The 56024-nt window shown below is 70.8% G+C and carries 59 protein-coding genes (2 of these 59 only partly in view); 31 read left to right on the forward strand and 28 right to left on the reverse strand.

From position 1 onward, the window contains the following. Both IQ210_RS42200 and IQ210_RS42205 read right to left on the reverse strand, forming a co-directional pair. Positions 1–515, reverse strand: partial view of an SDR family NAD(P)-dependent oxidoreductase gene (locus IQ210_RS42200; RefSeq protein WP_194084554.1) — the 5' portion only. It extends 166 nt beyond the left edge of the window; only the first 515 of its 681 coding nucleotides appear in the window; the start codon lies at positions 513–515; its stop codon lies beyond the left edge, outside the window. A 69-nt stretch (positions 516–584) separates the two neighbouring features. Then, positions 585–1523 carry an NADP-dependent oxidoreductase gene (locus IQ210_RS42205; protein WP_194084555.1) on the reverse strand — a complete coding sequence of 313 codons (939 nt, stop codon included), beginning with the start codon at positions 1521–1523 and terminating at the stop codon, positions 585–587. Between the two features lie 100 nt (positions 1524–1623). Here IQ210_RS42205 and IQ210_RS42210 point away from each other — a divergent pair, with 100 nt between their 5' ends. The 3 genes from IQ210_RS42210 to IQ210_RS42220 all read left to right on the forward strand — a co-directional run bounded on the left by IQ210_RS42210 (position 1624) and on the right by IQ210_RS42220 (position 5075). Then, positions 1624–2316, forward strand: coding sequence for a TetR/AcrR family transcriptional regulator (locus IQ210_RS42210; protein ID WP_194084556.1), 693 nt, complete (start codon positions 1624–1626; stop codon positions 2314–2316). A gap of 207 nt (positions 2317–2523) precedes the next feature. Beyond that, positions 2524–2811: a LacI family DNA-binding transcriptional regulator gene (locus IQ210_RS42215; protein ID WP_256784080.1), complete on the forward strand. Its 288-nt coding sequence runs from the start codon at positions 2524–2526 to the stop codon at positions 2809–2811. Continuing rightward, positions 2811–5075 carry an alpha-L-rhamnosidase gene (locus tag IQ210_RS42220; protein WP_322658134.1) on the forward strand — a complete coding sequence of 755 codons (2265 nt, stop codon included), beginning with the start codon at positions 2811–2813 and terminating at the stop codon, positions 5073–5075. Before IQ210_RS42215 ends, IQ210_RS42220 begins: the two co-directional genes overlap by 1 nt. A 23-nt stretch (positions 5076–5098) precedes the next feature. On the opposite strand, the gene IQ210_RS42225 is transcribed toward IQ210_RS42220, so the two are convergent. Beyond that, positions 5099–5980, reverse strand: a complete 882-nt coding sequence (locus IQ210_RS42225) for an NAD(P)-dependent oxidoreductase (RefSeq protein ID WP_194084557.1) — start codon at positions 5978–5980, stop codon at positions 5099–5101. Between the two features lie 97 nt (positions 5981–6077). Here IQ210_RS42225 and IQ210_RS42230 point away from each other — a divergent pair, with 97 nt between their 5' ends. After that, complete coding sequence (locus IQ210_RS42230) at positions 6078–6431, forward strand: winged helix-turn-helix transcriptional regulator (protein WP_194084558.1); 354 nt, start codon at positions 6078–6080, stop codon at positions 6429–6431. A gap of 76 nt (positions 6432–6507) precedes the next feature. Next, positions 6508–7530 (forward strand): LLM class flavin-dependent oxidoreductase, encoded by a 1023-nt coding sequence (locus IQ210_RS42235; protein ID WP_194084559.1) that lies wholly within the window; start codon positions 6508–6510, stop codon positions 7528–7530. Between the two features lie 61 nt (positions 7531–7591). Here IQ210_RS42235 and IQ210_RS42240 read toward each other — a convergent pair whose 3' ends face one another. Next, positions 7592–9100 carry a DUF4246 domain-containing protein gene (locus IQ210_RS42240; RefSeq protein WP_194084560.1) on the reverse strand — a complete coding sequence of 503 codons (1509 nt, stop codon included), beginning with the start codon at positions 9098–9100 and terminating at the stop codon, positions 7592–7594. A gap of 213 nt (positions 9101–9313) precedes the next feature. Between IQ210_RS42240 and IQ210_RS42245 the strand changes: the two genes are divergently transcribed. Further along, positions 9314–10501, forward strand: a complete 1188-nt coding sequence (locus tag IQ210_RS42245; protein ID WP_194084561.1) for an acyltransferase family protein — start codon at positions 9314–9316, stop codon at positions 10499–10501. Positions 10502–10645: 144 nt separating this feature from the next. After that, the gene (locus IQ210_RS42250; protein WP_194084562.1) at positions 10646–11464 is read left to right on the forward strand and encodes an SAM-dependent methyltransferase; all 819 of its coding nucleotides are present in this window, start codon (positions 10646–10648) and stop codon (positions 11462–11464) included. Between the two features lie 15 nt (positions 11465–11479). Here IQ210_RS42250 and IQ210_RS42255 read toward each other — a convergent pair whose 3' ends face one another. Both IQ210_RS42255 and IQ210_RS42260 read right to left on the reverse strand, forming a co-directional pair. Continuing rightward, entirely contained in the window at positions 11480–12400 is a 921-nt protein-coding gene (locus IQ210_RS42255; RefSeq protein WP_194084563.1) for a helix-turn-helix domain-containing protein, read from the reverse strand. Positions 12401–12505: 105 nt separating this feature from the next. Next, complete coding sequence (locus tag IQ210_RS42260) at positions 12506–12736, reverse strand: DUF397 domain-containing protein (protein ID WP_194084564.1); 231 nt, start codon at positions 12734–12736, stop codon at positions 12506–12508. A gap of 150 nt (positions 12737–12886) precedes the next feature. Between IQ210_RS42260 and IQ210_RS42265 the strand changes: the two genes are divergently transcribed. The 7 genes from IQ210_RS42265 (at position 12887) to IQ210_RS42295 (ending at position 18878) form a co-directional block, all read left to right on the forward strand. Then, positions 12887–13390 carry an ATP-binding protein gene (locus IQ210_RS42265; protein WP_322658116.1) on the forward strand — a complete coding sequence of 168 codons (504 nt, stop codon included), beginning with the start codon at positions 12887–12889 and terminating at the stop codon, positions 13388–13390. Between the two features lies 1 nt (position 13391). After that, positions 13392–13916, forward strand: a complete 525-nt coding sequence (locus IQ210_RS42270) for a hypothetical protein (RefSeq protein WP_228049447.1) — start codon at positions 13392–13394, stop codon at positions 13914–13916. Between the two features lie 167 nt (positions 13917–14083). Further along, positions 14084–14425, forward strand: coding sequence for an ArsR/SmtB family transcription factor (locus IQ210_RS42275; protein ID WP_194084565.1), 342 nt, complete (start codon positions 14084–14086; stop codon positions 14423–14425). Further along, a complete protein-coding gene (locus IQ210_RS42280; RefSeq protein WP_194084566.1) occupies positions 14422–14736 on the forward strand; it encodes a hypothetical protein in 315 nt (104 codons plus the stop codon). The genes IQ210_RS42275 and IQ210_RS42280 overlap by 4 nt, the downstream gene beginning before the upstream one ends. A 202-nt stretch (positions 14737–14938) precedes the next feature. Next, entirely contained in the window at positions 14939–17014 is a 2076-nt protein-coding gene (locus tag IQ210_RS42285; protein ID WP_194084567.1) for an MMPL family transporter, read from the forward strand. 76 nt (positions 17015–17090) lie between these two features. Continuing rightward, entirely contained in the window at positions 17091–17588 is a 498-nt protein-coding gene (locus tag IQ210_RS42290) for a pyridoxamine 5'-phosphate oxidase family protein (RefSeq protein ID WP_194084568.1), read from the forward strand. A gap of 114 nt (positions 17589–17702) precedes the next feature. Further along, positions 17703–18878, forward strand: a complete 1176-nt coding sequence (locus tag IQ210_RS42295) for a permease (RefSeq protein ID WP_194084569.1) — start codon at positions 17703–17705, stop codon at positions 18876–18878. 82 nt (positions 18879–18960) lie between these two features. Here IQ210_RS42295 and IQ210_RS42300 read toward each other — a convergent pair whose 3' ends face one another. From IQ210_RS42300 to IQ210_RS42315, 4 genes are all read right to left on the reverse strand, one after another. Next, positions 18961–20259, reverse strand: coding sequence for an MFS transporter (locus IQ210_RS42300; RefSeq protein ID WP_194084570.1), 1299 nt, complete (start codon positions 20257–20259; stop codon positions 18961–18963). Next, positions 20256–21359, reverse strand: a complete 1104-nt coding sequence (locus IQ210_RS42305; protein ID WP_194084571.1) for a PLP-dependent cysteine synthase family protein — start codon at positions 21357–21359, stop codon at positions 20256–20258. The genes IQ210_RS42300 and IQ210_RS42305 overlap by 4 nt, the downstream gene beginning before the upstream one ends. Positions 21360–21496: 137 nt before the next feature. Further along, positions 21497–21877, reverse strand: coding sequence for a hypothetical protein (locus tag IQ210_RS42310; RefSeq protein ID WP_228049448.1), 381 nt, complete (start codon positions 21875–21877; stop codon positions 21497–21499). 210 nt (positions 21878–22087) lie between these two features. Beyond that, the gene (locus IQ210_RS42315; RefSeq protein WP_194084572.1) at positions 22088–22540 is read right to left on the reverse strand and encodes a hypothetical protein; all 453 of its coding nucleotides are present in this window, start codon (positions 22538–22540) and stop codon (positions 22088–22090) included. A gap of 245 nt (positions 22541–22785) precedes the next feature. Between IQ210_RS42315 and IQ210_RS42320 the strand changes: the two genes are divergently transcribed. Further along, positions 22786–23082, forward strand: coding sequence for a heavy-metal-associated domain-containing protein (locus tag IQ210_RS42320; RefSeq protein ID WP_194084573.1), 297 nt, complete (start codon positions 22786–22788; stop codon positions 23080–23082). 86 nt (positions 23083–23168) lie between these two features. On the opposite strand, the gene IQ210_RS42325 is transcribed toward IQ210_RS42320, so the two are convergent. Then, positions 23169–23819: a TetR/AcrR family transcriptional regulator gene (locus tag IQ210_RS42325; RefSeq protein ID WP_194084574.1), complete on the reverse strand. Its 651-nt coding sequence runs from the start codon at positions 23817–23819 to the stop codon at positions 23169–23171. Positions 23820–23937: 118 nt separating this feature from the next. Between IQ210_RS42325 and IQ210_RS42330 the strand changes: the two genes are divergently transcribed. The 6 genes from IQ210_RS42330 to IQ210_RS42355 all read left to right on the forward strand — a co-directional run bounded on the left by IQ210_RS42330 (position 23938) and on the right by IQ210_RS42355 (position 28789). Then, the gene (locus IQ210_RS42330) at positions 23938–25371 is read left to right on the forward strand and encodes an MFS transporter (protein WP_194084575.1); all 1434 of its coding nucleotides are present in this window, start codon (positions 23938–23940) and stop codon (positions 25369–25371) included. A 96-nt stretch (positions 25372–25467) separates the two neighbouring features. Then, on the forward strand, positions 25468–25998 hold the full coding sequence (locus tag IQ210_RS42335) for a DUF4396 domain-containing protein (RefSeq protein WP_194084623.1): 531 nt from the start codon (positions 25468–25470) through the stop codon (positions 25996–25998). A gap of 137 nt (positions 25999–26135) precedes the next feature. Beyond that, a complete protein-coding gene (locus IQ210_RS42340) occupies positions 26136–26663 on the forward strand; it encodes a hypothetical protein (RefSeq protein ID WP_194084576.1) in 528 nt (175 codons plus the stop codon). Beyond that, a complete protein-coding gene (locus tag IQ210_RS42345; RefSeq protein ID WP_194084577.1) occupies positions 26650–27720 on the forward strand; it encodes a tyrosinase family protein in 1071 nt (356 codons plus the stop codon). Before IQ210_RS42340 ends, IQ210_RS42345 begins: the two co-directional genes overlap by 14 nt. A gap of 37 nt (positions 27721–27757) precedes the next feature. After that, on the forward strand, positions 27758–28108 hold the full coding sequence (locus tag IQ210_RS42350) for a VOC family protein (protein ID WP_194084578.1): 351 nt from the start codon (positions 27758–27760) through the stop codon (positions 28106–28108). A gap of 108 nt (positions 28109–28216) precedes the next feature. Beyond that, complete coding sequence (locus IQ210_RS42355) at positions 28217–28789, forward strand: MarR family winged helix-turn-helix transcriptional regulator (protein WP_194084579.1); 573 nt, start codon at positions 28217–28219, stop codon at positions 28787–28789. Positions 28790–28805: 16 nt separating this feature from the next. Here the strand turns inward: IQ210_RS42355 and IQ210_RS42360 are convergent, their stop codons facing one another. Beyond that, complete coding sequence (locus IQ210_RS42360) at positions 28806–29381, reverse strand: TetR/AcrR family transcriptional regulator (RefSeq protein WP_194084580.1); 576 nt, start codon at positions 29379–29381, stop codon at positions 28806–28808. 109 nt (positions 29382–29490) lie between these two features. On the opposite strand from IQ210_RS42360, the gene IQ210_RS42365 reads away from it, so the two are divergent. From IQ210_RS42365 to IQ210_RS42375, 3 genes are read left to right on the forward strand one after another with little or no spacing between them, the layout of a single operon-like run. After that, entirely contained in the window at positions 29491–30612 is a 1122-nt protein-coding gene (locus IQ210_RS42365) for an aminomethyltransferase family protein (RefSeq protein WP_194084581.1), read from the forward strand. A 19-nt stretch (positions 30613–30631) separates the two neighbouring features. Further along, a complete protein-coding gene (gene purU, locus IQ210_RS42370; RefSeq protein ID WP_194084582.1) occupies positions 30632–31477 on the forward strand; it encodes a formyltetrahydrofolate deformylase in 846 nt (281 codons plus the stop codon). A gap of 49 nt (positions 31478–31526) precedes the next feature. After that, on the forward strand, positions 31527–32375 hold the full coding sequence (locus IQ210_RS42375) for a bifunctional methylenetetrahydrofolate dehydrogenase/methenyltetrahydrofolate cyclohydrolase (RefSeq protein WP_194084583.1): 849 nt from the start codon (positions 31527–31529) through the stop codon (positions 32373–32375). Positions 32376–32418: 43 nt separating this feature from the next. Here the strand turns inward: IQ210_RS42375 and IQ210_RS42380 are convergent, their stop codons facing one another. From IQ210_RS42380 to IQ210_RS42440, 13 genes are all read right to left on the reverse strand, one after another. Further along, entirely contained in the window at positions 32419–33321 is a 903-nt protein-coding gene (locus IQ210_RS42380; protein WP_194084584.1) for a hypothetical protein, read from the reverse strand. A 9-nt stretch (positions 33322–33330) separates the two neighbouring features. Beyond that, on the reverse strand, positions 33331–34032 hold the full coding sequence (locus IQ210_RS42385) for a gamma-glutamyl-gamma-aminobutyrate hydrolase family protein (protein ID WP_194084585.1): 702 nt from the start codon (positions 34030–34032) through the stop codon (positions 33331–33333). After that, positions 34029–35519, reverse strand: a complete 1491-nt coding sequence (locus IQ210_RS42390; protein ID WP_194084586.1) for an aldehyde dehydrogenase — start codon at positions 35517–35519, stop codon at positions 34029–34031. Before IQ210_RS42390 ends, IQ210_RS42385 begins: the two co-directional genes overlap by 4 nt. An 88-nt stretch (positions 35520–35607) precedes the next feature. Beyond that, positions 35608–37059: an APC family permease gene (locus IQ210_RS42395; protein WP_194084587.1), complete on the reverse strand. Its 1452-nt coding sequence runs from the start codon at positions 37057–37059 to the stop codon at positions 35608–35610. A gap of 126 nt (positions 37060–37185) precedes the next feature. Continuing rightward, positions 37186–37398 (reverse strand): ferredoxin, encoded by a 213-nt coding sequence (locus tag IQ210_RS42400; RefSeq protein WP_194084588.1) that lies wholly within the window; start codon positions 37396–37398, stop codon positions 37186–37188. Between the two features lie 30 nt (positions 37399–37428). Beyond that, the gene (locus IQ210_RS42405) at positions 37429–38601 is read right to left on the reverse strand and encodes a cytochrome P450 (RefSeq protein ID WP_194084589.1); all 1173 of its coding nucleotides are present in this window, start codon (positions 38599–38601) and stop codon (positions 37429–37431) included. 230 nt (positions 38602–38831) lie between these two features. Then, positions 38832–39434: a TetR/AcrR family transcriptional regulator gene (locus IQ210_RS42410; protein ID WP_194084590.1), complete on the reverse strand. Its 603-nt coding sequence runs from the start codon at positions 39432–39434 to the stop codon at positions 38832–38834. 94 nt (positions 39435–39528) lie between these two features. Beyond that, positions 39529–40374 carry a fumarylacetoacetate hydrolase family protein gene (locus tag IQ210_RS42415; RefSeq protein ID WP_194084591.1) on the reverse strand — a complete coding sequence of 282 codons (846 nt, stop codon included), beginning with the start codon at positions 40372–40374 and terminating at the stop codon, positions 39529–39531. A gap of 31 nt (positions 40375–40405) precedes the next feature. Beyond that, positions 40406–41332 carry a 3,4-dihydroxyphenylacetate 2,3-dioxygenase gene (locus tag IQ210_RS42420; protein WP_194084592.1) on the reverse strand — a complete coding sequence of 309 codons (927 nt, stop codon included), beginning with the start codon at positions 41330–41332 and terminating at the stop codon, positions 40406–40408. After that, the gene (locus IQ210_RS42425; protein WP_194084593.1) at positions 41325–42788 is read right to left on the reverse strand and encodes an aldehyde dehydrogenase; all 1464 of its coding nucleotides are present in this window, start codon (positions 42786–42788) and stop codon (positions 41325–41327) included. Before IQ210_RS42425 ends, IQ210_RS42420 begins: the two co-directional genes overlap by 8 nt. A 32-nt stretch (positions 42789–42820) precedes the next feature. After that, positions 42821–43627: an acetoacetate decarboxylase family protein gene (locus tag IQ210_RS42430; protein WP_194084624.1), complete on the reverse strand. Its 807-nt coding sequence runs from the start codon at positions 43625–43627 to the stop codon at positions 42821–42823. After that, positions 43627–44847 carry an NAD(P)/FAD-dependent oxidoreductase gene (locus IQ210_RS42435; protein ID WP_194084594.1) on the reverse strand — a complete coding sequence of 407 codons (1221 nt, stop codon included), beginning with the start codon at positions 44845–44847 and terminating at the stop codon, positions 43627–43629. The genes IQ210_RS42430 and IQ210_RS42435 overlap by 1 nt, the downstream gene beginning before the upstream one ends. Before the next feature lie 2 nt (positions 44848–44849). Further along, complete coding sequence (locus tag IQ210_RS42440; protein ID WP_194084595.1) at positions 44850–45038, reverse strand: ferredoxin; 189 nt, start codon at positions 45036–45038, stop codon at positions 44850–44852. A gap of 256 nt (positions 45039–45294) precedes the next feature. Here IQ210_RS42440 and IQ210_RS42445 point away from each other — a divergent pair, with 256 nt between their 5' ends. Further along, positions 45295–46647: a glutamine synthetase family protein gene (locus IQ210_RS42445; RefSeq protein ID WP_194084596.1), complete on the forward strand. Its 1353-nt coding sequence runs from the start codon at positions 45295–45297 to the stop codon at positions 46645–46647. A 44-nt stretch (positions 46648–46691) separates the two neighbouring features. Further along, entirely contained in the window at positions 46692–48008 is a 1317-nt protein-coding gene (locus tag IQ210_RS42450) for a cytochrome P450 (protein WP_194084597.1), read from the forward strand. An 81-nt stretch (positions 48009–48089) separates the two neighbouring features. On the opposite strand, the gene IQ210_RS42455 is transcribed toward IQ210_RS42450, so the two are convergent. Continuing rightward, positions 48090–49520 carry a DHA2 family efflux MFS transporter permease subunit gene (locus IQ210_RS42455; protein ID WP_322658122.1) on the reverse strand — a complete coding sequence of 477 codons (1431 nt, stop codon included), beginning with the start codon at positions 49518–49520 and terminating at the stop codon, positions 48090–48092. A 169-nt stretch (positions 49521–49689) separates the two neighbouring features. On the opposite strand from IQ210_RS42455, the gene IQ210_RS42460 reads away from it, so the two are divergent. After that, positions 49690–50181 carry a MarR family winged helix-turn-helix transcriptional regulator gene (locus IQ210_RS42460; protein ID WP_322658124.1) on the forward strand — a complete coding sequence of 164 codons (492 nt, stop codon included), beginning with the start codon at positions 49690–49692 and terminating at the stop codon, positions 50179–50181. Positions 50182–50191: 10 nt separating this feature from the next. Here the strand turns inward: IQ210_RS42460 and IQ210_RS42465 are convergent, their stop codons facing one another. Next, a complete protein-coding gene (locus IQ210_RS42465; protein WP_228049451.1) occupies positions 50192–51025 on the reverse strand; it encodes a calcium-binding protein in 834 nt (277 codons plus the stop codon). A gap of 247 nt (positions 51026–51272) precedes the next feature. On the opposite strand from IQ210_RS42465, the gene IQ210_RS42470 reads away from it, so the two are divergent. From IQ210_RS42470 to IQ210_RS42480, 3 genes are all read left to right on the forward strand, one after another. Then, complete coding sequence (locus tag IQ210_RS42470) at positions 51273–52496, forward strand: metallophosphoesterase (RefSeq protein ID WP_194084598.1); 1224 nt, start codon at positions 51273–51275, stop codon at positions 52494–52496. A gap of 126 nt (positions 52497–52622) precedes the next feature. Continuing rightward, complete coding sequence (locus IQ210_RS42475) at positions 52623–53813, forward strand: cytochrome P450 (protein ID WP_194084599.1); 1191 nt, start codon at positions 52623–52625, stop codon at positions 53811–53813. 97 nt (positions 53814–53910) lie between these two features. Next, on the forward strand, positions 53911–54444 hold the full coding sequence (locus IQ210_RS42480) for a CbrC family protein (protein WP_194084600.1): 534 nt from the start codon (positions 53911–53913) through the stop codon (positions 54442–54444). A 38-nt stretch (positions 54445–54482) separates the two neighbouring features. On the opposite strand, the gene IQ210_RS42485 is transcribed toward IQ210_RS42480, so the two are convergent. Continuing rightward, the gene (locus IQ210_RS42485; RefSeq protein ID WP_194084601.1) at positions 54483–55169 is read right to left on the reverse strand and encodes an ArsR/SmtB family transcription factor; all 687 of its coding nucleotides are present in this window, start codon (positions 55167–55169) and stop codon (positions 54483–54485) included. A gap of 90 nt (positions 55170–55259) precedes the next feature. Here IQ210_RS42485 and IQ210_RS42490 point away from each other — a divergent pair, with 90 nt between their 5' ends. After that, positions 55260–56024 carry the 5' portion of an MBL fold metallo-hydrolase gene (locus tag IQ210_RS42490; protein ID WP_194084602.1) on the forward strand. The gene runs 606 nt beyond the window's last position, so 765 of the gene's 1371 nt are visible here — the first part of the coding sequence; the start codon lies at positions 55260–55262; the stop codon falls past the right edge of the window.

Here is a 56024-nt window from a genome sequence, read left to right on the forward strand (position 1 = left end):
TTGTCCAGGTTGAGCACCCAGTTGCGCAGGGCTGCTGAGGCGGCGTTGACGTTGCCGAGCATCGGCACCGGGTCGACGGAACCGCCGCCGGTGGTGAACAGCAGGGTCCCGGCGCCGGCCTCCCGCATCGCGGGCAGGACCGCCTGCGCGGCGGTGAGGGCGCCGTAGAGGTAGTACTCGATCTGCGGTTGCAGGTTGTCCACGGTGGACTCCGACGGGGTGGCCAGGGAATGACCGGGGACCGGGGAGTGCGCGGCCGGTGAGTACTCCAGTACGTCGATGGCGCCGAAGCGGGCCCGCACGGCGTCCAGAGCGGCGGTCAGGGAGGGCCGGTCGAGGACGTCGGCGGGGAACGCCTCGGCCGTGATGCCCTCCTCGGCGAGCTGGTCGACGAGGCTCTGGAGCTTCTCCTTGGTGCGGGCGATCAGGGCGACGTCGTAGCCGCGGCTGCCGAAGGTGCGGGCGATGGCCAGGCCCATGCCGGGGCCTGCACCGATGATGGCGATGGTGGGCATGCGGGACTCTTTTCCGTGACGGGGGTGGGCTTCAGGAGAGGGTGACGGCGACCTTGCCGGGGGTGGGCTTCAGGAGAGGGTGACGACGACCTTGCCGGGGGTGCCGGAGCCGAAGGCGGTGAACGCGTCCGCGGCCTGCTCCAGGGCGTAGGTCGCGGTGACGGGTACGCGCAGCGCCCCGGAGACGACCTGTTCGGCCAGGGTGGTCAGGGTCGCCGCGTTCGGGTCGGCCATGATCGGGTGGACGGTGACGGACTCGTCCTTGACGGCGTCCGGGGTCAGGCCCGCGGGTGAGGCGATCCGGCCGCCCGGCCGCAGCAGGCCGGCGAGCTGGGCGCCGTCGCCCGCCAGGTGCAGCACCGCGTCCACGCCGTCCGGCGCGACGGCGCGGACCTGGGCCTCCAGGTCGCCGGTGAAGTCGACCACGTGGACCGCGGTGTGGGTCAGGCCGGTGACGAAGTCGGTCTGGGTGCCGGGGCGAGCGGTCGCGATCACCCTTGCCCCGCGGGCGGCGGCGAGCTGTACGGCCAGCGATCCGACGCCGCCGCCGGCTCCGGAGATCAGCACCGTCTCGCCCTCGGCCAGGGCCACTGCGTTCAGGCTGTCCGAGGCCGTCGTCCCGGCGACGCCGAGCGCGCCCGCGTCCGCCTCCGCCAGGCCCGCCGGGAGCTTGGCGACGCCGTATCCGGCGGAGACGGTGACGTACTCGGCCAGCGACCCGGTGCCCAGGAACGGCTTCATCACGACCCCGAAGACCGCGTCACCGACGTCGAAGCCCGCCACGTCCGCGCCGAGCGCCTCGACGGTTCCCGCGAAGTCCTTGCCGAGCACCAGCGGGAAGCGGTGCTCCATCATGCCGTTCAGGTAGCCCGCGGCGACGGCGAGATCGAAGCCGTTCACCGAGGAGGCGGCAACCTTCACCAGCAGTTCTCCGGCCTCGGGGCGGGGCGGTTCCACCTCGCTCACGGCTGGGGCGGCCGGAACCGCGTCCAGAGTGACAGCACGCATGACAGCACCTCTCCATAAGTGGACCGGCCTTCCCGGTTCCGCTGCTTCCGAGCGTAACAGCAGAAGTGGGCCGCCTGTTCCACTTGGCTAGGATGGGGGCATGACCTCAACACCTTCCGACCGGAGCCCGGGCCAGGAGCCCGAGGCGAGACTGCGGGCCGACGCCGAGCGCAACCGCGACCTCATCCTGGCCGCCGCCCGCCGCCTCTTCGCCAGGGAAGGGCTCGGCGTGTCCATGGCCTCGGTCGCCCGCGAGGCGGGCGTCGGAAAAGCCACGCTCAGCCGACGCTTCGCCACCCGGGAGGAGCTCATCAACGCGGTCTTCGCCGACCGCATGGACGCCTACGCCGCCGCCGTCGCCGAGGCGCTCGCCGACCCCGACCCCTGGCACGGCTTCACCGGTTACATCCACGCCGTCTGCGCCATGCAGGCCGCCGACCGCGGCTTCGCCGACGTCCTGACCATGTCGTTCCCGGCCGCCAAGGCGCTGGAGGCCCGCCGTACCGAGTCGTACAACGGATTCCTCGAACTCATCGCCCGGGCTCGCAGCAGCGGGCACCTGCGCGCGGACTTCGTCCCGGAGGACCTGGTCATCCTGCAGATGGCCAACGCCGGCGTCATCGCCGCCGCCGACGACTCCGCCCCCGACGCCTGGCGCCGCCTCGTCGGCCACATGATCCGCTCCTACGCCGCACCCGGCGCACCGATCCCCCCGGTGCCCGATGCCCCGGCGCCTGCGGCCCTCTACCGCGCCATGGTCCGTCTCGCCCGCACCGGGCACGGCTCCGCCTAGGCCGACGTACGCCCGCGGGACCGTATGCCTGTCACCGCAGCCGACCCGGGGTCGGCCCACCCGACCTCCGGCGAGGCCCCGCCCCAACGCCCCTGTCGTGACGGACGAAAGCCGTTCCCGCCGCCGAGTCCGTCGGGACTAGCATGGTCACGCCGCTGAGCCGCGGCGTGAGGCACGTGTCCGGGAGGGCTCCTGAACAAGGTCACCATCAGGGATGTCGCCGAGCTCGCCCGGGTCTCCCAGTCGTCCGTGTCGAACTACTTCCACAAGCCCCACAAGCTCTCCGAGGCCACCCGGGAGCGGATCCGGCAGGCGGTGGACGCCCTGGGATTCGTGCCCAACGACGCGGCCCGCATCCTGCGCACCGGGGTCAGCCCGGTGATCGGCTACCTCGCGTTCGAGCTGGCCAGTGCGACGACCCCGGAGATCGCGGGCCCGGCTGGAGCAGCTACCAATGGCGCGTCCAGCTCGACATCGCCGACGTCACCCACCTGATCCGCCCCGGCCGCAACGCGCTCGGCATCACCCTGACCGGCGGCTGGTACACCGAGCGCTACGGCTTCCGCGACGCCGCCGAACGCTTCTACGAAGGACCGCCGACGGCCGCCGCGCAACTCACCCTGGAGTACGAGGACGGCACCGTCGACACGGTGACCACCGACGAACGGTGGCGCTGGGCACCCGGCCCCGTCGTGTCCGCCGGCCTGTACCAGGGCGAGACCTACGACGCCCGCCTGGCCGTACCCGACTGGGCCCGCCCCGCCTTCGACGACGCGCACTGGAACCCCGTACGACTCCCCCGCGTCCCCGACGTCACGCCGACCCCGCGCTCAGCACCCCCCGTACGCGTGATCGAGCACCGCTCCGTCGCACACGTCCTGACCTCACCGAGCGGCAGGACCCTCCTCGACTTCGGCCAGAACCTCGTCGGCCGGGTCCGCATCCGGGTCACCGGCGAGGCCGGACACACCATCACCCTGCGCCACGCCGAAGTCCTCGAACACGGCGAACTCGGCACCCGCCCCCTGCGCAACGCCGCGGCGACCGACCGCTACACCCTCAGCGGCGACGGCGAGGAGGTCTGGGAAGCGAAGTGGACCTTCCACGGTTTCCGCTACGTCGAAGTCGACGACTGGCCGGGCGAGTTCGACCCCGCCGACGTCACGGCGGCCGTGCTGCACACCGACATGGCCCGCACCGGCGACTTCACCACCTCCCACCCGCTGTTGCAGCGCTTCCACGACAACGTCGTGTGGGGCATGCGCGGCAACTTCCTCTCCCTGCCCACCGACTGCCCGCAGCGCGACGAACGCCTCGGCTGGACCGGCGACATCCAGGTCTTCGCCCCCACCGCCGCCTTCCTCTACGACTGCGACGCCTTCCTGCGCTCCTGGCTGGAGGACGTCAGGCTGGAGCAGCGTGCCGCGGACGGGGTGGTGCCGATGGTCGTCCCGGCCGTGATCCCCCAAGTACCCGGACTTCTCAAGCCCGTTGCCGCCTGGGGCGACGCCGTCACCGTCGTACCGTCCGTGCTGTGGGAACGCTACGCCGACCACGCCACGCTCAAGGACTGCTACGCGGCCATGGCGGCCTGGGTCGAGGTGGTGCGCGAGCGGGCCGGCAGTTCGCTGCTGTGGGAGGAAGGACTGCAGTTCGGCGACTGGCTCGATCCCGACGCGCCGCCCGAGCGGCCCGGGGAGGCCAAGACCGACGCGGGCATCGTGGCCACCGCGTACTTCCACCGCTCGGCGCACCTCACCGCGCAGACAGCCGCTCTCCTCGGCCTGGAAGGTGACGCCCGTCGCTTCTCGGAGCTGGCGGAGCGGATCGCCGAGGCCTTCCGCGGCGCCTACGTCACGCCGCACGGGCGCATGATGTCCGACTCCCCCACCGCGTACGCGCTCGCCATCGTCTTCGACCTCGTCCGCGACGAGCGCCGGCAGGCCCTGGGCGATCGCCTGCGCGACCTGGTCCGCGCCGCCGGCTATCGCATCGCGACCGGCTTCGTCGGCACCCCGATCGTCTGCGAGGCGCTGACAGCGACCGGCCACGCCGCGGCCGCCTCACGGCTGCTGACGCAGACGGAATGCCCCTCCTGGCTGTATCCCGTCACCATGGGCGCGACCACGGTGTGGGAACGCTGGGACTCCATGCTGGAGGACGGCTCGATCAACCCCGGCCAGATGACGTCCTTCAACCACTACGCGCTGGGCGGCGTGGCCGACTGGCTGCACCGCGGCGTCGCCGGACTGGCCCCGCTGGAACCGGCGTACCGGGTCATCCGCATCGCGCCGACGCTGCTCGACGACCTGGACGACGCCTCGGTGTGGCACGAGACGCCGTACGGACGCGCCGAAGCCGGGTGGCGCCGCGACGGCGATGACGTCACCTTCCACGCCCGGATCCCTCCGAACACGCTCGCCGTCGTCGAGCTGCCTTCCGGAGCCCGCCACGTCGTGGGCAGCGGCGCCCACACCTGGGTCGAGCACCATTCCCGGCCGACGTCACCGCGCGGCCCACTGAGTCTCGGCAGCGGCCTGGACACCGTCATCGACGACCGGACGGCGTACCAGGCCGTCCTGGACGCCATACGCGGGATCGACGAGGTGCGCGCGGACACGTTTCGCCGTACGACGCGATGGTGGCGCGGCCGAGAACTGCGCGAACCCCTGGACAAGGCACCCCTGCCGGTCCTCACGGCGGTGGAACGGGCCCTGGCCGAACTGCCGCCCCACGACGGTTGGTGCGGGCGACCGTGAGCTCCCCGCTCCAGCCGCACGGCCTAGCGCAGCAGCAGGTCGATCACGCCGGTCAGGTCCTCCTCTCCGCTGCCTTCGGCGAGGCGGCGGCGCATCAACTCGAAGTAGGGGGTGAGCAGTTCCGGGCTGACGCCCTGCTGTTCGGCGGTGCTCAGGAAGGTCGGCGTGCCGGCCACCTGCATGGCGAGGTTGGACACGACTCCCTTGGTGTAGTCGCCGCTCCGCAACTGGTCGGCGGTCTGATGAACCGCCGGGGCCATCGCGACCAGCCAGTCGGCGAGCAGGGGGGCGAGCGAGGCGGGGTCGATGTCCTCCTTGCGGATCAGCGCGAAGGCGTGCGCGGCCCCGGCGAACATCCCGTACATGGCGCTGAGCAGTGCCACGTCGTGCAGAGCGGCGAAGCCCGCGTCCTGGCCGACGTAGGTGGTTCCGGCCGGGACGCCCAAGGTCTCCCGGTGTCCCTCGAACACCTCCTGCGAACCGCTGTAGAAGACGTAGCCTCCGGCTTCCGGGACGCCGATCATCGGCGGGACCGCCATGATTCCGCCGTCCAGGTAGCGGGCGCCGTGCGCGCGAGCCCACTCGGCGCGGGCGCGGGCCTGGGCGGGTGTGCTCGTGGTCAGGTTGACCAGGTCCCTGCCGGTCAGGTCGATGCCGGTCAGCGCCTCGCCGACCGAGGCGTCGTCCAGTAGACATACGACGACGAGGGGGTTGACCGCGACCGCCTCAGCCGCGCTGTCCGCGACGTTCGCGCCCTCGGCGGCGAGCGCCGCGGCGCGGGCCGGACTGCGGTTCCAGACGGTCAGCGGGTGGCCGGCGGCCAGCCACGCCCGAGCGAGGGCGGTGCCCATCGCGCCGAGGCCCAGCAGGGTGACGGGGGTCTTCTCAACGGTGTTCTGTGTCATGCGGATTAGGCTGGTCGCAGGCCCGGAGGTGATCAAGTACGCACTTGGTAGTGGGTGGTTACCCCGGGGTGAGTGAGCACCTCGGAAGGGTGGGGGCATGACGACGCTGAACCGGCCGGGCGCAGCACAGGGGCACGTCTGCGGGATCGACACCGCGATGGAAGTGATCGGCGGCAAGTGGAAGGTGCTGATCCTCTGGGCGCTCCACGAGCACCCCTACCGACGCTTCGGCGAACTGCGCCGACTGGTCCCCGGGATCACCGAGAAGGTGCTGGCCTCTCACCTGCGCGAGATGGAAGCGGACGGTGTCGTACGCCGTGTCGCCTACGACGAGGTGCCGCCCCGGGTCGAGTACTCGCTGACCGAGGAGGGCACACGCCTCAACGAGGCGCTCAGGCCGCTGGCCGCATGGGGACGTGATCGGTCGACGTCGGGCCAGGATCTTCGGTGAAAGCGCCGGTCACAGCCGCATGGGCGCCGCAGATTCCGGTCGGGAATGAACTCCGACCTTGATTGTTGAAAGTGGTATGAAAAAGATCGGGTTCCTGTCCTTCGGACACTGGACACCATCGCCGCACTCTCAGACGCGCTCCGCCTCGGACGCCCTCCTCCAGGCGATCGACCTCGCGGTGGCCGCGGAGGAGCTGGGTGCCGACGGCGCGTACTTCCGTGTCCATCACTTCGCGCGGCAGTACGCCTCGCCGTTCCCGCTGCTCGCCGCCATCGGCGCGCGTACCAGCCGCATCGAGATCGGCACCGGCGTGATCGACATGCGCTACGAGAACCCGCTGTACATGGCCGAGGACGCGGGCGCCGCGGACCTGATCTCGGGCGGCCGACTGCAGCTCGGCATCAGCCGGGGCTCCCCGGAGCAGGTCATCGACGGCTGGCGGCACTTCGGGCATCTGCCGTCCGAGGGAGCCACCGACGCCGACATGGCACGCGCTCACACGGAGCGGCTCCTCGACGTGCTGAGGGGCGAGGGATTCGCCGAGCCCAACCCGAACCCGATGTTCTCCAACCCGCCGGGGCTGCTGCGCGTCGAACCGCACTCCGAAGGCCTGAGGGACCGTATCTGGTGGGGGTCCAGCTCGAACGCCACCGCGGCATGGGCGGCCGGCCTCGGGATGAACCTGCAGAGCTCGACCCTCAAGGACGACGAGAGCGGCGAACCGCTGCACGTCCAGCAGCGCAAGCAGATCGAGGTCTACCGCGAGGCCTGGCGGGAGGCGGGGCACACCCGTGAGCCGCGGGTGTCGGTCAGCCGCAGCATCTTCGCCCTGGTCGACGACCGTGACCGCGCCTACTTCGGCCGTGAGGGCAACTCCAAGGACCAGATCGGCTACATCGACGCCAACACCCGCGCGATCTTCGGCCGTTCCTACACCGCCGAACCCGACGTCCTGGTCAAGCAGCTCGCCCAGGACGAAGCGGTCGCCGCCGCCGACACCCTGCTCCTCACCGTGCCGAACCAGCTCGGAGTCGCCTACAACGCCCACGTGATCGAGAGCATCCTGACCCACGTGGCCCCGGCACTGGGCTGGCGCTGAGCACCACCCACCCCTCCCCGCGGCCCCTGCGCACCCGCGCGCGCAGGGGCCGCTCTGCGGCTCAGTGTTCGCAGAGGGAGAACTCCCGTTCGTAGAGCTGCTCGTTGTGCTCGTCGACGAAGAACTTGCGTTCCTGCATGAGCTGGTCGCGGTACTCCTTGGCCTGCTCCAGCGTCATGGTCGAGGAGTCGGACCACGGCTGCTGCGGAGGCACATCGGAGGTCGAGACGATCCTCTGCGACGGGTCCACCAGGAAGAACACGAGGATCTTGCGATGTCCCGGGCGGGTCGGGTCCGCGAGACGGAACGAACCGACGCGGTGCTGCAGGACGTTCGGGAAGGCCAGGCAGCGCCCCGCGGGCGTGGACGCCGAGCCCAGAACCTGGTTCAGGGCGTCCTCGTCCTCCAGGCCGTAGACCTCGCGCACACCGTTGTCGTCGTTCTGCTCGTAGCTCGGGTCGTCGAGTGCCGCCCGGAAACTCAGGTGGCTGTCGGTGATGTTCTCGTTGTCCCAGTAGTAGATGCCGGTCGAGACGATCCGCTCGTTCAGCATCCCCTCGACATGCCAGGAGCCGCCGGGGTACTCGGGCCGGTCGGGGGTGAGGTGAATGGCGGCGACCTTGACGATGACCTGGAGAGAGCGGCCGCGCAGGTCGATGCGGGCCGACGCGTCGGGCATCTGGGGCGGCGTGAAGGCGGGGGCGTCCGGGACGACCGGACGGCGGTTCTCCCACCAGGTGTCGTGCGCTTCTTCCCATGCCTCGACGGCTTCGGCGTACGCCTCTTCATCGCCGTAGGAGGACTCGTCCGGGTACTCCGGCTCCGAGTCGTACCACCCGTACGGATCGGCCGTGATCCGCAGCGGTCGCGGATGGCGCAGGTCGGTCAGCACGTTCTCCCAGAGCGGGCGGAAGCGGGCGCACAAGTCCGGCAGCACGGCGAGCAGTTCGCGATGCGTCTCGGGGTGGACGTTGTTGACGTAGGACCGGAAGGCGACGGCGCCGTCCTCGCTGACGTCCACGTCCGTCGGCAGCCACTGGAACTTCTCCGAGAACTCGTACTTCGAGTAGCGGTCCGTCGGATTGTGCCAAGCCCGCTCCGGTTCGCCGCTCACGCCTCTCACCAGGCAGAACAGCGAGGGGTGGACCAGATCCAGTACGAGGCCGTCGGACCCGGGATGCCAGTCCTGTTCCCCTTCGGGGACCTCCTCCAGAGCCCGCACCGCCTCACGCAGCCGCACTCCGAGCTCATCCTCGACGAGGGTGTCCGACTGCCACACTCCGTCGACGGCGGACACCTCGATGCCGGTGCGCGCGTCGCGCAGGGCGGCGTAGTGCCGCAGTTCGGACAGCACGTAGTCGACCTGCGCCTCGGTGAGGCCCTGGTCGATCGCTTCCCGCGTCCACCTGGCGACGATGTCGGCGTCGTTCATCTTGTCGAACCATCGCGGCTTCGCCCGGATCTGTGCACTGCACTCCATCATCTGGAGCTCCCGCAGTGTCCGGGGAGTCGCGAACCCTATGGAACGGGAGGCTTGGAAGGGCAACGGAAACGCGGACAGGTCAGTCAACTCTCTGATTCTTCCCGGTAGGTGAGTGGTGGCCGGAACGATACGGGAGGCCACTGACACCACCGGGTCGTACTCGTCCCGCCTGACAGCCGTCTCATCGGCTCGCCCTCGGATTCGTACAGCTGGGTGACAGACAGGAATGTGATCGTGCTTTGCGGACAGGTGAACCGGGTTACCCGGAAAACAGTCGGCAGGTGAGAAGCGATCTCGTTCATGGCCAGTACACCGGACTCGACAGCCGTAGCAGCAAGCGAGAGAAGTACGGCGGTCACGGGCCGGAGACGCACGGCCCCGGCGGCATCAGGTGCACGCCGGGGGTTCCCTTCCGCGACCCTGCACAACAGCAGGGTCGACGCGCTGGACGGCCTGCGCACCCTCGCGGTCGCCCTGGTCCTCGTCTACCACGTCGACCACACACTGGTCCCGGGCGGCTCGATCGCCGTCGACGTCTTCTTCACCATCAGCGGCTTCGTCATCACCCGCCAGCTGCTCGCCGAGTACTCCCGCACCGGCACCCTCGCCCTGCTCCCCTTCTACCGGCGCCGCTGGCTGCGTCTGGTCCCGGCCCTGCTGGCGCTCTGCGCGGTGTGTCTGGTGCTGGCGACGACGACCTCGCTGTGGAGCTTCGACGGCTCCTGGCAGGCGGTGGGCCTCGCGGCGACCTTCCTGACGAACGTCTTCAGGGCCGCGGATTCCGGGTCGTACGGAGGCCCGCTCGCCCACACCTGGTCGCTGGGCGTGGAGGAGCAGTTCTATCTGCTGTGGCCGCTTCTGCTGCTGGGCCTGGTGCGCCGCCTGCGGGCGCGTACGGTCCTCCTGTGCACCGCCGCCTTGTGCGTGCTGCCCTTCCTGTGGCGCTGCGTCCTGTGGCATCCGGACGCCGTCCACCGCATCTACAACGGCACCGACACCCGCGCCGACGAACTGCTGGCCGGAGCCCTGGTAGCCGTGGTCCTGGCACGGTTGCGCCAGGACGACCCTCGGCTGCGCCTGCTGCGTGTCTGGGCCGGGCGGCTGGCCCTCCCCGCCCTCGCCCTGCTCGCGCTCGTGGCCTGGAAGGTGCCGGTGACCGGGAACGCCGGCATCTGGACCGCCCTCTGGTACACGGGCGGGATTCTCGCCGTGGCCGCGCTGTCCGCCACCCTGGTCGCAGGGCTGGAACTGCGGCCCGACGGACTGCCGTCCCGGCTGCTGGGGTTCGCGCCGCTCGCCTGGACCGGCCGGAATCTCAGTTACGGCATCTACCTGTGGCACTACCCCGTCGTGCGGCTGCTGGCCTCCCTCGACGTCGAGGTCGGCCTGCTGACGGGCACGGTGGTGCTGACCTTGGCGATGGCCCTGCTGTCGTACTACCTCGTCGAGCGTCCCTTCCTGCGCCGCGCGCGGCGGCACCGGACCTGACGGCGGCGCATCTGTGGTCGGCGCGGGCGCACCGCGCCGACTGTGGGGACTTCGCACATACGGTGGCTGGGTCAAGTCCCTTGTCTCTAGGATGGATTGCCTCACGCACCGGTCAGCTCGGTGCGGTAGGTGACTGGGGAGACGATGGAGTCCGGGAAGCGGTTGTCCACCAAGATCGACGCCACGGTTCCGACGGCCGCGCGCATGTACGACCACTATCTGGGCGGCAAGGACAACTACGCGGTCGACCGTGCCGCCTGCGAGGAGCTGGACAAGGTGGTGCCCAGCACCCGGGCGCTGGCGTTGAACAACCGCAGTTTCCTCCAGCGGGTGGTGGGGACGCTGGCGCAGGAGTACGGCATCCGGCAGTTCCTGGACCACGGGTCCGGTCTGCCCACGCAGAACAACGTGCACCAGGTGGCCCAGCGCATCGACCCGACCTCGCGCGTGGTGTACGTGGACAACGACCCGATGGTGCTGGTGCACGGCCGCGCGCTGCTGGACCAGAACGACCGTACGGCCGTGATCCAGGCCGACATGCGCGACACCGACGTGATCTTCTCCCACGCCGACACCCAGCGTCTCATCGACTTCTCGCAGCCGGTGGGCGTGCTGTTCAACTCGGTGTTCCACTGCATCCCGGACAGCGACACGGACGGCCCCCTCGCCGTGGTGCAGCGGGTGACCGAGCGGCTCGCGCCCGGCAGTTGCCTCGTGATGTGCCAACTGGTCAGCGAGGACCCGAAGGTGCGGGAATTCGTCACCGACTTCATGGACAAGGCCACGCAGGGGCACTGGGGCCGAGTGCGCGAGGAGAAGGACGTCGCGCAGTGGTTCGAGGGGCTGGAGATCCTCGAACCCGGCCTGGTGGAGGTGTCCACCTGGCGGCCCGACAACGAAGTGGCGCCGCGTCAACTCACCCAGGAGTGGATCGAGTTCGGCGGAGCCGGCCGCATCCTGTGACGGAGCGGCACCGGCTCACTCGCCCCCGTACCTCTGCTTGACGGTCTCGCGCAGCAGACCGAGGGAGTCACGGGGGCTCAGCGCGTCGTCGGCCAGTTGGTCCAGCGCCACGCGGTACTGCTCGGTCTCGTCGCGGTCCTCCAGGAACGTGGCGCTCCTGATGTGCTCCAGGTAGACGATGTCCGGGAGGTCGAGACCGCCGAAGCGCAGGTAGGTGACCGGGATGGCCGGTGCGGAGGCGTTGGTCACGTCCAGGGGGACGACCTGGATGACGACGTGCGACTGCTCGGCCATCGTGACGAGATGTTCCAGCTGTTCGCGCATGATGTCGCGGCTGCCCATGACCCGCAGCAGCACGGACTCGTCGACGATCGCCCACAACTGCGGCGCGTCCGGCCGCCCCAGCAGCTCCGCGCGCTTGGTGCGCAGTTCCACGCGGCGGTTCACCTCGCGGTCCGGGGCCGAGGGCAGGCCACGCTGCACGACGGCGCGTGTGTAGGCGGGAGTCTGGAGCAGTCCGGGGACGTACTGGATCTCGAACGTACGGATGGAATCGGCCGCTTCCTGCAAGCCGACGAGCCGGTCGAACCACTCCGGCATCAACCGTTTGTCGAAGCGCTGCCACCAGCCGGGCTCACCGGCTCGCCGCAGCAGTTGCAGGAGGACGGACGCCTCGTACTCATCCGTCTTGTACAGGTCCAGCAGCGCGCGGACGTCGTCCTCGGTGGGTGGTCGGCGGCCCTTGCCCGCCTCGATGCGGGACAGCTTCGCCGGGCTGAACCCCACGGCCCGCGCCGCCTGTTCCTGCGCCATGGCCGCGTCCTCGCGCAGGCCCGCCAGCTGCACGCCGACCAGCATCTTCAGCAGGGTCGGCGCGGGCTCGGCGCGATGCAGGTACGGCTCGAGCCGGGAGACACGCGGTGATTCCGAGGGCATCCTGACTCCCCGTGGGCGGAGGGCAACAGCCCGCATTATCGCACCGGTTGGGCCCTGTGCGCATGTTCCGGGCCGGAGCCGGGTGCGGGCCGCGCCGATCGCCCTTCAGAGCAGGTCGTCGAACTCGCCGTCCTTCACCCCGGCCAGGAAGGCCGCGACCTCGGCGGACGTGTAGACCAGCGCGGGTCCGTGCGGATCCCGGGAGTTGCGGATCGCCACACCTCCCTCGACCAACGGCGCCACCTCGACGCAGTTGCCCTCGGCGTTGCTGTGCCGGCTCTTGGTCCAGCGGACGCCCAGTGAACTCGCTTGCACCCCGTTCGGAACTGACGTCACTGCAGTCTCCTCGCGCACGACTGGCTCGATCCACACGCGCAATTTCTCGTGAAATTGCACGGACTGGCTTTCGAGGTGGATAATAACCCCGTCGCCAACACCCGCACTGGCGCCTGGTCCTGACGCCCTGACGCCACCTCAGGAGATGCCGTGTCGCAGCCCGCGCGCCCAGCACTCTGGTCTGGCCCGATCGGGGTCCCGGCACACCAGGCCGCGCCCCTCTCCCCCGCATCGCGCCCCACACGCCACACCGCCACCCTGCGCCTGCCCGGCAGCAACGAGGGATGCGCGCTGGCCCGTGAGTTCACCGACCGCATGCTGGGTGAATGGGAGTTGGGCGAGTGCCGGGACGACGCGCTGACCATCGTCTCCGAACTCGCCGCCAACGCCGTGCTGCACGGCCGCAAGAGCGACACCCCCGACGACGCCGACTGCGACGTATGGCTGCGACTCACGCGCCGCACGGCCCACCTGGTCTGTGCCGTGACCGACCAGGGCGCCGGACTTCCGCGTGCGGCGCACGCGCCGGACGCGTTCAGCGAACACGGCCGTGGCCTGTTGATCGTGGAGGCCCTGTCGCAGCACTGGGGCTGGACGCGCCACACCCCCTCACGCAAGACCGTCTGGGCCATGCTGGCCACAGGGGGCGCCTGACATGCGACCACTCACCGAGCACGCAGGCGGTGAGGAAACGGTGCGGCGGTCCGATCAGGCCACCACACTCCGCGACGTCGGTCTCGTGCCCTGGGGCGACATCGAGGACTCGACGGGGTCCGCCGCCGCCATCCCCTACCTGCTCGCCGCCATCGCCTCGGGCGACGAAGCCGCCGCGCAGGACGCACTGGACCGACTGCGGCACCGCATCTGCCGGCACGGCTTCGTGGTCGGGCAGGCCACCGCCGTGACAGTCCCGTTCCTGTGGGACCTGGTTCGGCGCCCGCAGACGACATGCCGCGCACAGATCCTGCGCCTGCTGCGGAACATCGCCGATGCCCGGCAATGGGAGACCACGGCCGCCGCCTACCCGAAACTCCGCCGCCACGGACACCACGTCGAGTGGGAATCCGCCGCCCGTCACGCCGTGCGCGCCCAACGCGGCACCCTCCCGGGCCTCCTGGCCGAGCAGGACCTCGAACTCGTGGACGCGACCAAGGCGCTGGCCTCCACGCTGGCCGACTGAAACCCACGGCCCGGCTCCTCACCTCCGGCAACACCGGCTCCCCGACCCCACCCCCGAGCCGACCCTGAGATGTCCCCCATCCTCCCCCGATATGTGTCAGGAATCTTTGACAGGTGCTGGCTGCCCCTGTCAGCCTTTTCTGACAGGTATGACGGAAAGGGGCCGCGATGCCCGAGGTCCCGCCTGCGGCACCGACGGGCGACGAGCTGCTGAAGGTGCTCTCCGCCCTCGGCAATCCGCACCGGATGCGCATCGTCGCGGCACTCCTGGAGCGCCGGAACTACGTCAGTGCGCTGGCGCGCGAGATCGGCATCAGCCGACCGCTGCTGCACATGCACCTGCAGCGACTGGAGGCGGCGGGACTGGTCGTCGGCACGCTCGAACTCGCCGAGGACGGCAAGGCGATGAAGTACTTCGACGTCACGCCGTTCTTCTACGAGTTGACGCCCCGGATCATCGCCCGGGCGGCAGCCACGCTCACCGAGGCCGAGAAAGAGGAAGCGAAGTGAATGGGGAACAGGTGACACTCGCCGCCGGCGACGACGTGGTGGGCGCCGTCGTCGGCGCCGTGGGCGCGGCCGGGCTCTTCAGCCTGCTGATCGTGATCGTCTGGCAGATCGCCGCCACCTGGCGGGCCCGCATGCTGGCCGCGCGCGAGCAGCAGTACAAGGACCTCGCCACGCGCTACGCCCAACTCCTTGAGGACACCGTGGAGTTGCAGCGCCGCACGGTCGAGGAGCAGCGGCAGACCCTGGACGAGCTGACACAGACGCGGCTCGCGGTGTCCTCGATGGAGAAGATGATGCGCGAGATCGAATAGACGCCCGGCTCGAAGAGCCAAGACGTACGGCCGGGAGCGGCAACTCCCGGCCGTACCGAGGAAGCATCGAGCTCGGACACACCCGATTCCTGCGCCACGGCAGGTCGTCACACCTGAACACGCCGTGGTGCGGGTCCCGTGCGCCCTGACGCCGACCGTCGAGACGGATCGGCGGCGCGCTCCCTACGTAAGGAGATTACCCATGCGTGCGCTGTTGCAGCGCGTCGCCCTCGCGCCCGGCGAGCGGCGTGGCTGGCGGTCCCCCCTCTGGGGGATGCTGGTCCTGGCGGCCTGGCTGATCCTGGCCGTCGCCCTCGGCCCGCTGGCCGGAAAACTCGGCGACGTCGAGGAGTCCGGACCCAACGCCTTCCTGCCGCGCGGCGCCGAATCCGCGCGGGTCAACACGGAGTTGGAGAAGTTCCGTACGGACACCCTCATGCCGGCGGTCGTCGTGTACACCGGCGAGGGCGCCAAGGCCACGGCGGAACGTGACCGGGACGCCTTCGCACGCTACGTCCCCGCCGGTCAGAAGGTCTCGCAGCCGATCCCGTCCGAGGACGGCGAGGCCGTGATGACGGTCGTGCCGCTGGACGGCGAGGACGACGTCACCGACAAGGTCGACGAGCTGCGCACGGTGGCCGGCGCCCACGCCCCGCCCGGCGTGAACATCGCGGTCGGCGGGCCCGCCGGTTCGCTCACCGACTCGGTCGCGGTCTTCGACGGCCTCGACACCACCCTGCTGCTGGCCACCGCTCTGGTGGTGGCCGTCCTGCTGCTGCTCACCTACCGCAGCCCGGTGCTGTGGCTGCTGCCGCTGCTGTCGGTGGGCTTCGCCGCCGTTCTCACCCAGGTGGCCACCTACCTGCTGGCCAAGCACGCCGGGCTGCCCGTCGATCCGCAGAGCGCGGGCGTGCTGATGGTCCTGGTCTTCGGCGTCGGCACCGACTACGCCCTGCTCCTGATCGCCCGCTACCGCGAGGAACTGCACCGCCACGAGGACCGGCACGCGGCGATGCGGATCGCGCTGCGCCGCTCGGGCCCCGCGATCCTGGCCTCCGCCGCCACCATCGCCGTCGGCCTGTGCTGCCTGGCCTTCGCCGACATCAACTCCTCCCGCTCGCTGGGGCTCGTGGGCGCGATCGGCGTGGTCTGCGCCCTCCTCGCCATGGTCACCGTGCTCCCCGCGCTGCTCGTCCTCACGGGCCGCTGGGTGTTCTGGCCGTTCGTCCCACGCCACGGCACACCCGTCCGGGCACCGCGCGCCATCTGGTCCCGCATCGGATCCGCCGTCGCCCTGCGCCCCCGCTGGTCGTGGCTGCTGTCGGCCGCCGTCACCGCGGCGTTCGCGCTCAGCGCGGCGGGCATCAGCATGGGCCTGACCCAGGCGGAGCTGTTCCAGGACAAGCCCGAATCGGTCGTGGCCCAGGAACGGATCTCGGCCCACTATCCGTCCGGCGCGTCCGACCCCGCCGACATCGTCACCCGCACCGACCGGGCCTCCGAGGTCACGGCGGCCGCGGCCGCGGTGGACGGCGTCGCCCGCGTCGAGACAGCGGCCGACCGCACCCCGGACGGCGAACTCACCGCGCTCACCGTGGTGTTGCGCGACGCCCCGGACAGCCAGGCCGCCAAGAACACCGTCGACGCCCTGCGCGACGCCGTGCACCCGATGGCCGCCCTCGTGGGGGGCACGACCGCGGAAACCCTCGACACGCAGCGGGCGGCCGACCGTGACCTGACGACCGTCGTCCCGATCGTGCTCCTCGTCGTCCTGGCCGTCCTGATCGTGCTGCTGCGGGCCCTGATCGCCCCGCTGCTGCTCCTGGCCACGGTCGTCCTGTCGTTCGTGGCCGCCCTCGGCGCCTCGAACCTCCTGTTCGAGCACGTCCTCGGCTTCGCGGGGGTCGACTGGTCGATTCCGCTGCTGGGCTTCGTGTTCCTGGTCGCCCTCGGCATCGACTACAACATCTTCCTCATGCATCGGGTGAAGGAGGAGACCAGGCGGCTGGGTCACGAGAGCGGCGTCCTGGAAGGGCTCACCACCACGGGCGGCGTCATCACCTCGGCCGGCGTCGTGCTGGCCGCCACGTTCGCGATCTTCGCGGGGCTGCCGCTGGTGACGATGGCCCAGATGGGCGTCCTCGTCGGCGTCGGCGTCCTCCTGGACACCTTCCTGGTCCGCACGATCCTGGTCCCCGCCCTCGCCCTGGACCTGGGCCGCTGGTTCTGGTGGCCGGGCCGCCCAGCCGGATCTCCGCCCTCGCATGAGGCCGCATGAGACGCCAGATGTCGAGAACGCCCGGGCCGCTCCGTCCCCGGGTGGAAGACGACGACAACGCCCCTGGAGGACAGTCATGCGAGCGACCGAGATCGCCGAGATTCTGCAGTCGCCGATCAGCCGGGAGCTGCTGGCGCGCGACGTGGTCCGGCTGGCGTACGTGGCCAAGGACGGCACGCCCAGGAACATCCCGATCGCGTTCACGTGGAACGGTTCCGAGATCGTCATGTGCACCACGAAGAACGCCCCGAAGCTGCCGGCCCTGCGCGAGAACCCGATGGTCGCCCTGACGATCGACACCGAGGTGCACCCGCCCAAGATCCTGCTCATCCGCGGTCGCGCCGAACTCGACGTCGTCGACGGCATCCCGGACGAGTACCTCCAGATCAACGGCTCGTACGTGATGACGCCCGAGCAGCGCGTCGAGTGGGAGGCCGAGGTCCGCTCGCTCTACGACGGCATGGTCCGCATCGTGGTGACCCCGACCTGGGTGAAGCTCATCGACTTCGAGACGACGCTGCCGAGCGCCGTCGAGGAGCTGATCCGGCAACGCGCCGAGCGTGAGCACGCCTGAACGCGGGCTCGAACCGGCGGCCTGCGGCACCCGCCGCCGCCCACTTCCCCGCATGGGATACCCCCTGGGGGGATACTCTCCGACGGTCACAACTCCTCGGAGAGCGGTGGGTCCATGGATGCGATCAGGCACGCCTTGTCCATTGCCGGGTCGATGACTTGGGAGGTCACCTGGGCGTTGATCCTCGGCTTCACCCTGTCCGCAGTCGTGCAGGCGGTGGTCCGCCGCTCCACGGTCGTACGGCTGCTCGGCGACGACCGGCCCCGCACGCTGGCCCTGTCCGCGGGGCTCGGGGCGGCGTCGTCCTCCTGCTCCTACGCGGCCGTGGCCCTTGCCCGCTCCCTGTTCCGCAAGGGCGCGAACTTCACCGCCGCCATGGCCTTCGAGATCGCCTCGACCAACCTGGTCATCGAACTGGGCATCATCATGGCTCTGTTGATGGGCTGGCAGTTCACGGCGGCCGAGTTCGTCGGCGGGCCCATCATGATCGTCGTGCTCGCCGTCCTGTTCCGGCTCTTCCTGCGCGAACGGCTGCTGCGCCAGGCCCGTGAGCAGGCGGAGCGCGGGGTGGCGGGCTCCATGGAGGGCCATGCGGCGATGGACATGTCCGTGCAGGGCGAGGGCAGTTTCGCGCGCCGGCTGTTCTCGCGGAACGGCTTCACGTCCGTCGCGCACATCTTCGTCATGGAGTGGGCCGCGATCCTGCGGGACCTGGTGGCCGGGCTGCTGATCGCGGGCGCGATCGCGGCGTGGGTGCCGGACAGCTTCTGGCACACCTTCTTCCTGGCGGACCATCCTCTCGCCGCCAAGCTGGTCGGACCGCTCGTGGGGCCGCTGGTGGCGATCGCGACGTTCGTCTGCTCGATCGGCAACGTGCCGCTGGCCGTGGTGCTGTGGAAGGGCGGCATCAGTTTCGGCGGGGTGATCGCCTTCATCTACGCCGACCTGCTGATCCTGCCCATCCTGAACATCTACCGGAAGTACTACGGCGCCCGGACGGCCGTCTTCCTGCTGGTCACGTTCTTCGCCGCGATGGCCGTCGCCGGGTACGCCGTCGAGTTCGCCTTCGGCGGTCTGGGGCTGATCCCGGACCAGGCCGACGCCACGATCCCCGAGGAAGGGATCACCTGGAACTACACGACCTGGCTCAACATCGTGTTCCTGCTGCTGGCCGCCACACTGCTCCTACGGTTCTGGCGCACCGGCGGTCCGGCGATGCTGCGGATGATGGGCGAGGCGCCGGAGCGGCACGGATCATCCGACGGGCACACGAGCGCGCACGAACACTGACCCCACGGACCGTGGATGGCGCGGTCGAGGCAGGGGCGGGCGCGCACCGCGTCCACCCCTGCCTCGCGTCCCGGCCTGTGGGTCAGGCCGTGACAGGCCGGAGTTGAGGAGCCGGGTCGGCCAGTCGTCCGGTGCGGTGCAGTCCGTACAGGGCGGCCGCGCAGGCGAGGCCGAGGGCCACCAGCGAGATCCACGGCAGCGCGGGCATGCCTGCCTCGCGGGCGGTGTCGAGTGCGGCGCCGGTGAGCAGGTTGCCCAGGGTGATGCCGATGCCGCAGATCGTGTTGTACAGGCCGTAGTGCGTGGCCACGAGACGGTCACCGGCGAGCCGGACGATGGTGTCCATCTCGAAGGGGTACGCGATCATCGTGCCGGCGGCCAGCAGCAGCGCGGTGAGGGTCGGCGGCACGGCTGCCAGCAGCCACAGCCCGATGCCGGACGCCGGCACGGGTACGGCGGTGGCCGCCAGCAGCGGTACGAACGCGACGCCCATCACGGCCAGCCCTCGGGTGAGGGCCTGCCCCGGTTCGTACCGGGCCTTGCACCAGGCGGTCACCCGTGTCTGCCCGAGGATCGTGCCGAGTCCGGAGACCGCGAAGAGCAGCGCCACCGCCGCCGTACCGAACTCCCCTTCGCCACCGAGTCGGCGCACCTCCAGCGGCAGGGCGAGATAGACCTGGAAGGACAGCACGTAGGAGCCGATCATGGCGCCCGAGAAGAGCAGGAACGGCCGGTTGGCCAGGATGCCGCGCCACTGGGCCAGCACGCCGTCGCCGCCCTCGCTCTGCCGGTCCGTGGTGTCCTCGGCGCGGCGGGCGGGCAGCGCGCGGAGCTGCACTACGCTCAGCAGCGCGAAGATCCCGGCGGCGACCAGACAGGTGACACGGAAGTCCACTCCGGTCAGGACCATCCCGGCCAGCGGGCCCAACAGGATTCCGGCCTGGTAGAAGACGTTGAACAGGGCGAACGCCTCGACCCTGCGCTCCCCGGCGTCGGCGGCCAGGTACGCCCGGACCGCCGGGTTGAACAGGGCCCCGGCGAGCCCGGTGGCCGCGGAGGCGGCGATCAGCGCGGCCAGTGAGTCGACCAGGCCGAGCATCGCGAAGCCGACGGTGCGCAGCACGCAGCCCGCCACGATCATCGGCTTGTACCCGAGGCGGTCCGCCAGGGTCCCGCCGACGAGGAACATGCCCTGCTGGCTGAAGTTGCGCACGCCCAGCACGAGTCCGACGACCCAGCCGGCCAGGCCGAGGGTGCCGGACAGGTGAGCGGCGAGATAGGGCATCAGCATGTAGAAGCCGAGGTTGATGGTGAACTGGTTGACCATCAGCAGCTGGACGCTGCGTTCGTAACTGCGGACCTGCGCGAGGGTGCCCTTCACCGGCTCTCCTCCGCCTGGTCGCCGGTGTCCGAGGTGAGCGGGTCGGCCACGGTGGTGCAGCGGGTCCAGCGGGTGACCTCCTTCTCGTCCGCGCGGCCGATCACCTCGGGTTCGGGCGCGGGCGGGGAGTCGAGCAGGCCGTGGGCGGCGCAGTAGTCGTCGTCGAACACCGTGCCGAGGTAGCGCTGCGGTCCGTCGGGGAAGATCGCCGCGATGCGGGTCTGCGCGGGCAGGGTGCGGGCCAGCCAGCCGGCGACCAGGGCGACCGCCCCCACGCTCCACCCGCCGGTGGCGTAGTGGGAGGTGGCCAGTTGGCGGCAGGTCCACACGGCTTCGGCCGGTGCCACCCAGTGGACCTCGCGGAAGGCGTCGTAGGCGACGTTGCGGGGGTAGATGCTGGAGCCGAGGCCGCGCATCAGCCGCGGCCGGGCGGGCTGTCCGAAGATCGTGGAACCGATGGTGTCGACGCCGACCACTGTCACCTCGGGGTAGAGCTGATTCAGCACGCGGGAGACCCCGGCGGAGTGTCCGCCGGTGCCCACGCTGCACACCAGGACGTCGATGTGGCCGAGTTCGGCGGCCAGTTCCAGGGCGAGCGGGGTGTAGGCGCTGGTGTTGTCGGGGTTGTTGTACTGGTCCGGGCACCACGCGCCGGGGTGCCGGTCCAGCAGGGACCTGACCCGTTCGCGGCGGGCCTGCTGCCAGCCGCCGGTGGGGTGCGGTTCGGAGACCACGTCGACCTCGGCGCCGTACGCGGTCAGCAGCCGGGTCATGGACGTCTCCAGACCGGGGTCGGTGACCAGGGTGACCGGGTGGCCGTAGACCAGGCCGGCCAGGGCGAGGCCCAGGCCGAGGGTGCCGCTGGTGGACTCGATGACCCGGGCGCCGGGTCGCAACTCGCCGCGGGCGCGGGCCCGTTCCACCATGTGCAGGCCGGGCCGGTCTTTGATCCCGCCGGGGTTGAAGCCCTCGAGTTTGGCCCAGAAGCCGCGGTCCGCGGGGGTCAGCGGCTCGGACACCCGCAGCAGCGGTGTGCCGCCCACGAGCGCCGACAGGGCGGACCGGTCGGGCGTGACGGCGGTGTTCGTCAGTGACTGCATCTTGTTCGCTCTCGCTCGATGAATACGCGTGCGTGCTCATCTCGCGCCACGGCCGCACGACGGACGGGCGACCCGTCCGTGCGTGCGAAGCCGTGCCGCGGCAACCGACCCGGAACGGTCGGCTGCGGCGGAGAGGTCTAGATGCGCCACCGCGAGGTGCGAACGAGCGCGGTCCTGCCCGTACTTCTTCTGTCGCGGCGGTACGGCGTCCGGCCCGCGACCGGCCCCACCTGGGCCACGGATGCGCCGACGAGTGCGGCAGCCCCCGCCTCGGCGGGTGCGTGCTGCGCCGCTTGAGCCGTCGCCAGGACGGCCGCGTCCAGGGCGCATTCCTCGTCGCCGTGGTGCCGATACGGCCCGTGGGGCACCGCGTCGCCCGCCGTCGACGCCGGGTACGACATGGCGGTGACGCCGGTGGCCGGCCGGCCCTCCCCGCCGGACAGGCCGTGGACGAGGGCGCACAGGCCGATCACCGCCAGCAGCGCGGCACGCAGCAGGACGAGAAGTGGGTGCGACAAGGCAGGCGTGGGCGTACGGGAAGGTGGCGGCACAGGTCCTCCATGCGCGCGCCGCCCCTTCGGTCACGGCTGATGCAGCCCGCGGCCGAAGGGAGCGTGACAGGCGAGGTGGGGGTGGGACGGAGATGACGGCGGCTATGCCGCGTCCACGGTCGTGGCGGTCGGGCGCAGACGCGTTCGTCTGTCGACGGCCGCTCGGGCCTCCGGCCTCTAGATCTGCTGCACCGCGGACAGTCTCCGAGCGCTTGACGGCACGGCGGCGAGCACCGGCCCGCCGAAGGCCCGCTGCGCCAAGTACCGTCCTGGAACGGCGGATTCGCCAACGGACACTGCAAAGCACGGTGGCGTCAGGACCGGTCCTTGCTGCGGCTGGCCGGATACGCAGTGCTCGTTCGGATGCGAGGAGCCATGCCCCTCACGCGGCTCACCTATCGCGGCCAGCCGGGACACGGCCGGCTCGTCGGCCACGCCGACGTCCGCGGCGACCGAGACGGCCGCGGGCCCTGTCACGCCGGTGACCAGGTGCCCTTCGGCGCTCTCGGCGTGGAGACCATGGGTGAGCACGAGGCCGAACAGCAGCACGGCCAGCGTCGACACCCGCAGCAACGGGCCCGCGGCAACGCGGACCCGCGGCACGCACAGGAGCGACCGGGCCGTAATCATGCCGTGATACTAGCGGCTCATGGGCCTGGGACCGTCAACTCCCGCGCCACAGCGCAGCAACGCGCCACGACATGACCGATTTGCTTCGGCGAGGACTCCGGGCCCGTGTGCACGATGCCCCGCGACGGCGGCCGATCCGCACTTCATAAGTACCCCCAGGGGGTATATGGTTACAGACGTCGGACGGAGCGGAGACAGCGCTCCTCCCGACCACAACCCATGCACCGAGACCTGAGGATGAAGCCATGACCGACCAGACGAACTCCGGCTCCTGCTGCTCCCCCGCGGGTTCCTGCCACTCCGGCACGACGACCGACGTCCAGGTCGGCGGGGTCAGCACCGTGTACAAGGTCGCCGGCATGACCTGCGGCCACTGCGAGGGCGCCGTCTCCCAGGAGATATCCGCGCTGGCCGGCGTCACCTCGGTCACGGCCCTCGCCGCGTCCGGCGAGGTGACGGTCGTGTCCGCCGCCCCGCTCGACGAGGAGGCCGTCCGAGCCGCCGTCGACGAGGCGGGTTACGAGCTCGTCGGCACGGCGTGAGCAGCCCCGTCACCGACACCCGATGAACGTACACACATCCCTACCGGGTGCCCTGCGTCAGACAGCAGGGCACCCGGCGCATGTGGTCAGCGGTTCCGCCCCGGACCGTAGTGACCGAGGAACATGTCCACTCCGCTGACGACGAGGCGGTCCGCGAGGTCGTCCTCGATGTGGGTGCCGTAGGTGCTGAAGACCATGTGAGGGAAGACCAGCAGCGCGTAGAACTGGATGATCGCGGTCTCCAGGTCGGGGATGACCAGCCGTCCCTGGTCCGCGAGTTCGCGCAGCGCGCCGGCGACGGCAGGGTGATGACTTTCCGGACCGTGCCCCTGCCAGCCCCGCCCGAGTTCGGGGAAGCGGTGATGCTCGGCGGCGACGAGATTGCGCAGGGCGGTGACGTCCTTGTTCGTCCTGACGGCGTGCACCCAGGCGCGGGCGGCCTCGATGAGGGCCGTCCGGAGATCCTCGGCCTCGGCCAGTCCTTCCAGCGCGGCCGATGAGGCGTGCCCGAGGGGCTCGTCCAGGGCGCTGCTGATGACCGCGCTGAACAGCGCTTCCTTGCTGCCGAAGTGGTTGTAGACGGTCACCTTGGACACGCCCGCCTCGGCGGCGATGGCGTCCATGCCGACGCCGAAGCCGTCCCGCAGGAAGAGTTCGCGGGCGGCCCGGACGATGGCCCGCCGCTTGAGTTCGGCGCGGGGGCCGCTGGGGGGCTGCTTGACGCTGTCCACGCTCATGGCCTTGATCATAGCAATCGACTGAACTGAACAGTTGAGTTCACATGAACTGCACCGTACAGTTCAGCCAGAGCCGCATGCTTCCGCAAGCTCATGACCACAGCGACAAGGACGGATCATGACCCATCCATCAACGAGCACCGGCCACATCTCGGACTCTCGCCACCCGCCGGCCGATCCGCGCCGCTGGGCGGCTCTCGCTGTCATCTGTGTCGCGCAGTTCATGCTGATCCTCGACGTCACCGTCGTGAATGTCGCGCTGCCCGACATGGCCGCCGACCTCCAGCTGGACCGGGCGACGCTGACCTGGGCGGTCACGGCGTACACCCTGTGCTTCGGCGGTCTGATGCTGCTCGGCGGTCGTCTCGCCGACGCGTTCGGGGCCCGCCGTACGCTCCTCGCCGGGCTCGCCCTGTTCACCGCCGCGTCGCTGGTCACTGGGCTCGCCGACAGCGCGGCGATGCTGCTGAGCGGGCGGATCACCCAGGGCGTCGGTGCCGCGCTGCTCTCCCCCGCGGCGCTGTCGATCGTCACGACCACCTTCCACGGCGCCGAACGCAACAAGGCCCTGGGCGTGTGGGCGGCGATCGGCGGCTCGGGCGCGGCGGCCGGGGTGCTGATCGGCGGCGCGCTGACCGACGGCCCGGGCTGGCAGTGGGTGTTCTACGTCAACGTGCCCATCGGCCTGGCCGTACTCACGGTGTTGCCCGCGCTCGTCCCGGCCCGGGCCCCGCAACCGGCCCGGCTCGACATACCCGGCGCGCTCCTGGTCACCGCCGGCACCGGCTCGCTGATCTACGGCCTGGTGAAGGCGGGGGACGCGGGCTGGGGCGGAACGGCCACGCTCGTGCCCTTGGCTGCCGCGGTGGTGCTGTACGCGGGGTTCGCCGTCGCCGAGCGGGTCGGCCGGGCCCCGCTGATGGACCTGCGGATGTTCACCCGGCGCCCGGTGCTGGCGGGAGCGTTCCTGATGCTGATCGCCACCGCGCTGCTGATCGCGTACTTCTTCCTCGGCTCGGTCCATCTCCAGCACGTCCGGGGCTTCAGCCCGCTGAGGACCGGTCTGCTGTTCCTGCCGGTGGCCGTGGCCACCGGCATCGGGGCCCACCTCGCCTCCCGGCTCGTCGGCCGGGTCGGCAGCCGCGCGGTCGCCGTGACCGGCATGGCGATCGCCACCGCCGGCTCCGTGCCGCTGACCCGGCTGTCCGCGGACGGCAGTGTGTACACGGGTCTGCTGCCCGGCTTCGTCGTCGCCTCCTTCGGCCTCGGTGCCGTCTTCGTCACCGCCACCACCACCGCGCTCGGCATGGTCGACCACCACGAGGCGGGCCTCGCCTCCGGAGTCGTCAACACCTTCCACGAGGTGGGCGGTTCGATCGGGGTGGCGGTCGTCTCGACGATCGCCGCCTCGGGCTTCGAGTCCGGTTCGGTCGACGGCTTCACGGACGCCTTCACCGTCTGCGCGACGGCGGCGGCCGTGAGCGCCGTAGTGGCCCTGGGGCTGGTGCCGGGCGGCAAGCCGCAGCTGACCGGAGGGCCGCACGTGCACTGACGGGAAAGCCTGGCGCTATACCCCTGGGGGGTATATGGTTCATGCCTGTGAGGCCCGAGAAGCCGGGCCACTCCTGAGGACATGGGGGACGAGATCATGGACCACACCGCGCACCACGCCGGCACCGCGCACGACCACGGCACGCACGAGGGCCACGACAGCCATGACCACCACGGTCACGGCGGACATGGTGGAACATCCTGGGCGATGGCCGCGAAGGCAACGCTCCACTGCCTCACCGGCTGCGCCATCGGTGAGATCCTCGGCATGGTCGTCGGCACCGCCCTGAGCTGGGGCAACGTACCGACCATGATCCTGGCGATCGCGCTCGCGTTCGTGTTCGGGTACTCGTTCACCCTCCTGGCGGTCCGCCGGGCCGGCCTGGACCTGAAGACCGCTCTCAAGGTCGCGCTCGCCGCGGACACCGTCTCCATCGCCGTGATGGAACTGGTCGACAACGCCATCATCGCCATCACGCCCGGCGCGATGGACGCCCACCTCTCCGAGGGCCTGTTCTGGTACGCCCTGCTCGGCGGCTTCGCGGTCGCGTTCCTGATCACCACCCCGGTCAACAAGTGGATGATCGGCCGCGGCAAGGGCCACGCCGTCGTGCACGCCTACCACTGACCACGGCCGGACCAGCACGACCATGCCGGGGGCGCCCCAGAACATCGGGGCGCCCCCGGCATGTTGCGGTAAAGGCGCAGGCCCTCGTTCAGACGTCCCCGGTCGCGTGGACGGACGACGGATTCAACGCTGGACACATGACCCCATCCCCAGCCGCAACCAGCACGGCCGCCCTCACCAAGGGGGGAGCCTCGCTGGTGGACCTGCTCGTCGACGCTCCCGAGATACGGATCGCCGTCACCGGCCCCCGGATGCTCATCGAGCAGCTGACCCTGCTCACCACCCTCTCCCCCTTCGACGGCTGCACCGCCCCCCGCCTCCAGGAACTCGCCGACACCCTGGAAGGAAGCATCCACTGCGGCCTGGTCGGCGTGGAGCCCGCGCAGATCGACGTCGCGTCGAACCGCTCCGGCGTACTGCTCCAGATCGATCTGGGACCCGCGAGCATGTACCAGAGCGAGCTGACGCTGCGGACGAAGACCGGTGAGACGCTGCGCGCGCTGATCAGCCGGCTGCTGAGCGACGATCCCGGCCGCCCGTTCTTCGCGGGCCTGTTCGCCGTGCCCGCCACCGGCCACCTCGAACACCAGCATCCGCCCGGCGATGAACCCCCTCAGCCCGGTCACGACCACCAGGGCGGAGGGCACAGCCATGGACATCCGTAAGAACGCCGTCGACCTCACCCCCCAGGAACGAGACCGCTTCCTGGAGGCCGTCATCCGCCTCAAGCACCGGCCCGCCCCGTCGGGCCCCGCGGGCGTGAGCGTCTACGACCAGTTCGTCGCCCTGCACACCGCGGTCATGACCGTCCTCCCGCCGGGATCGCCCCCGAACCCGCCCGTCAACTACGCCCACTGGAACATCGGGTTCTGTGCCTGGCACCGCCAGTACGTCAGACAGTTCGAGAAGGCGCTCCAGGCCGAGGTGCCCGGCGTCACCGTGCCGTACTGGGACTGGACCGATCACACAGGTGCCCTCGACAAGCTGTTCACCGGCGATTTCCTGGGCTCCCTCAACCCGGGCGCCCCCAAACCGCTCACCGACAGCGTGCTGCGCAGCCCGGTCCCGCCGGCCGAGCGCCCGGCCTGGTGGCCGACCGACATCGCGGGAGCGAAGGGCTTCCCGGTCCACCCCCTTCTCACAGAGGGCTTCGGGACCAGACTGGCCCGGGGCAGAGGCGCACTGACCTGGCCCCCGGGGAAGGCCCAGATCGCCCAACTCGAACAGCTCGTGCTGCAACAGCCCGGCGTGCACCCTTTCTGGTTCTTCTGGGCCGCGCTGGAAGAGGGCTTCATGGCTCAAGCCGCCAACGGGGCGCAGGTGTTCACGCCCACCCACAACACCGGGCACAACTTCATCGGCGGCCACATGTCCGGCGGCTTCTCGCCCAACGACCCGGTCTTCTGGCTCCATCACGCCAACGTCGACCGCCTGTGGGCCAGTTGGCAGACCCGGCGCCTCGCCGCCGTCCCCGGCTCGAAGCCGAAGGACCACTATCCTCCGCCGCAGCAGCTCTCCCCGTCCACCAACAAACCACAGCCACCCGGCCACGGCCTCAACGACAAGATGTGGCCCTGGGTGGGCACGACGCCCGGCTACGACACGGCCCAGCCACCCCAACTCAAGGCGCTCCTAACGGACTTCACCGGCGACGACGCCGTGACCGTGCTCGACGTACTCGACACGCAGACCATGGACACCGAGGGCTACCACTACGCCTGAGCACGACCACCGACCCGTCGATGGACAGGAGCAAGCCATGATCAACGGTGCGCATGTCATCGTCTACAGCCAGGACGCCGAGAAGGACCGTGCCTTCATCCGTGACGTCCTCGGCTTTCCCGGCGTCGATGCGGGCGGCGGGTGGCTCATCTTCAAGCTGCCCCCGGCCGAAGTCGCCGTACACCCGACCGATGGCCCGCCTCAGCACGAGTTCTACCTGATGTGCGCCGACCTTGATGCCCAGCTCGACGAGTTCCGCGCCCAGGGCGTAGAGGTCACCCGCCCGATCAGCGAAGAGCGCTGGGGCAGGCTGACGGCGGTCCGGCTCCCGAGCGGCGCCGAACTTCCGCTGTACCAACCGCTGCATCCCATCGCCCACAGTTTGTAACCCCGGCCGGCGACCGCCGTGCACGCTCGATGCGTACCGTACGTACAATTTGGACCCGAACGGTAATCGTGAGGACTCGTGACCCGCGGGTCCGAAGGGAGCGTGCCCGTGCCCGGCCACCGATCCATCACCGAGGCCGAGAAGCTGGCGGAGGCCAAGCTCGGCGGTATCCCCATCCGGCATGAGCAGATGGCCGTGGTCGCCAACATCTACCGTGCCGCCTCGGCTGTACGGCAGCACCTGGAGAACTCGGTGCTGCGCGGCGTCGATCTGACGTGGACCGCGTTCGTGGTGCTCTGGGTCGTCTGGATCTGGGGGGAGTCGGAGACGCGGCATGTGGCCGAGGAGGCCGGGATCTCCAAGGGGACGCTCACGGGAGTCGCCCGGACGCTGGAGGGGCGGGGGCTGATACAGCGTGCGGACCATCCGAGCGACGGACGGCTGGTGCTGCTCAGTCTGACCGAGGAGGGGCAGCAGCTCATGCAGCGCGTCTTCCCGGCGTTCAACGACGAAGAGGCCTTCGTCACGGAGCAGCTCAGCGACGAGGAGTGCCGCTCCGTCGCCGACGGGCTGCGGCGGGTCGTGCTCCAGGTGGAGGGCAGTGGAGAGGAGCGCCGGCAGGCCCTCCTCGGGGGCGCCGCGCCCGCACCTCGTCGTAGCGGCCGCCGCCGTAAGGCCTGAGCAACCGGCACGCCGGTCATGTCTGCTTGCGGTGCGCCGCGAGCAAGCGTTGCAGTACCGCGACGCCTTCCTTGGTGCGGGCCGGGGTGCCCGCCGTGACCTGGTGGAAGACCAGGCCGTCCAGGGCCGCGAAGACCACCTCCGCCATCTCCTGCGGTACGTCGAAGCAGGCCAGCGCCTCGCGGACGGCGTCGCGGTAGGCGTCGTAGAGCGTCTCGACGTGGTGCCGCAGCTCCGGTCTGCGGTTCGCTTCGAGTTTGAGTTCGTACTGGAACGCCTGTAGGTCCGGGTCGGCCGCGATGAAGTCGGCGAGGGGCGCGGCGAAGTCCTCGAGCCTGCCGCTGGCGGGGACGAGCGAGGACGTCTCGATGCTCCGCTCGACGCACCACTGGAGTGCCTGTTCGAGCAGGGTGTCGCGGGAGCCGAAGTGGTGGGCGACCAGCCCGTGCGTGACACCGGCCTCCGCGGCGACGGAGCGGTACGTCAGTTTCCGCAGGCCGCCGCGGGCCACCACCCGGACCGCCGCGGCGAGCAGCGCCTCGCGCCCCTCGCCGTAGCCCGGCCGGGCGTCCTCCCCCGTGTCGGCGGTCATCGGCCTCCTCCTCGCGTGCGGTCCATGCCCTCCAAACTATCCTATTGACAAGTTATCCAGATGGATAGATTCTCGCTGCATCGCGCATCCCCTCTCCCCTGGAGCCCTCATGGCCGTCCCCGAAGGTCTGAGCACCACCCCGTTCTCACCCCGCTACGCGGACCGCGTCGAGGAATGGATCGACGTCTACGGCAACGCCGTACCGCTGGCCCTCGGCGATCCGGCCGAGGAGTACGAGGCCATCCGCACCGCTGTCGGCGCCTCCGAGTACTCGATGCTCTACAAGTGGCATGTCGAGGGCGAGGCGGCCGTCGCCACCGTCGACGCCGTCTTCTCCCGCAGCGTCGGCGGGCTCGGTGCCGGACGCATCGCCTACGGGGTCGTCGTCGACGCCGAGGGCATGATGCTGGACGACGTGACCGTGGCCGTGCTCGCGGCCCACCATGTCGTCGTCACCGGCGGCAACCCCGCGACCCAAGAGTCACTGGCCGCGCACGCGCCCGCCGGGACCACGGTCACCGAACGCCGTGACGAGTCCGCCGTCCTGACCCTCCAGGGCCCGCGCAGCCGCCAGGTCCTTCAGCGCCTGACCGACCTCGACGTCTCCAACGAGGCCTTCCCCTACTACACCTTCCTGCCCGACGCCCCCGTCGGCGGGATTCCGGCCCAGGTGAGCCGACTCGGGTTCACCGCCGAGCTCGGCTACGAGATCCAGGTGCCGCGCGAGCGGGCGCTGGAGCTGTGGGACGCGGTCTTCGCCGCCGGCGCGGACTTCGGGATCAGGGCCTTCGGTGCGATCGCCCTGCTGACCTGCCGTACCGAGGCCGGGATGATCATGGGCGAGCTGGAGTACGACCGGACGGTCACGCCGTTCGAGTGCCGGATGGGCTGGGCGCTCGACTTCGACAAGGGCCCCTTCCAGGGGCGGGACGCGCTGCTCGCCAAGAAGGACAGCGCGGCGGGGCGGGTCGTCAGCGTCGTCGTGGAGGCAGCGCCGGAGGTCGCCGAGGGTGCGCGACTGGAGCTGGACGGGCGGGACATCGGCTACGTGACGATGGCCGTGCCCTCCCCCGCGCTCGCCGGCGCCACCCTCGGCCTGGCCCGGGTGCACCGGGACGCCGTGAAGTCCGGCACCGCGCTGACCGCCGTCGCCGCCGACGGCTCCAAGGCCGACGCCACGGTACGGCCCACGCCCGTGTACGACCCCGAGCGCGCCCGCGTACGGGCCTGAGCCGGAAGGCACCGCAGCCATGCAGCGCTACATCCTGACCCTCACGTGCCCCGACCAGCCCGGCATCGTCCACGCGCTCGCCGCGGGCGTCGCCGAGGCCAAGGGCAACATCCTGGAGAGCGCCCAGTTCTCCGACCCCGGCACCGGCGTGTTCACCATCCGCGTCTGCCTGGAGACACCCGAGGCCGGCACCGAGCGGCTGCGGGACGAACTCGCCCTGCGGCTGGCCCGGTTCGACCCGGTGCTGACCGTCCGGCCCGAGGAGCAGCGCCGCCGGGTGCTGCTGATGGTCTCCAAGTTCGACCACTGCCTGGTCGACCTGCTCTACCGCTGGGAGCTCGGCGAACTGCCCCTCGACATCCCGCTGATCGTCTCCAACCACCCCGATCTGGCCCCGATAGCGGAGCGGTACGGCATCCCCTTCGTCCACCTCCCGGTCACCCGCGACACCAAGCCGGAGGCGGAGGCGGAGTTGCTGCGCCTCGTCGCCGAGCACCGGGTCGACTTCGTGGTGCTGGCCCGCTACATGCAGGTGCTCTCCGACAACCTGTGCCGCAGGCTGTCCGGCCGGGTCATCAACATCCACCATTCCTTCCTGCCGGGCTTCAAGGGCGCCAAGCCCTACCACCAGGCCCACGAGCGGGGCGTCAAACTCATCGGCGCCACCGCCCACTTCGTCACCGCCGACCTGGACGAGGGCCCGATCATCGAGCAGGACGTCGTCCGCGTGGGGCACCGCCACACCGCGCCGGAGCTGGTCGCCATCGGCCGGGACGTCGAGCGGCTCGTCCTGGCCCGGGCGGTCCGGCTGCACGCCGAGGACCGGGTCGTCCTCACCGGTTCCCGCACCGTCGTCTTCGCCTGATGCCCGTACCGAGACGCCACTGCCGCCCGTACCGAGAGGCCCGTACGACATGACCACCGCGACGCTGCTCGACGGCAAGGCCGCAGCGGCCGACATCAAGCGTGAACTCGCCCAGCGGGTGGAGGTGTTGAAGAGCCGCGGCACAACCCCCGGCCTGGGCACCATCCTCGTCGGCGACGACCCGGCCAGCCACTCCTACGTCGGTGGCAAGCACCGCGACTGCGCCCAGGTCGGCATCGCGTCGATCCGGGTGGAACTGCCCGCCTCCGCCACGCAGGCCGACGTCGAGGCGGCCGTGCTCCGGCTCAACGCCGACCCGGCCTGCACCGGCTTCATCGTCCAACTGCCGCTGCCGGCGCACATCGACACCCACGCGGTGCTGGAGCTCGTCGACCCCGGCAAGGACGCCGACGGGCTCCACCCGGCGAACCTGGGCCGTCTGGTCCTCGGCATCCCGGGGGCGCTGCCCTGCACCCCGCGCGGCATCATCGATCTGCTGCGGCGCCATCAAGTGCCCATCACCGGACGGCAGTTCTGTGTCATCGGCTGCGGGATCACCGTGGGCCGCCCGCTCGGCCTGATGCTGACCCGCGCCACCGAGCACGCCACCGTGACCCTCTGCCACGAGGCCACGCAGGACACGGCGGCCCACGCGCGCGTCGCCGACGTGGTCGTGGCGGCGGCCGGCGTGGCCCATCTGGTCCGACCCGACTGGATCAAGCCCGGCGCCACCGTGCTGTCCGTCGGTATCACCCGGACCGTGGAAGGCATTCTCGGTGACGTCCATCCGGACGTGGACCGGGTCGCCGGCTCGCTGGCGCCGCCGGTCGGCGGGGTCGGCCCCATGACGAGGGCGATGCTGCTGACCAACGTCGTCGAGGCGGCCGAGCGCGGCTGAGACGCCCGGGGCCGGTACCGGCCCCGGGCCATCGCCTCACAACCTACGGACGGCTCCAGTGCGCATAGCGCTCCACCGCGTCCCCGTCGTGGCCCCACGGCCAGGGCGTCACCAGCCCGTCGATCGCCGAGAAGGCGGGGCGGGCCTGCGCCGCGCGGCCCGCACGGACGAGGGCGTAGGCGAGGAGCCCCAGGTCCGCGACGGCGGCGGCATGGCGGAGAGCACCGGGAACCGGCCAGAGGGACGCGGCCTGGTCCAGGACGCGTGCGACGTGCGGCTGGGCCCAGTAGCGGCTCGCCCCCAGTGCGCGGATGCCCCCGCCGTCCAGGTCGCGGTGGTACTGGCGCACGGCGGCCGTCAACGGCAGGCATGCCGCCGGGGCGTCCGGCGGCATGAGCGCGGTGATGTCGTCGAGGAAGTCCCGCAGGGCGCTGTGGCTTCCCTGCTCCTCGGGTGAGAGATAGCCGAGGGCCTGGAGATGTGCCTCCCGGTGCCACGGGTCACGCGCGCGGATCTCGGCCCAGACCGGGAGGACTTCGGCGCTCGGCCGCCCCAGCAGCCGCACCGCCGCCAGCGCGCCCACCCAAGGAGTGGGATCCTCCGGGCGGGCCTGGGCCGCGGCACGGGACAGTGCCAGGGCTTGCCATGGATCGGCGACCAGTTCGGCCCACGCGGCCAGGACGAGCGCGTCCGGATCGTGGGGTCGGCGTTCGCGCCAGTGCCGGGCCAGCGAGGGCGCGGCGTGCGCGAGCACGCCGATCCGGTGGGAGCGGCGGTCCCAGTCGCCTCCCGTCTCGCGCAGGAGCCGCTCCACCTGGGCGATGGCGAGGTCCTGCGGTCCGACGCCCCGGGCCGTGGCCACGCTCTTCAGCACCCGGCCCAGCGGGGCGTCGTCGAGTTCCGGCGCGAGGCGGGGGCCCTGACGCCCGCGGCCGAAGAGAGCCATGTCCTCGTCTCAGCGTCTGCCGTGGGCGGCCTGGATGAGCGCGTCGAACAGGCCCTGCTGGGCGGCGTCTTCGTGGGCGGTGTCCTCCGGGTGCCACTGGACGGCCGTGAACCAGCCCTGGACACCCGGCAGTTCGAGTCCCTCCACCGTGCCGTCGGCCGCCCGCGCGGTGACCGTGAGGCCCACCCCGGCCCGGTGGACGCGTTGATGGTGGTAGCAGGACGCCTCGATCTTCTCCTGTCCGGTGGCCTGTTCCAGGAGCGTGCCCCGCTGGATAGCCACGGGGTGCACGACGTGCCGGTGTTCGCGGTCCGGGCCGCCCATGTCCTGCTCCAGGGTGCCGCCGAGGGCGACATTGACGACCTGTAGTCCGCGGCAGATCGCCAGCAGAGGCCGATCCAAGTCGAGGGCCGCGCGGGCGACTTCGAGGTCGAAGTCGTCCTGCACGTCGTCGACGTCGTAGACGGTGTCGTGGGTGTCGGTGGCGCCGTAGCGGTGCGGGGCGAGGTCGCCGCCGCCGGGGAGCAGGACGCCGTCGAAGCGGGCGAGGCGTTCGGGCACGTCGCCGGAGGCGGGGTGGATGCTCGCCGGTTCGCCGCCGGCGCGCCAGACGGCCTCGATCAGGGCACGGGCGTTGACCTCGGCGGCGTACCGCAGCGCTGAGGTGGAGGCGGCGAAGCGGGCGGGGATCGCGATCAGGGGGCGGGTCACAGCTGGATCCAGGTGGTCTTCAGTTCGGTGTACTTCTCGAGGGCGTGGGCGGACTTGTCGCGGCCGTTGCCGGACTGCTTCATGCCGCCGAAGGGGACGGTGAGGTCGCCCTCCTCGTAGCAGTTGACCCAGACGGTGCCGGCCTTGAGGGCGCGCGAGACCTGGTGGGCGGTGGACAGGTCGGAGGTCCACAGGCCGGCGGCGAGGCCGTACTCGGTGGCGTTGGCGAGCCGTACCGCCTCGTCCAGGTCGTCGAAGGTGAGGACGGACAGGACCGGGCCGAAGATCTCCTCGCGGGCCAGCCGCATGCCGGCGTCCACCTGGTCGAAGACGGTGGGGCGCAGGAAGCTGCCGCCGGTCTCGGCGAGGGTGCGGCCGCCGCCGACGCGCAGCCGGGCTCCTTCGTCGAGGCCGGTGTCGATGTGGCCGAGGACCCGTTCGAGGTGGTTCGCGCCGACCATCGCGCCCATCTCGGTCGCCGGGTCGAGCGGGTCGCCGACCCGCAGTTCGCGGGCCCGCCTGACGATCGCGTCGGTGACGCCGTCGGCGACCGAGGAGTGGACGAGCAGCCGGGAGGGGGCGGTGCACATCTCGCCCTGGTTGAAGAAGATGCCCCAGGCCGCGGTGGCGGCGGCCTGCTCCAGGTCGGGGGCGTCGGGGAGGATGATGTTGGGTGATTTGCCGCCGAGTTCGAGCCAGACCCGCTTGAGGTTGGAGTCGGCGGAGTAGCGCAGGAAGTGCCGGCCGACGGCGGTCGAGCCGGTGAAGGCCAGCACGTCCACGTCGGGGTGGAGGCCCAACGCCCGTCCGGCGACCGGGCCTTCGCCGTTGACGACGTTGAGGACACCGGGCGGCAGTCCGGCCTCGGTCGCGATGCGGCCGAGGAGCAGCGCGGACAGCGGGGAGTTCTCCGAGGGCTTCAGTACGACGGTGCAGCCCGCGGCGAGCGCCGGTGCGAGCTTCCAACTCGCCAGCGTCAGCGGGAAGTTCCACGGTACGACGGCGCCGACGACACCGGCCGGCTCGCGGGTGACCAGGGCGAGGGCGTCGGGGGCGGTGTGGGGTGACTCGTCGGTGAGTTTGTCGGCGAGCTGGCCGTACCAGCGGAACGTGTTGATCGCGGCGCGCAGTTCGATGCCGTACGCGTCCGTGATGGGTTTACCCATCTCCAGGGTGACGGTCAGGGCCAGTTCCTCGCGGTGCCGTTCCAGGAGGTCGGCGATGCGCAGCAGGGCGCGGCCGCGGTCGGCGGGGGCCATGCGTGGCCAGGGGCCGGTGTCGAAGGCGCGGCGGGCGGCGGCGACCGCGAGATCGACCTCCGCTTCTCCCGCGTCGGCGACCTGGGCCAGGGTCTGGCCGTCGCGCGGGGACACGACGGCGAACGTGGCGCCGCTGCCGGCTTCGTCGACGCCGTCGATGTGGTGGCGCGTGGGGAGGTCGACTTCCTTGGCGCGGCGCAGGAGTTCTTCATGGGTGGCGTTGAGCACGGTGCCCCGTCTCCGATTCGTTGGTCTCGTGCCGTACGGCACTAAGGCCGATGCGGCCGGGAGCCGTCCCGGCCGCATCGGTGGACAGTCAGCCGGCGGTCCGGGTGCGCGTCAGCCGGGCGGCGGCGACGCCGAGGAGCAGGACCGCGGGGACGGTGAGCTCCAGCCAGAGGGCCGTGGTGCGGTCACCGCCGATGAGGGTGGTGAAGTTGGCGACGATGAGCCAGATGGCGCCGGCGATGCCGAGTGCGCCCAGGGTGGGGGCGAGGAGGGTGTTCCAGGGCCGGGTGTCGGCGCGCGAGCGGCGGAAGAAGACGACGACCGACACCGAGGTCAGGAAGTACAGCAGCATGACGCCGAGGACCGCGACCCCGCTGAACCAGGAGAAGAGGGTCAGCACGGGGTCCTTGCCCAGGATCGCGAAGGGCAGCACCAGCAGCGCGGCGATGAGGGTCTGCACGAGCCCGGCCGCCCAGGGCGAGTGCCGTCGGTTGAGGGCGGTCAGCCCATGCGGCAGCAGCCGCTCGCGGCCGAGGGAGAACAGGTAGCGGTTGGCGGAGTTGTGGAAGGCGAGGATGCCGGCGAAGAGGGAGGTGGCCAGCAGGATGGGCAGGACGTCGCCCGCCCAGCCGCCGAACAGGTCGGCGATCGGCGCGAAGACGAAGGAGGTGGCGTCCCCGCTCTGCAGTGCCTTGCCCGCCTCGCCCGTGACCTGGGAGGCGCCGTGCGCGGAGACCAGCATCCAGGAGGTGAAGGCGAAGAAGCCGGTGATCACGGCGACGGCCAGGTAGGTGGCCCGGGGGACGGTCCTGCGGGGTTCGCGGGCCTCCTCGCCGTAGATGGCGGTGGCCTCGAAGCCGAACATCGATGCCACGGCGAACATCAGCGCCACGCCCGGGGCACCGCTCAGCGCGGCGGAGGGGGAGAAGCTGTCCGTGAAGCCGAGGCCTTCGGGTCCGCCGCCCTTGACCAGGGTCACGAGGGCGAAGGCGATGAGGATGCTGAACTCGGCCAGCACGAAGACGGCGAGGATCCGGGCGCCCATCTCGATGCCCGACGCGCCGAGCACCTGGACGATCACCATGGTGACCAGGGTCCAGATCCACCACGCCACATGGACGTCGGTGTAGTGCTCGACCAGGCCGCTCACCGTGGCGCCGTACAGCCCGTACATGGCGGCCTGGACGGCGCAGTAGGCGAACAGGGCGATCCCGGCGCTGCCGGAGCCGGTCGTCCGGCCGAGCCCCTTGCCGATGTACGTGTAGAAGGCCCCGGCGTCCACGACATGGCGGCCCATGGCGACGAAGCCGACGGAGAACAGCAGCACGATGATGCCCGCCGCGAGGTAGGCGGCCGGGGCGCCGGCGCCGTTGCCGATGGCCACCGCGATCGGCACGGCGCCGGCGATGCCGGTGAGCGGTGCCTGGGCGGAGAGCACGAAGAAGAGAATGCCGAGGACTCCGAGAGAGTCGGGCTTGAGCCTGCCTGCCATGGAGGGGTCGTGAGCGGTCTGGGTGGCGACCGCTGTCTGACTGTCCACTCGAATCACCTGCCGGGGACGGGGAGGGGCGGGAAATTGTTTTAGGCCAAACGAGTTGCCTCATCGTGGGCCGGAACTATCCGTTTGGCAAGGGGTTGAGGGAAGATCCTTTTCCCGGCCCGACGACTACTCGTGGACGGTGATGGCCTGGAGCGGACAGACCTCGGCGGCCTCGTGGAGTTCCTCGGCGTTCGTGTCGTCCACGTCGGCGGTGTAGACGCCGGCCGTCTGCTGCCGCAGAGTCAGCCGGCCGTCGTCGTCGAGCGCGAAGAGGTCGGGGGCGGCGTAGACGCACTGGCCGTGGTCCTGGCACTTGCCGAGGTCGACTTCGATCTTCATGGTGGCTCCTGTCTCTCGAGGGGTTCCGGATCAGCGGAAGCGGACGGGGAGGTGGGTGACGGTGCGCAGGAACTCGGTGTGGGCGTAGGCGGGTTCGCCGGCCAGTTCGACGCCGGAGAAGCGGTGGACGAGGGCCGTGAAGACGACGTCGGCCTCCGCTCGGGCCAGGACCTGGCCGGCACAGCCGTGCATGCCGGAGCCGAAGGCGAGGTGCTGGCCGGCGGCGACCGGGCGGGTGTGGTCGAAGGTGTCGGGGTCGGCGAACACCGCGGGATCGCGATTGGCGGAGGCGATGAGCAGGGCCAGGACCTCGCCGGCGGGTACGGTCGTGTCCCCGATGACGGTGTCCTGCGTGGTCAGGCGGACCACCATCGACTCGGGTGTGTCGATGCGCAGGATCTCGTTGATGATGCCGGGGCGCGCCTCGGGGTCGTCGCGGTAGACGGCGAACAGGTCGGGCCGCTGGGTCATCAGCCAGATGCCGTGGTTGATGAGGTGCTTGACGTCGAGGTGGCCGACGGCGAAGAAGAGGAAGATCGTGTAGATGACCTCGTCCTCGGTCATCCTGCCCTCGTCCTGGGCGGCGATGAAGGCGTCGATCATGCCCTCGCCGGGGTTCGCGCGTTTGTCGGCGAGGAGTCGGCGGATGTGCCCGGCGAACCACTCCAGGGCCTCGGCGGTGCCCTTGGCCTCCTCGTCGTCGCCGCCGGGGCCGAGGCTCAGGCCGATCTCGTACGTCTTGCGCTGGACGGCGAGCATGTCGGTCGGCTCGATGCCGAAGATGTGGCAGATGCTGTCGAAGGTGCACTTCAGGGCGAGGCCGTCGGCGGCGTCCAGGGTGCCGTCGCCCTTCTCGACCTCGTCGAGGACGGCCTCGACGGAGGCCCGCATGACCTTGGACCACTCCTCGACCGCCTTGGGCGTGAACCAGCGGTTGGTGATGCGGCGCAGCCGCGTGTGGTCGGGGGCGTCCTTGCCCAGCATCGTGTGGTGGATCGGATCGGCGACCCCGAAGTCGAGCTGCTGCACGCTCAGGGTGGGGTTGCGGATCAGCCGGGCGACGTCCTCGTAGCGGGAGACGACGTACAGCCCGAGAGGGTGCTTGTAGACCGGGTGCTCCTCGCGCAGTCGCGCGTAGTACGGATACGGGTCCGAGCGGAAGCCCGGGTCGCGGAAGGGCAGCAGGTCCTCGGTGACGGTCATGGCGGGGCACTCCTCGTATCGGGCGCGAGGCAGAAGGAGAGGGATCGGAAGAGGGCGGGCGAGCGGTCGCCCTGCACCGCGAGAATTATCCAGTCGGATAGTTTCGTCAATAGGTCGCGGCCACTTCGCGCCCGCGTAATCAACTCTTTACTCGTTCGGAAACAAACGAGCCCCCGCCGCTGAGCGACGGGGACCCTGTCCGACCTGCTGTTTTCTATGGATTACGGCGGCTACTCCGCGTCGCCGCGCGGCCGGGTCAGCAGCGCGCGGAGCTCCTTCAGCGCGGCTTCGGTGACCTCCGGCTCGCCCAGGACCAGCTGGTGCAGGACGAGGCCTTCCAGGGCCGCGAACACGAGCCGGGTCATGGCGGGCGTGGCGTCCTCGGGCAGGATGCGGGACAGCTCGCGCTCGGTGGCGTCGAAGTACTCGCCGTAGAGCGCACGGATCTGCGGCAGCAGTTCGGGCCTGCGCCGTGATTCGAGCATGAGCTCGTACTGGAACGTCTGCATGGCCGGGTCCCGGACGACCATGTCCGCGAGCCCGGCGGCGAAGTCCGAGACGTTGCCCGTGCCCGGTTCCAGCGCGCTGGTGCTCGCGCTGGTCCGCACCGCGTGCTCCAGGGCCGCCTCGATCAGGGCGTCCCGCGAGCCGAAGTGGTGGACCACGAGACCGTGGGTGACCCCGGCCTCCTCCGCGACGGCGCGATAGGTGAGCTTGCGCAGCCCACCCTTGGCGACCACCCGCACCGCCGCGTTGAGCAGAGCCTCGCGGCCGGTCCCGTAGTCCACGCGCTTACGCGGCTTGGCCTGTGCTTTCTCGGAGGAATCGCTCATGAACGCGACCCTACCCGGCCGCGGAGCGCGGCAAGGAGGCGTCGCCCGATGCCTTTTCGAGCGCCCCGCCGGAAGCCCCCTGCCGCGCCCGCCGTCAGCGCCTGGGCGGGCGGATGCCGCGGAACTCCCAGTCGCCGCCGAGCGCGGTGGACAGCACCTCCTCGGACTCGGTGGGCTGGGCGCCGACGTCGGTACGGATCGCGGTCGGGCCGGTGACGATGTGGTTGGTGAGGCGGCCGAGGCCCTCGACCTCGACCTCGACGACGTCACCGGGTTGCACCGGGCGGGAGTTGGCGGGCGTGCCGGAGAGCAGGACGTCGCCGGGGTGGAGGGTGATGGTGCGGGCGATGTCGGCGACGAGGTAGTGCATGTCCCACTGCATCTCGTCGGTCGAACCGTCCTGCGCCACCTGCCCGTTGACGTACGTCCTCAGGCCCTTGCCGCGGAAGTCCCAGTCGGTGACCAGGCCGGGGCCGAGCGGGCACAGCGTGTCCGACCCCTTGACGCGGAGCATCGAACCGGCGTCCGTGTCGCGGAAGTCGTGCAGTCCGTAGTCGTTGGCGATGGTGTAGCCGGCGATGTACTCCCCCGCCTCGGCCGGGGAGATGTTCCGCGCGGTCCGCCCGATGACGATGGCGACCTCGCCCTCGTAGTTGAGCCACTTGCAGCCCTCGGGCCGGACGACGGCGCCTCGGTGGGAGTTGAGGGCGGACGTCGGCTTGTGGAAGTACGTGGGTGTGTCGGGCAGTTCGATGCCGAACTCGTCCACGCGGCTGCGGTGGTTGAGGTGGACGGCGATCACCTTGGAGGGGACCACGGGAGGCAGGTGCTGTGCGTCCTCGGTCTTCACGCGGCGGCCGTCACCGGCGACGAGTTCGTCCCCGTCGACGGTGACCTGGACGGCGGCGCCGTCGAGGAGGATGCGGCGGTACTCGGGCATGGCAGAGACTCCTGGATACGACGAGATACGGCTAGATACGGCTGTGAGGGGTGCGCGGGGCGGGCAGGCCGGTGCCGGTCCAGCCGTCGGCGGGGCGGTCGAACCAGAGGTGGACCTGGCCGGTGCCGATCGAGTTCTCGTACTCCCCGTACTGGCGGGCCCTGGCGACGCAGGCCTGTTCGCCGAGGGCGCCGGCCATCATCAGGTAGTGGAAGAACTTCGCCTCGGGCTTGAACTTCCAGAACTCGTCCATGGTGTCGAGGACCTTGTCGTGGCGGCCCTCCTTGAACCAGGCGATCCGCTCGTGGTCGGCCTCGCGGGCCTCGGGCGTGAAGATGTGCACCGGGTCGCTCGCCTCGTGGTCCCGCAGCTCGCGCAGCGGCCAGAAGGTGTGCGAGAGGGCGCCGGAGGCGATCAGCAGGACCCGGCGGCCGGGGGTGGCGGCGATGCCGTCGGCCAGTGCGCGGCCGAGGCGCAGATGGTCCTCCATGTCGCCGGTCTGGCAGACGCCGATGGTCACCCACCTCTTGTCGGGCAGCCCCTCGCCGAGGAACTTCCAGAGGTTGATGGTGGCGTAGTAGATCGGCAGGTACTCGTCCTCGATCGCGGTGATCCAGGTGCCGTGCTGGTCCGCGAACCGCTCGATGTTCCGGGCGAGTTCGGGGTCGCCCGGGAAGTCGTACGGCATCCTGCACATGCCGCGCGGCAGTTCCTCGGAGGTGAACAGGCCGGCCCTGCGCGCTTGCGCGGTGACCACGAACTCGACCGTCGTCGCCCAGTGGGAGTCGAGGACGACGACGGTGTCGTAGTCGTCCCGCTCGAACACCTCCCGGCGCAGCTCCTGGAGGCCGGTGACGAGGGTGATCTCCTTGCCCTCGTTCAGCTCCAGGCGGTCCTCCTGGGGGAGCACGATGGTGGGGACATGGGCGAGCAGGCCCGCCCCGACGATCTCACCCATGGTCCTGCCATCCCTTCGGGGCGGAGACGGTGTTCTTCACGTCGCAGTAGAAGTCGAAGCTCCAGGTGCCGCCCTCGCGGCCGACGCCCGAGTGGCGGGAGCCGCCGAAGGGGGCCTGGAGGTCGCGTACGAAGAAGCAGTTGACCCAGACCGTGCCCGCGACGAGTCGGGCGGTGACGCGTTCGGCGCGCTCGTGGTCGCCGGTGGCGAGCGTGGCGGCGAGGCCGAAGCGGGTGTCGTTGGCGAGGCGGACGGCCTCGTCCTCGGTGGTGAAGGTCTGGAGGGTCAGGACGGGGCCGAAGACCTCCTCCTGGACGATCTCGGAGTCCTGGGCGACGTCCGTCAGCAGGGTCGGCGCGTAGTACTGGCCGTCCTCGCGGTGGCCGCCGATGACCGCGCGGGCGCCCGCGGCGATCGCCCGCTGCACGAAACCGTCGATCTTCTCCAGCTGCCGGGGGTGGATGTTGGGGCCGATGTCGGTGGCCTCGTCGCGCGGGTCGCCTTGCCGGAGAGAAGACGCCTTATCCATAAAGCGCCTTGTGAACTCCTCCACGACCGTCTCCTCGACCAGGAAGCGGGTGGCGGCGAGGCACACCTGTCCGGCGTTGTCGTACTGCTCCACCGCGAGGTCGACCGCGAGGTCCAGATCGGCGTCGGCGAACACCAACAGGGGTGACTTGCCGCCGAGTTCGAGGCTGAGCGGGGTGAGGTTCGCGGCGGCGGAGGCGGCGATCCGCTGAGCGGTCGGCACCGAGCCCGTGAAGCTGATGCGGCGCACGTCCGGGTGCGAGGTGAGCGCGTCGCCGATCTCGGAGCCGTAGCCCTGGACGACGTTGAGGACACCGGCGGGCAGCCCGGCCTCGGCGGCGATGTCCGCGAGGAGCGAGGCGGTCAGCGGGGTCCACTCGGCGGGCTTGAGGATCACCGTGTTCCCCGCGGCCAGCGCGGGGGCCACCTTCCAAGTGGCCAGCATCAGCGGCGCGTTCCACGGGGTGATCAGTACGGACGGTCCCGCCGGGTCCCAGCTGACGTGGTTGGTGTGGCCGCGGGTGTCGAAGTCCTCGTGGTCCAGTTTCAGCAACCAGTCCGCGAAGAAGCGGAAGTTGTGCGCGACGCGCGGCATGACGCCGCGCCGGTGCGAGCGCAGCAGGGCGCCGTTGTCGGTGGTCTCGACGATGGCGAGTTCTTCGAGCCGCTTCTCGACCCCGTCGGCGACGGCGTGCAGGATGCGGGCGCGCTCGGCGCGCGGGGTGGCGGCCCAGGCGGGGAAGGCGGCCTTGGCGGCGGCCACGGCTGCCGCGGCCTCCATGGCCGTACCGCGGGAGATCTCACCGATGACGGTGCCGTCGATGGGTGAGTGGTCGGTGAAGGTGTCGGTGGAGGCGACGCGTTCGCCGCCGATCCAGTGCCGGGTGTCGACGGAGACACCGGCGACGGTGAGGGTGTGGTCGGTCATGTCCGGTCTCCAGGTCCTCTCGGGGGTGGGGGTCACTCGGCGCCGGACATGCCGGATTCCAGCAGGCGTCCGCCGTCCCAGACGACGCCGACCTGCCGGTAGTAGGCGCCGATCGGCTCGTGGATCTCCAGTCGGGCCAGTTCCTCGGTGGGGGCCTCGAACAGCTCCAGTTCGGCGTCGCCGCGCCAGGCCTGGCCGGCCTCGAAGGACGCCGCGCCGGACTCGATCAGCTCGTCGAGCGCGAGCCCCTTGCCCTTCTCGATCGAGGGCAGCCAGCGGTGGTGGGCCATCGGGTGGCCGTTGACGAACCCGTTGGTCTCGGACGGCTCGCGCAGGGTCACGACCGCCTGGGCGAGGCGCCGGTCGGCCGCGGCGAGCGTCGCTCCGAAGCGGGCCCCGGCCTCGATGCGCGGGGCGGGGCCGTAGGGGTGCGGGCGGGTCTGGTGGATCGAGCCGAGCTTCTTCGGATAGCCCTGGTGCAGGCCCCGCGCGATGGCGAAGTCCTTGTCGACCCAGATGTAGACGCAGCGCGAGTACGTCTGTCCCCGGTACTTGCAGCGGACGACCGCGAAGGCCTCCTTGTACTGGGAGAGCACCGGGTCGAGCAGTTCGCCGCCGTCGGCCGAGCAGGACTGCCAGTCGGCCCAGATCAACGCCACGGCGCCCGGGTCCTCGTCGGCCAACTCCAGCGGTTCGGGCAGGAGTTCACGGACGCGTGCGGGGTCGGTGCGGAACTCGACGGTGAGCAGGTCACCGGAGTAGCGCCAGGGCGGGGAGGGGATCAGCGACGAGGCGCCGGTCGCCGTCTTGGGCTGGAAGAATCCGCGAACGGTCATGATCAGTGGGTTCCTTGAGCAGTGGGGACGGGCTGCTTGAGCAGTTCGGCGCGGTAGCGGGCGGCGGCGGACGCGGCGGCGTGTCCGCCCAGGGCGACGACGCCGACCAGGCGGCCGGCGCTGTGGTATCCGGCGACGACATCGCCGTCGAGGTCACCGTCGAGCACCCGCACGTCGTCCCTGCCGAGCGCGGGGGCGCCGAAGGACTGGAGGCGGAACTCGTGCTGGTCGCTCCAGAAGGTGGGCAGCGGGGCGAACGGCCCGAACTCGGTCCCGCCGCCGGTGAGATGAGCGACGAGTGCCTTCGCCGCGTGTTTCGCGGTGTCGGTGGGGATGCACCAGTGCTCGACGCGGCGGGGTACGCCGTCGTAGCGGGCGTTGGGGAAGCGGGCGATGTCACCGACCGCGACGACCTCCGGGCGGCCGCCGACGCGCAGCAGTTCGTCGGTGAGGACACCGTCGCTGAGGTCGAGGCCGTTGCCGTCCAGCCACTCGACGTTGGAGAGGGAACCGACCGACTCCACGACGACGTCGGCCGGCAGCACCGTTCCGTCGGCCAGCACGACCCCGGTGACGTGCTCCTCGCCCTCGAAGCCGGCTACGCCGGCGCCCAGGACGAAACGCACTCCGCGCTCTTCGTGCCGCTTGAGCAGCGCGCGGCCCAGCAGTTCACCGAGGGGGCCGACCATGGGCAGGGGCAGCGGGTCGACGACGGTGACCTCGGCGACGCCGAGTCCCACGGCGGTGGCGGCGACCTCGCAGCCGATGAAACCGCCGCCGACCACGACGACCCGGGCGCCGGGCCGGGTCAGTGCCTCGCGCAGTCCTTGGGCGTCGTCGAGGGTGCGCACGGTGTGCCGGCCGGCGCGCGGGCCGGGGCAGTTCAGACGTCGGGGGCGCATGCCGGTGGCGATGACGAGTCCGTCGTACGAGAGCGCCTCGCCGTCGTCGAGTTCGACGATGCGGTCGGAGAGGCGGGCGGCGACCGCCTTGGTGCCGAGGCGCCATTCGACGTCGGAGACGCTCGCGCGGGGGCGGAAGGCCAGTGACTCGAAGGGGGCTTTGCCGGCCAGGACCTCCTTGGAGAGGGGAGGCCGGTTGTAGGGCATGTGCGGCTCGTCGCCGATCAGGGTGATCGTGCCGGTCCAGCCGGCCGCGCGCAGTTGCTCGGCGGCGCGGAGGCCGGCCATCGAGGCGCCGGCGACCACGATGCGTGCGCTCATGGTCAGGCCTCGATCCGGATGGCCTGCAGCGGGCAGACGTCGGCGGCTTCCTCGACCTCGTCGAGCAGCGCGTCGTCGGGGTCGCTGACGTAGGCCAGGCGGCCGTTGTCGTCGAGGCGGAAGACGTCGGGGGCGGCGAAGACGCACTGGCCGTGGTCCTGGCACTTGTTCATGTCGACGACGACCTTCATGGCCGGTCCTCCAGGGTGAGGGCGTGAGGCGGGGAGGCGGAAGAAGAGGGCCCGGCCGTGGACGGCCGGGCCCCCGGCCCAGGGTCCGGAGTTCCGGGACCCTGACTCATTTGGCTTCAAACAAAGTAGGCACGCACCACCCCCTGGTCAATACCTATCCATGCGGATAATTTTTTGGGGACAGCCTCTTGCGGGGTGGTGAAGCCGGCCATACCGTTTGGCACCAAACAACACCCCCAGCGCCCGAGGAGCATCGGTGAGCGCATCCACCACACCGGACGTCCGTCAGCACATGGAGCGGCTCGCCGCCGAGGGGATCGACGTGGTCCGAGTGACCTATCCCGACCTGATCGGCACCGAACGGGCCCGGGACGTCCTGCTCGACCACCTGCCCGCCGCCTACGACCACGGGCTCGCCTTCTGCCGGGCCGTCTACCACACCAGCCCGCAGGGCGACGTGGTCCCGGTCGCGGGCGGACTCGACGCCGGACTGCCCGACATCGCCGTACGACCGGATCTCGGCACGCTCGTCGCCCTGCCCTGGGAACCGGGCGTGGCCGCCTGCCTCGGCGAAGTCATCGACCCCGCGACCGGCGCACCGGCCCCCGAATCACCCCGTGACCTGCTGCGCGCGGTCCTCACCCGCTGCCGGGAGCAGGGCCTGCGGCCGGTCGTCGGGCCCGAGCTGGAGTACTTCCTGTGCGAGCCGGACGCCGCGAGCGGCGGCTGGCGCCGGTACGCGCGTGACGCCGGTGTCGTCTACACCGCCGGGCTGCGCGCCGACCCCGACAACCACCTGCTGCGCACCCTGCGCCTGCTGCGGGAGCTGAACATCGGCGCCCTCAGCGGGAACCACGAGTTCGACGGCGGACAGTTCGAGATCAACCTGACGCACAGCGAGGCCCTTTCGGCGGCGGACCGTGCCTTCCGCTTCAAGGCGGCGGTCAAGGAACTCGCCCGCAAGGAGGGGCGGCTCGCCACCTTCATGGCCAAGCCGTTCAACGACGCCGGCGGCTCCGGCTTCCACCTCCACCTGTCCTGCGAGGGTGAGGACGGCCGCAACGCCTTCGACGACCCCGCGGGGACGTACGGCCTGTCGGCCACCGCCCGGCACGCGATCGCGGGCATCCTCGCCCACGCCCCGGCCCTCGCCGCGCTCGCCAACCCGACCGTCAACTCCTACCGGCGCTTCGGCCCGGACACCCTCGCCCCGTGGCTGATCGACTGGGGTCTGGACAACCGCAGTGCCATGGTCCGCATCCCGCCCGAGCGCGGCTCGGGAGCCCGTCTCGAACTGCGGCTGGGCGACGCCAGCGCCAACCCCTATCTGCTGATCGCCGCGACTCTGGCCGCCGCCCTGCTCGGCATCCGGGCCGGCGCGGAGCCTCCCGCGCCGCTGGAGGGATACGGCTACGACACCGCCAAGGCGGCCCTGCTGCCGATGAACCTGTCCGCCGCGCTGGACGCCCTGGAGGCGGACAGCGACCTGACCGAACTCCTCGGCAAGGACTTCACCGCCTCCTACCTCTCCTACAAGCGCAACGAGGTCGAACGCTTCGGACGGCATGTCACCGACTGGGAGTTCACCGAGTACGCCCACCACCTCTGAGCCACCCAGGACTTCCCGCCGTACGCCTTATGGAGACCCCAGCCATGACCAGCCCCGCCCTTCCCGTCACCCCCACCGACGCCGACGAACTCCGCGCCCACCTCCAGGAACCGCTGCCCCTGGCGGACGTGAACCTGGCCGACCTCGACAACTTCGCCGACGGGGTCACCCCTTGGCGGATGTTCCACACCCTGCGCCACGAGAGCCCGGTGCACTGGCAGCCGGAGGAGGCGCCCAACTCCGGCTTCTGGTCGGTGACCCGGCACGCCGACATCGCCCGCGTCGACCGGGACGCCGAGACCTTCACCTCCACCCGGTTCGTGAACCTGGAGGAGGTCGACGAGGACCAGATCAAGAAGCGGGCCTCCATCCTGGAGCTGGACGGCGTCCGCCACCGCGCCCTGCGCAGCGTCATCCAGCGCCAGTTCGGCGCTAACGTCATCAACAGCTACACGGACTTCCTGCGCGGCCTGACCGCGAAGACCCTGGACGCGGCGCTGGCCAAGGGGACCTTCGACTTCGTCGCCGACGTCTCCGCAGACTTCCCCATCAACGTCCTCGCGCGTCTCCTCGACGTCCCGCCGGAGGACAACCAGCAGCTCATCGACTGGGGCAACCGGATCATCGGCAACACCGACCCCGACTACGCGGACGTGCTGCTGCACAGCGAGGAGAGCGAGCAGTACCGCGACCTGCCCTTCCGCTCCCCCGCCTCACTCGAAGTCTTCGAGTACGGCCGGGAGTTGGCCAGGCAGCGACGCGGCGGCGAGGGCACGGACCTGGTGTCGAAGCTGGTCAACACCACCCCGCGCGACGGCGTCCCCCTCTCGGCGCAGGACTTCGACAACTACTTCCTGCTCCTGGTCGTCGCCGGCAACGAGACCACGCGGCACACCATCACCCACTCGATGCTGGCGCTGCTCCAACACCCCGATCAGCTCGCGAGGTTGAAGGACGACCCGTCCCTCATCCCGACCGCGGTCGAGGAGTTCCTGCGCTGGGCCTCCCCCGTCTACCACTTCCGCCGCACCGCCACCCGCGACGTCGAGCTCGGCGGCAAGCAGGTCAAGGAGGGCGACAAGGTCGTCATGTGGTACGCCTCCGGCAACCGCGACGAGGAGGTCTTCGGCAACCCCTACGACTTCGACGTGGCCCGGCAGAACAACGACCACGTGACCTTCGGCAAGGGCAGCCCCCACCTGTGCCTGGGCAACCTGCTCGCCCGCACCGAGATCCGCATCATGTTCGAGGAGCTCATCCCCCGGCTCGCCGACATCCGGCTCGTCGGAGACGTACCGCGCGTGCGCTCCAACTTCGTCAACGGCATCAAGAAGCTGCCGGTGGAGGTCACGCTCGCCTGACGGGAGCGGCGGTCTTTGTGGTGGCGGCGCGGAACCCGGCGTACAGGTCCGCGCCGCCCGCCCCTCGCGCTCCGGAGGCGGTCAGGCGTCGACCGCCTCGCGTCGGCCGGCGGGCTGGGCCGACGCGGCGATGCGGGCCGCGCGGTCCGGCATGGTGAAGGCGAAGAGCGCGGCGACCGCGGAGATGGCCGCGAGCACCAGGTAGGCGTGCTGAAAGGCGGAGACGGGCGGGTGGGCGTCGGCGCCCGTCCCGACCGCGGTGGCCGAGGCCAGCACGACGGTGACCACCGCGGGGGCGGCGGCGTTGGCGGCCTGCCGTACGACGGTGTTGAGGGTCGAGGCGTGCGAGACGTCGGCCTTCGCTATGGCGGTGAACGAGGCGACCGTGGTCGGCATGAACACCCCGCCCATCGCCGCGCCGAGCAGGAACATCAGCCCCCGGAACGCCCACAGCGAGGACTCCGCGTCCAGCCGGGAGAACGCGACCAGCACCAGCGCCACCCCGAGCAGTCCGCAGCCCGCGATCCGGCGTGGACCGACCCGCGCGTAGAGCGGACCGACGAGCTGGACGGTGAGCAGCACACCGAGAGCCTCGGCGAAGGTGGCGGAACCGGACTCCCAGGCGCTCAGCCCCAGCCCCTCCTGAAGGAAGAGCGGGCCGAGGAACATCGCCCCCATGAAGCCGATGAAGCCGATGAACGCGGTGATGTTGGTGTCGCGGAACAGCCGGTCGGCGAAGAGGCGGACCCGCAGGGCCGGTTCGGGCACCCGCAGCTCGACCACCACGGCCGCCGCCAGCAGGGCCGCGCCGCCGATCAGGCCGGCCAGCACCAGTGGACTCCCCCAGCCCATCTCGGCACCCTCGCTGACCCCGAACATCAGCCCCGCGGTGCCGAACGCGGTGAGCACCAGGCCCGGCACGTCGAGGCGGCCGGGGACGTGGTCCCGGTGCCGGTCCAGGAAGAGCAGTCCGAAGACCAGGACCGCGACGCCGATCGGGAGGTTGGCGTAGAACACCCAGCGCCACGACAGGTGGTCGACGAGCCAGCCCGCCCCCATGGGGGCCAGGGCGGGCGCCACCTGCTGCGGGATGATCATGTAGCGGGAGACCTTGACCTGCTCGGACAGGCTGAACGTGCGGTAGAGCAGGGCGGCGGTGACCGGCAGCAGAATGCCGGCCGCCAGGCCCTGGAGGGCACGCCAGGCGACCAGTTCGCCGAGCGACCCGGCCGCGCCGCAGAGTCCGGAGGCGAGGGTGAAGACGGCGAACGAGACGAGCACCGTGCTCCGGCCGCCGAAGCGGTCCCCGAGCCAGGCCGAGACGGGGACGGCCAGGCCGACACAGACGGGGTAGACCACCACGACGGCGTCGAGGCCCGCGGTGGCGAGCCCGAAGTCCCGTCCGATGGAGGGCAGGGCGACAGTGGTCCCGGCTCCGTCCACGATGGACATGAACGCGGTGACGACACAGACGATGGGGACGACGATGCGCTGGTTGAGACGTACGGACACATGCTGAGCATACTCAGTTTGAGTAACCTCAGTGTTTCCTGGAGCCCTTCCACCGCACCCGGACGGCCGGTCGCCCGACGGCCCGCCGCCCGCATGCGATAGGAACGGACACGCGGCGCACAGCAGTTGTGACCCGTGAAGACATGCGGACGAGGACGGGAGCGCCACGGTGAGGGACGTACCGGGCAGCAGCGATCCATTGATCGACGAGATGTTCGCCACCACGCACCGGTTGCGGACCTACGTCGACGGACGGCTGGCCGAGAAGGGCACCTCCGTGGCGCGGCTGCGCGCCCTGCGCTTCCTGGCCCACACCGCAGAGCCGATGCGGATGCGCGACCTCAGCGACATGCTGGGCATCGCCGCCCGCACCGCGACCAGCCTGGTGGACGCCCTGGAACGGGAGGGCCTGGTGGCACGGCTGCCCCACCCCACCGACCGTCGCGCCCATCTGCTCGCCCTCACCGACGCGGGCCGCTCCCGCCACCAGGAGGCGGAGGACCTGGACCGGGAGGCCCTGAGCACGGCCACCGGCGCCCTCACCGCCGAGGACCGCGCCATCCTGCGCACGCTGCTGGGCCGCATCCGCGACACGGTCGACGCGGCCCCGAAGCACCCCCAGGCCGCCGGTACGGTACCGGGCGGACGGCAGTCGGAGTAGGCCGGTCGGTTCAGGAGCGTACGTCGACGTAGTCGCCGGCCGCCTTGGCGGGCCCCGTAGTGGTCGAGCCGGGGAAGCTCCAGCGCCAGTAGCCGTCCTTGACCGCCTTGACGGTGGTGCGCAGCGTGCCGGTGCTGCTGGTGTTCACCGTGGCCACCGTGGTGTAGGTGCTGCTGCCCTTGGGGCGGAACTGCAGTTTCACCGCCCGGCCCGCGTACCCCGCATACCGGTACGTGTCCCAGTTGGCCCGCACCAGCTTGCCCGTGACGGTGATCCGCGCGCCCTTCGCCACCGGTTCCGGGGCGGCGTTGACGGTCAGCTGCGCGGCACGCTTGAGGGAGAACGACCCCGCACCGGGGGCGAAGACGGAATCTCCGTCGACCGCGTCGACCAAGGCGTCCACCGACCAGGTGCCCGCGTTGGCGTTGGCCAGGTCCACCGGGTCGTCGCTGCCGGGGGCCGGGTGGGCGTTGACGGTGAACGTCGTCGTGCACGACGTGGCGGTCTCGCAGAACGCGTCGGTGGTGTAGAAGCCTCCGTGGGGACCTTTCAGGTCCACATCGGCGAAGGACAGCCCGGAGTCGTCCGCTCCGGTGACCGTGACCGGGAACGTCACGTTGCGGGTGATCCCCACGATGACGTCATGCCCCGAGTTGACGACCGCACCACTGACCACGGGCTCGCTGACCGAGGCGTCGGACACGGCATCAGCCGAGGCTCCTGCCCCCACCAGCACAACGGCGACGGCACCCACCACGGCACCGCGCCTCGCTGTACGGGCGGGCGAGGAGCTCTCGCGCCCGCCGGTCTGTCTGTCGCCCATCAGCGCGACGTATCGGCTCATCAATCCTCCAGGGGAGACGCACCGCGCCTCCCCAACCACTGCCCGAACGAGGGAAGTTGGCGGCAAGCACGGAAGACAGGGCTGTATCGCCTCGTACGACCACCGAACCGGCCCGATCGTTGCCCTGGATACGAAAGCTCCAGCGCTCCCCTCTCCCCCGTCGGACCCGGCGCTCCTCCCCCTCTCGACGCCAACCGCACCGCAACAGGCATCATTTGTCGGACAGGACAGCAGGAGGAGCAGCGCCGTGACCGACACCAGCGACACCCGACCCGCAGACGGTGCGGCACCAGCGGCCCGGCCGAGCCCGCTGCTCCGGCTGATGCGCTACCTCCCGCTGATCGCGCCCGTCCTGCTGTGGGCCGTGCCCTGCGGGGTGCTGCTGTACTCCGGTCAGCACTGGCCGCTGCCGGTCACGCTGGTCGGCACCCTCCTGTTCGCGCTCGGGCTGATCGCGATGCCGTTGACCATGGTGCGTGGCCACGGCCGGCGCCAGCAGGACCGGGCCGCGATCATCGGTGACAGCCTCCTGGGCGGCAGCTGGGTGCTGTTCACCTGGTCCGTTCTGCTCGGCGTGCTGCTGCGACCGGTCCTGGCCGTGGCCGGCGTCGGGGACGGACAGGATCGGGCCCGTATCGTCACCTGGGCCGTCCTCGGTGTGGCCGCCGTACTGCTCGCCTGGGGGTATTACGAGGCCCGGCGCGTCCCGCGCGTACGCGAACTCGACGTGCCGCTCCCCCGCCTGGGAGCCGGGCTCGACGGCACCCGGGTCGCCCTCATCACCGACACCCACTACGGGCCCCTCGACCGCGCCCGCTGGTCGGCACGAGTTTGTGAGGTGGTGAACACCCTGGAGGCCGACCTGGTCTGCCACACCGGCGACATCGCGGACGGCACCGCCGAACGCCGCCGCGCCCAGGCCACCCCGCTCGGCACCGTGAAGGCCACCCGGGCCCGGGTGTACGTCACCGGCAACCACGAGTACTACAGCGAGGCCCAGGGCTGGGTCGACCTGATGGACGAGCTGGGCTGGGAACCGCTGCGCAACCGCCACCTGCTGCTCGAACGCGGCGGCGACACCCTCGTGGTCGCCGGCGTGGACGACGTCACCGCCGAATCCTCCGGCCTGGCCGGCCACCGCGCCCACCTCGCCGGAGCCCTGGACGGCGCCGACCCCGACCTCCCCGTGCTGCTCCTCGCTCACCAGCCCAAGTTCATCGACCGGGCCGCCGCCGCGGGCGTCGACCTCCAACTCTCCGGCCACACCCACGGCGGTCAGATCTGGCCCTTCCACCACTTGGTCCGTATCGACCAGCCCGCCCTCGCCGGCCTCACCCGGCACGGCCCCCGCACCCTCCTCTACACCAGCCGCGGCACCGGCTTCTGGGGCCCGCCCTTCCGCGTCTTCGCCCCCAGCGAGATCACCCTGCTGGTGCTCCGCAGCAACGGAAGTACAGCCGCGTCCGATTGAGCGGGCAAGGCCGCCGACCGACGAGGCACTGGCGGCGGGGCCCGGCCCTCCTGGATTCTGGCCGCATGTGCCGGGCAGTGGGCTCCCCCCGCCGGGGTGTCCGCACGACGACGGAGGCAGCAGCCGATGGATCGAGCCGACGACGTACGCAAGATTCGCAGGGATCACGCCACACCCGTCTGCCCGGTCGACCACGGAGACGACGGCACTTGGCGGGTACACGGCTATCACGCGGCACGTGCAGTGCTGCGCAGCACCGACACCGTGCAGGCCGGTCTCGGGATCGAGACCGTGGAGAAGCTGCCGGCCCGGATCAGGCGGCCCGTGCTGTACCGGGACGGGCTGGAGCACCGCGAACACCGCCGACAGACCGCCCGCTACTTCACACCCCGCCGTGTGGACGAGCACTACCGGGAACTCACCGAACGCATCGCGCGCCGGCACCTCGAGACCCTGCGGAGCGCGGGCGAGGCATGGCTGGAGGACCTCACCTTCGGTGTCTCGATCGATGTGGCGTGCGAGGTGATCGGCCTGACCCGCAGCAGACCCGGCATCCAGCGTCGGCTGGAGCGCTTCTTCCCGGAGAAGTTCGGCAGGCCCGGGCTGACCAGTTGGCACGGGATCTACTGGCTGTTCCGCCAGAACAGCAACTGGCTGCGGATCTACCTCGCCGACGTCCGCCCCGCCGTCCGGGCCCACCGCGAACGGCCCGCGGACAACCTGATCTCACACCTGATCGCCGAGGGATGTTCCAGTGCCGAGATCCTCGGCGAGTGCCTCACCTACGCCGCCGCCGGCATGGTCACCACACGCGAGTTCATCAGCGTCGCCGCCTGGCACCTGTTCACCGACGCGGCGCTGCGCGAGCGCTACCTGGCCGGGGGTGAGGACGAACGTCTGGCGGTGATGCACGAGCTCCTGCGCCTGGAGCCCGCGGTGGCCCGTCTGAAGCGGCGGACCACCGGTCCCTTGGACGTGCCGAGTGCGGACGGGCCGGTCACCCTGCCCGGCGGCGCGCTCGTGGAGATCTTCGTGGACGAGGCGAACACCGACCCGGAGGCGGTGGGCGACCGTCCCAGAGCGGTCCGGCCCGGCAGAGCTACGACGACCGGCCGTTACGCGGCCGCCCTGTCCTTCGGCGACGGACCGCACCGCTGCCCCGGTGCCGACATCGCGATGATGGAGGCCAACGTGTTCCTCGGTCACCTCTTCGCCCTTGAGGGCATACGTATGCTCACGCCGCCCCGCGTCACGTTCCAGGACGAGATAGGCGGCTATGTGATCCGCGGACTGCGCGTGGCGGTCGACCCGCGGTGATGCCACGCGAGCGCCGGGCTCACCGCAGCGGCGGTCCTGCGGCGCCCGGGCCGTTGGACGGCTTGATCGGGGGCTGTCAGACCAACAGACTGCATCGGTGAGCCCTGAACTTCCCGTCTTCCGCTATCACCCCGATCCGATCGCCAGCGGGTCCGTCCGCGAGAGTGCCGAGACCTGCGCGTGCTGCGACCGCGCCACGGGGTGGATCTACACCGCGAGCTTCTACACTGCCGAGGACGTCAGCGGACGCTTCTGCCCGTGGTGCATCGCGGACGGCAGCGCGGCCGGACGGTTCGCCGGCGAGTTCATGGACTCCTACGGGCTCGCCGGCGTCAGCGAGGAGATCCTGCACGAGGTCACGCGCCGCACCCCCGGATTCCATGCCTGGCAGGATCCGCACCGGCTCGTCCACTGCGACGACGCGGCCGCCTTCATCGGCGAGGTCGGACACGGCGAACTGGCAGCCCACCCAGAGGCCCTCGACCAACTGAGGCAGGATCTGCGCATGGGTGGCCGGCACGACGCTGCCCAGCTTGAGCAGTTCCTCACCCACCTCGGCGAGGGCGCGACCGCGATGCTCTTCCGCTGCACCGTCTGCGGCACCCACCTCGCCTACGCCGACGCCTCGTGATCAGACCGGGTCGGCGGCCCGACTCCGGGGGCGGCCGGTCACGCCAAGTCCTCGACGTCCACCGGTAGTTCGGCGAGCCGCCACTCCAGCATTCCGTCGTGCAGACGGATCGCCCGCCGGCCCCGGTCGGTCAGCAGGCGTACAGCGTCGTAGGCGAGGACGCAGTATTCGCCGCGGCAGTACACGACGATCTCCGTCTCCGCCGGCAACTCGCTGATGCGGTCGGCCAGTTCGGCGACGGGGATGGAGCGGGCGCCGGGGATGTGGCCGGCGCGGTACTCCTCGACCGGCCGGACGTCCAGGAGCACCACGTCCCCCGCCGTCACGCGGGTGCGCAGTTCCTCGCGGCTGACTTCCGCCGCGCCGTCCTCCCCGAGGTAGGCGTCCCGGGCGGCGGGCACGGCGGCCTGGTGGGCTTCGGCGACCTTGCGCAGCAGTGCGAACAGCTGGGCCACGTCGTCGCCGGCGAGCCGGTAGTGGATGCGGACGCCCTCCCTGCGGGTGGCCACGAACCCGGCCTGTTTGAGGGTCTGCAGATGGGCCGAGGCCGTCGTCAGGTTCAGGCCGGCCGCCTTGGCGAGGGCGTCGACCGTGCGCTCGCCCTGGGCCAGCAGGTCGAGGAGTTCCAGTCGCTTTCCGCTGGCCAGCGCCTTGCCGCTGGTCGCGAACGCGTCGTACAGGTCCGCCTTCGTACCGGTCGTGGTGCTGCCCGCGCTTCCCGCCATGTCATCCTCCATAAATCCATGGAATAGTGTAGGTGATGGCACGGGCCATGACCACACGCGCCTCTCGTACCCGAAACCCTGGAGGGCCGGATGGGCTTCGCCGACGACCACCTGATCCCCCTGGTCGACGAAGGCCTGGGCAACAGCGCCTACCTCGTCGACCTCGGCGACGGACGCGCCCTGTCCGTGGACGCCGCCCGTGATCTGCGCGGCCTGCGAGCGGCCGCCGATCGGCGCGGTCTGACCGTGGCGTACGCCGCGGACACGCACCTGCATGCCGACTTCCTCTCCGGCGCCGTCCAGCTGGCCCACGACCAGGACGCGACCGTGCTGGCCTCCGCCGCCGGACACCGCGCCTTCCCGCATCGCGGTCTCGCCGACGGTGCCGAGGTCGACCTGGGCGGCCTCACGCTGCGGGCCCTGGCCACCCCCGGTCACACGGACGAGCACCTGTCCTTCCTGCTCCTGGACGGCGCCCGCGTACTCGGCGTCTTCACCGGCGGCTCCCTGCTCGTGGACTCCGCCGCCCGCACCGACCTCCTCGGAGCCGAGCGCACCGAGGAGCTGGCCCGCGCCCAGTACGGCTCGCTGCGACGCCTGGCCGCGTTGCCGGACGAGGTCGCCGTCTGGCCCACCCACGGCGCGGGCTCCTTCTGCTCGGCCCCGTCCGGCGGCCGACGCACCTCCACCATCGGCGCGCAGAAGCAGAGCAACCCGCTGCTGGCCGCCGACGACGAGAACACCTTCGTACGCCGACTCATGTCTCAACTGGGCAGCTACCCGGACTACTTCGACCGGCTCGCCGAGGTCAACCGGCGCGGGCCCAGGGTCCTGACCGGGGAGCCACCGCTGCCC

Source organism: Streptomyces justiciae (assembly GCF_015163075.1).
In the GTDB taxonomy this organism is placed as follows: domain Bacteria; phylum Actinomycetota; class Actinomycetes; order Streptomycetales; family Streptomycetaceae; genus Streptomyces; species Streptomyces justiciae.

Coding starts and splice junctions, on each gene's coding strand:
- IQ210_RS42405 (WP_194084589.1), bottom strand. CDS start 38,601: ATGACCGTCACCGAGGACCTGCTGCCCTTCCGCGACCCGGGCTTCCGC.
- IQ210_RS42290 (WP_194084568.1), top strand. CDS start 17,091: ATGCGAGCGACCGAGATCGCCGAGATTCTGCAGTCGCCGATCAGCCGG.
- IQ210_RS42235 (WP_194084559.1), top strand. CDS start 6,508: ATGAAAAAGATCGGGTTCCTGTCCTTCGGACACTGGACACCATCGCCG.
- IQ210_RS42420 (WP_194084592.1), bottom strand. CDS start 41,332: ATGGGTGAGATCGTCGGGGCGGGCCTGCTCGCCCATGTCCCCACCATC.
- IQ210_RS42210 (WP_194084556.1), top strand. CDS start 1,624: ATGACCTCAACACCTTCCGACCGGAGCCCGGGCCAGGAGCCCGAGGCG.
- IQ210_RS42225 (WP_194084557.1), bottom strand. CDS start 5,980: ATGACACAGAACACCGTTGAGAAGACCCCCGTCACCCTGCTGGGCCTC.
- IQ210_RS42435 (WP_194084594.1), bottom strand. CDS start 44,847: ATGAGCGCACGCATCGTGGTCGCCGGCGCCTCGATGGCCGGCCTCCGC.
- IQ210_RS42295 (WP_194084569.1), top strand. CDS start 17,703: ATGGATGCGATCAGGCACGCCTTGTCCATTGCCGGGTCGATGACTTGG.
- IQ210_RS42415 (WP_194084591.1), bottom strand. CDS start 40,374: ATGCCCGAGTACCGCCGCATCCTCCTCGACGGCGCCGCCGTCCAGGTC.
- IQ210_RS42485 (WP_194084601.1), bottom strand. CDS start 55,169: ATGGCGGGAAGCGCGGGCAGCACCACGACCGGTACGAAGGCGGACCTG.
- purU (WP_194084582.1), top strand. CDS start 30,632: ATGCAGCGCTACATCCTGACCCTCACGTGCCCCGACCAGCCCGGCATC.
- IQ210_RS42325 (WP_194084574.1), bottom strand. CDS start 23,819: ATGAGCGTGGACAGCGTCAAGCAGCCCCCCAGCGGCCCCCGCGCCGAA.
- IQ210_RS42270 (WP_228049447.1), top strand. CDS start 13,392: ATGCGACCACTCACCGAGCACGCAGGCGGTGAGGAAACGGTGCGGCGG.
- IQ210_RS42335 (WP_194084623.1), top strand. CDS start 25,468: ATGGACCACACCGCGCACCACGCCGGCACCGCGCACGACCACGGCACG.
- IQ210_RS42330 (WP_194084575.1), top strand. CDS start 23,938: ATGACCCATCCATCAACGAGCACCGGCCACATCTCGGACTCTCGCCAC.
- IQ210_RS42315 (WP_194084572.1), bottom strand. CDS start 22,540: ATGATTACGGCCCGGTCGCTCCTGTGCGTGCCGCGGGTCCGCGTTGCC.
- IQ210_RS42320 (WP_194084573.1), top strand. CDS start 22,786: ATGACCGACCAGACGAACTCCGGCTCCTGCTGCTCCCCCGCGGGTTCC.
- IQ210_RS42380 (WP_194084584.1), bottom strand. CDS start 33,321: ATGGCTCTCTTCGGCCGCGGGCGTCAGGGCCCCCGCCTCGCGCCGGAA.
- IQ210_RS42365 (WP_194084581.1), top strand. CDS start 29,491: ATGGCCGTCCCCGAAGGTCTGAGCACCACCCCGTTCTCACCCCGCTAC.
- IQ210_RS42275 (WP_194084565.1), top strand. CDS start 14,084: ATGCCCGAGGTCCCGCCTGCGGCACCGACGGGCGACGAGCTGCTGAAG.
- IQ210_RS42360 (WP_194084580.1), bottom strand. CDS start 29,381: ATGACCGCCGACACGGGGGAGGACGCCCGGCCGGGCTACGGCGAGGGG.
- IQ210_RS42205 (WP_194084555.1), bottom strand. CDS start 1,523: ATGCGTGCTGTCACTCTGGACGCGGTTCCGGCCGCCCCAGCCGTGAGC.
- IQ210_RS42410 (WP_194084590.1), bottom strand. CDS start 39,434: ATGAGCGATTCCTCCGAGAAAGCACAGGCCAAGCCGCGTAAGCGCGTG.
- IQ210_RS42440 (WP_194084595.1), bottom strand. CDS start 45,038: ATGAAGGTCGTCGTCGACATGAACAAGTGCCAGGACCACGGCCAGTGC.
- IQ210_RS42425 (WP_194084593.1), bottom strand. CDS start 42,788: ATGACCGACCACACCCTCACCGTCGCCGGTGTCTCCGTCGACACCCGG.
- IQ210_RS42400 (WP_194084588.1), bottom strand. CDS start 37,398: ATGAAGATCGAAGTCGACCTCGGCAAGTGCCAGGACCACGGCCAGTGC.
- IQ210_RS42375 (WP_194084583.1), top strand. CDS start 31,527: ATGACCACCGCGACGCTGCTCGACGGCAAGGCCGCAGCGGCCGACATC.
- IQ210_RS42255 (WP_194084563.1), bottom strand. CDS start 12,400: ATGCCCTCGGAATCACCGCGTGTCTCCCGGCTCGAGCCGTACCTGCAT.
- IQ210_RS42475 (WP_194084599.1), top strand. CDS start 52,623: ATGGATCGAGCCGACGACGTACGCAAGATTCGCAGGGATCACGCCACA.
- IQ210_RS42245 (WP_194084561.1), top strand. CDS start 9,314: ATGGCCAGTACACCGGACTCGACAGCCGTAGCAGCAAGCGAGAGAAGT.
- IQ210_RS42340 (WP_194084576.1), top strand. CDS start 26,136: ATGACCCCATCCCCAGCCGCAACCAGCACGGCCGCCCTCACCAAGGGG.
- IQ210_RS42345 (WP_194084577.1), top strand. CDS start 26,650: ATGGACATCCGTAAGAACGCCGTCGACCTCACCCCCCAGGAACGAGAC.
- IQ210_RS42450 (WP_194084597.1), top strand. CDS start 46,692: ATGACCAGCCCCGCCCTTCCCGTCACCCCCACCGACGCCGACGAACTC.
- IQ210_RS42305 (WP_194084571.1), bottom strand. CDS start 21,359: ATGCAGTCACTGACGAACACCGCCGTCACGCCCGACCGGTCCGCCCTG.
- IQ210_RS42250 (WP_194084562.1), top strand. CDS start 10,646: ATGGAGTCCGGGAAGCGGTTGTCCACCAAGATCGACGCCACGGTTCCG.
- IQ210_RS42230 (WP_194084558.1), top strand. CDS start 6,078: ATGACGACGCTGAACCGGCCGGGCGCAGCACAGGGGCACGTCTGCGGG.
- IQ210_RS42285 (WP_194084567.1), top strand. CDS start 14,939: ATGCGTGCGCTGTTGCAGCGCGTCGCCCTCGCGCCCGGCGAGCGGCGT.
- IQ210_RS42465 (WP_228049451.1), bottom strand. CDS start 51,025: ATGAGCCGATACGTCGCGCTGATGGGCGACAGACAGACCGGCGGGCGC.
- IQ210_RS42350 (WP_194084578.1), top strand. CDS start 27,758: ATGATCAACGGTGCGCATGTCATCGTCTACAGCCAGGACGCCGAGAAG.